Annotated in this window: 56 protein-coding genes and 2 tRNA genes (1 of these 58 running past the window's edge); 34 read left to right on the forward strand and 24 right to left on the reverse strand. The window is 34.3% G+C overall.

The window, feature by feature from the left end; genetic code table 11:
* The coding region (locus VB798_RS00005) for a hypothetical protein (protein ID WP_323254636.1) at positions 1-190 on the reverse strand (190 nt) is incomplete at its 3' end.
* A 200-nt stretch (positions 191-390) separates the two neighbouring features.
* Here VB798_RS00005 and VB798_RS00010 point away from each other — a divergent pair.
* From VB798_RS00010 to VB798_RS00030, 5 genes are all read left to right on the forward strand, one after another.
* On the forward strand, positions 391-612 hold the full coding sequence (locus tag VB798_RS00010; protein ID WP_323254638.1) for a hypothetical protein: 222 nt from the start codon (positions 391-393) through the stop codon (positions 610-612).
* Positions 612-1,061, forward strand: coding sequence for a regulatory protein RecX (locus tag VB798_RS00015; RefSeq protein ID WP_323254640.1), 450 nt, complete (start codon positions 612-614; stop codon positions 1,059-1,061). The genes VB798_RS00010 and VB798_RS00015 overlap by 1 nt, the downstream gene beginning before the upstream one ends.
* A gap of 328 nt (positions 1,062-1,389) precedes the next feature.
* Positions 1,390-2,400, forward strand: a complete 1,011-nt coding sequence (locus VB798_RS00020; protein ID WP_323254642.1) for a glycosyltransferase family 2 protein — start codon at positions 1,390-1,392, stop codon at positions 2,398-2,400.
* 266 nt (positions 2,401-2,666) lie between these two features.
* Positions 2,667-3,839 carry a pyridoxal phosphate-dependent aminotransferase gene (locus VB798_RS00025; RefSeq protein ID WP_323254645.1) on the forward strand — a complete coding sequence of 391 codons (1,173 nt, stop codon included), beginning with the start codon at positions 2,667-2,669 and terminating at the stop codon, positions 3,837-3,839.
* Positions 3,840-4,075: 236 nt separating this feature from the next.
* Positions 4,076-4,924, forward strand: a complete 849-nt coding sequence (locus VB798_RS00030; RefSeq protein ID WP_323254647.1) for a prephenate dehydrogenase — start codon at positions 4,076-4,078, stop codon at positions 4,922-4,924.
* A gap of 56 nt (positions 4,925-4,980) precedes the next feature.
* Here the strand turns inward: VB798_RS00030 and VB798_RS00035 are convergent, their stop codons facing one another.
* Entirely contained in the window at positions 4,981-5,145 is a 165-nt protein-coding gene (locus VB798_RS00035; protein ID WP_323254649.1) for a hypothetical protein, read from the reverse strand.
* Between the two features lie 181 nt (positions 5,146-5,326).
* Here VB798_RS00035 and VB798_RS00040 point away from each other — a divergent pair, with 181 nt between their 5' ends.
* Entirely contained in the window at positions 5,327-6,115 is a 789-nt protein-coding gene (locus VB798_RS00040) for a hypothetical protein (protein ID WP_323254651.1), read from the forward strand.
* Positions 6,116-6,304: 189 nt separating this feature from the next.
* A complete protein-coding gene (locus tag VB798_RS00045; protein ID WP_323254653.1) occupies positions 6,305-6,742 on the forward strand; it encodes a GNAT family N-acetyltransferase in 438 nt (145 codons plus the stop codon).
* Positions 6,743-7,041: 299 nt separating this feature from the next.
* Here VB798_RS00045 and VB798_RS00050 read toward each other — a convergent pair whose 3' ends face one another.
* Positions 7,042-7,725, reverse strand: coding sequence for a PAS domain-containing protein (locus tag VB798_RS00050; RefSeq protein ID WP_323254655.1), 684 nt, complete (start codon positions 7,723-7,725; stop codon positions 7,042-7,044).
* Between the two features lie 866 nt (positions 7,726-8,591).
* On the opposite strand from VB798_RS00050, the gene VB798_RS00055 reads away from it, so the two are divergent.
* Positions 8,592-8,816, forward strand: a complete 225-nt coding sequence (locus VB798_RS00055; protein WP_323254657.1) for a helix-turn-helix transcriptional regulator — start codon at positions 8,592-8,594, stop codon at positions 8,814-8,816.
* 275 nt (positions 8,817-9,091) lie between these two features.
* Positions 9,092-9,457, forward strand: coding sequence for a hypothetical protein (locus VB798_RS00060; protein ID WP_323254659.1), 366 nt, complete (start codon positions 9,092-9,094; stop codon positions 9,455-9,457).
* A gap of 123 nt (positions 9,458-9,580) precedes the next feature.
* On the opposite strand, the gene VB798_RS00065 is transcribed toward VB798_RS00060, so the two are convergent.
* The gene (locus VB798_RS00065) at positions 9,581-10,531 is read right to left on the reverse strand and encodes a glycosyltransferase (protein WP_323254661.1); all 951 of its coding nucleotides are present in this window, start codon (positions 10,529-10,531) and stop codon (positions 9,581-9,583) included.
* Positions 10,532-10,573: 42 nt separating this feature from the next.
* On the reverse strand, positions 10,574-11,293 hold the full coding sequence (locus tag VB798_RS00070; RefSeq protein WP_323254663.1) for a tRNA1(Val) (adenine(37)-N6)-methyltransferase: 720 nt from the start codon (positions 11,291-11,293) through the stop codon (positions 10,574-10,576).
* Between the two features lie 112 nt (positions 11,294-11,405).
* Between VB798_RS00070 and VB798_RS00075 the strand changes: the two genes are divergently transcribed.
* Positions 11,406-12,365 carry an alpha/beta hydrolase gene (locus tag VB798_RS00075; protein WP_323254665.1) on the forward strand — a complete coding sequence of 320 codons (960 nt, stop codon included), beginning with the start codon at positions 11,406-11,408 and terminating at the stop codon, positions 12,363-12,365.
* A gap of 171 nt (positions 12,366-12,536) precedes the next feature.
* A complete protein-coding gene (locus VB798_RS00080; RefSeq protein ID WP_323254667.1) occupies positions 12,537-13,646 on the forward strand; it encodes an acyltransferase family protein in 1,110 nt (369 codons plus the stop codon).
* 135 nt (positions 13,647-13,781) lie between these two features.
* Here VB798_RS00080 and VB798_RS00085 read toward each other — a convergent pair whose 3' ends face one another.
* From VB798_RS00085 to VB798_RS00135, 11 genes are all read right to left on the reverse strand, one after another.
* Positions 13,782-14,084: an isoamylase early set domain-containing protein gene (locus VB798_RS00085; RefSeq protein WP_323254669.1), complete on the reverse strand. Its 303-nt coding sequence runs from the start codon at positions 14,082-14,084 to the stop codon at positions 13,782-13,784.
* A 228-nt stretch (positions 14,085-14,312) separates the two neighbouring features.
* Positions 14,313-15,149: an energy transducer TonB gene (locus VB798_RS00090; RefSeq protein WP_323254671.1), complete on the reverse strand. Its 837-nt coding sequence runs from the start codon at positions 15,147-15,149 to the stop codon at positions 14,313-14,315.
* Positions 15,150-15,235: 86 nt separating this feature from the next.
* The gene (locus VB798_RS00095) at positions 15,236-16,756 is read right to left on the reverse strand and encodes a TonB family protein (protein WP_323254673.1); all 1,521 of its coding nucleotides are present in this window, start codon (positions 16,754-16,756) and stop codon (positions 15,236-15,238) included.
* Positions 16,757-16,811: 55 nt separating this feature from the next.
* Positions 16,812-17,315: an ExbD/TolR family protein gene (locus VB798_RS00100; protein ID WP_323254675.1), complete on the reverse strand. Its 504-nt coding sequence runs from the start codon at positions 17,313-17,315 to the stop codon at positions 16,812-16,814.
* 211 nt (positions 17,316-17,526) lie between these two features.
* A complete protein-coding gene (locus tag VB798_RS00105) occupies positions 17,527-17,910 on the reverse strand; it encodes a BlaI/MecI/CopY family transcriptional regulator (RefSeq protein WP_323254678.1) in 384 nt (127 codons plus the stop codon).
* 143 nt (positions 17,911-18,053) lie between these two features.
* Positions 18,054-19,265 (reverse strand): MBL fold metallo-hydrolase, encoded by a 1,212-nt coding sequence (locus VB798_RS00110; RefSeq protein WP_323254681.1) that lies wholly within the window; start codon positions 19,263-19,265, stop codon positions 18,054-18,056.
* Between the two features lie 19 nt (positions 19,266-19,284).
* Positions 19,285-21,003 (reverse strand): DNA polymerase III subunit gamma/tau, encoded by a 1,719-nt coding sequence (locus VB798_RS00115; protein WP_323254683.1) that lies wholly within the window; start codon positions 21,001-21,003, stop codon positions 19,285-19,287.
* Between the two features lie 129 nt (positions 21,004-21,132).
* Positions 21,133-21,720 carry a porin family protein gene (locus VB798_RS00120; protein WP_323254685.1) on the reverse strand — a complete coding sequence of 196 codons (588 nt, stop codon included), beginning with the start codon at positions 21,718-21,720 and terminating at the stop codon, positions 21,133-21,135.
* 107 nt (positions 21,721-21,827) lie between these two features.
* On the reverse strand, positions 21,828-22,427 hold the full coding sequence (locus VB798_RS00125) for a porin family protein (RefSeq protein WP_323254687.1): 600 nt from the start codon (positions 22,425-22,427) through the stop codon (positions 21,828-21,830).
* Positions 22,428-22,568: 141 nt separating this feature from the next.
* Complete coding sequence (locus VB798_RS00130) at positions 22,569-23,348, reverse strand: RMD1 family protein (protein WP_323254689.1); 780 nt, start codon at positions 23,346-23,348, stop codon at positions 22,569-22,571.
* A 65-nt stretch (positions 23,349-23,413) separates the two neighbouring features.
* The gene (locus VB798_RS00135; protein ID WP_323254691.1) at positions 23,414-24,685 is read right to left on the reverse strand and encodes a glutamate-5-semialdehyde dehydrogenase; all 1,272 of its coding nucleotides are present in this window, start codon (positions 24,683-24,685) and stop codon (positions 23,414-23,416) included.
* A 100-nt stretch (positions 24,686-24,785) separates the two neighbouring features.
* Here VB798_RS00135 and VB798_RS00140 point away from each other — a divergent pair, with 100 nt between their 5' ends.
* The 4 genes from VB798_RS00140 (at position 24,786) to VB798_RS00155 (ending at position 27,413) form a co-directional block, all read left to right on the forward strand.
* A complete protein-coding gene (locus VB798_RS00140) occupies positions 24,786-25,208 on the forward strand; it encodes a (4Fe-4S)-binding protein (RefSeq protein ID WP_323254693.1) in 423 nt (140 codons plus the stop codon).
* Between the two features lie 96 nt (positions 25,209-25,304).
* Positions 25,305-25,997 carry a pirin family protein gene (locus VB798_RS00145; protein WP_323254695.1) on the forward strand — a complete coding sequence of 231 codons (693 nt, stop codon included), beginning with the start codon at positions 25,305-25,307 and terminating at the stop codon, positions 25,995-25,997.
* 83 nt (positions 25,998-26,080) lie between these two features.
* Positions 26,081-26,821, forward strand: coding sequence for a dioxygenase family protein (locus VB798_RS00150; RefSeq protein WP_323254697.1), 741 nt, complete (start codon positions 26,081-26,083; stop codon positions 26,819-26,821).
* A 70-nt stretch (positions 26,822-26,891) separates the two neighbouring features.
* Positions 26,892-27,413 (forward strand): hypothetical protein, encoded by a 522-nt coding sequence (locus VB798_RS00155; protein WP_323254700.1) that lies wholly within the window; start codon positions 26,892-26,894, stop codon positions 27,411-27,413.
* Here VB798_RS00155 and VB798_RS00160 read toward each other — a convergent pair.
* The 4 genes from VB798_RS00160 to cmk form a co-directional block, all read right to left on the reverse strand.
* On the reverse strand, positions 27,403-29,052 hold the full coding sequence (locus VB798_RS00160; RefSeq protein ID WP_323254702.1) for a CotH kinase family protein: 1,650 nt from the start codon (positions 29,050-29,052) through the stop codon (positions 27,403-27,405). The genes VB798_RS00155 and VB798_RS00160 overlap by 11 nt on opposite strands.
* Before the next feature lie 17 nt (positions 29,053-29,069).
* Entirely contained in the window at positions 29,070-32,324 is a 3,255-nt protein-coding gene (locus VB798_RS00165; RefSeq protein ID WP_323254704.1) for a hypothetical protein, read from the reverse strand.
* Positions 32,325-32,431: 107 nt separating this feature from the next.
* On the reverse strand, positions 32,432-33,493 hold the full coding sequence (locus tag VB798_RS00170; protein WP_323254705.1) for an NAD(P)/FAD-dependent oxidoreductase: 1,062 nt from the start codon (positions 33,491-33,493) through the stop codon (positions 32,432-32,434).
* A 39-nt stretch (positions 33,494-33,532) separates the two neighbouring features.
* Positions 33,533-34,216 carry a (d)CMP kinase gene (gene cmk, locus VB798_RS00175; RefSeq protein WP_323254707.1) on the reverse strand — a complete coding sequence of 228 codons (684 nt, stop codon included), beginning with the start codon at positions 34,214-34,216 and terminating at the stop codon, positions 33,533-33,535.
* Between the two features lie 209 nt (positions 34,217-34,425).
* Here cmk and ade point away from each other — a divergent pair, with 209 nt between their 5' ends.
* The 9 genes from ade (at position 34,426) to VB798_RS00220 (ending at position 45,625) form a co-directional block, all read left to right on the forward strand.
* Entirely contained in the window at positions 34,426-36,075 is a 1,650-nt protein-coding gene (gene ade, locus VB798_RS00180; RefSeq protein ID WP_323254709.1) for an adenine deaminase, read from the forward strand.
* A gap of 229 nt (positions 36,076-36,304) precedes the next feature.
* Positions 36,305-39,436 carry a SusC/RagA family TonB-linked outer membrane protein gene (locus VB798_RS00185; protein WP_323254711.1) on the forward strand — a complete coding sequence of 1,044 codons (3,132 nt, stop codon included), beginning with the start codon at positions 36,305-36,307 and terminating at the stop codon, positions 39,434-39,436.
* Positions 39,437-39,482: 46 nt separating this feature from the next.
* The gene (locus tag VB798_RS00190) at positions 39,483-40,931 is read left to right on the forward strand and encodes a SusD/RagB family nutrient-binding outer membrane lipoprotein (RefSeq protein ID WP_323254713.1); all 1,449 of its coding nucleotides are present in this window, start codon (positions 39,483-39,485) and stop codon (positions 40,929-40,931) included.
* Between the two features lie 164 nt (positions 40,932-41,095).
* Positions 41,096-42,016, forward strand: coding sequence for a sugar phosphate isomerase/epimerase family protein (locus VB798_RS00195; protein ID WP_323254715.1), 921 nt, complete (start codon positions 41,096-41,098; stop codon positions 42,014-42,016).
* 125 nt (positions 42,017-42,141) lie between these two features.
* Positions 42,142-42,585: a tRNA (adenosine(37)-N6)-threonylcarbamoyltransferase complex ATPase subunit type 1 TsaE gene (tsaE, locus tag VB798_RS00200; RefSeq protein WP_323254717.1), complete on the forward strand. Its 444-nt coding sequence runs from the start codon at positions 42,142-42,144 to the stop codon at positions 42,583-42,585.
* Positions 42,586-42,647: 62 nt separating this feature from the next.
* Positions 42,648-43,868, forward strand: a complete 1,221-nt coding sequence (locus VB798_RS00205) for an alanine dehydrogenase (protein ID WP_323254718.1) — start codon at positions 42,648-42,650, stop codon at positions 43,866-43,868.
* Positions 43,869-44,126: 258 nt separating this feature from the next.
* Positions 44,127-44,528 carry a hypothetical protein gene (locus tag VB798_RS00210; RefSeq protein WP_323254720.1) on the forward strand — a complete coding sequence of 134 codons (402 nt, stop codon included), beginning with the start codon at positions 44,127-44,129 and terminating at the stop codon, positions 44,526-44,528.
* 193 nt (positions 44,529-44,721) lie between these two features.
* Positions 44,722-44,925, forward strand: a complete 204-nt coding sequence (locus VB798_RS00215; protein ID WP_184133650.1) for a hypothetical protein — start codon at positions 44,722-44,724, stop codon at positions 44,923-44,925.
* A gap of 103 nt (positions 44,926-45,028) precedes the next feature.
* A complete protein-coding gene (locus VB798_RS00220) occupies positions 45,029-45,625 on the forward strand; it encodes a Crp/Fnr family transcriptional regulator (RefSeq protein WP_323254722.1) in 597 nt (198 codons plus the stop codon).
* On the opposite strand, the gene xerD is transcribed toward VB798_RS00220, so the two are convergent.
* Positions 45,615-46,535 carry a site-specific tyrosine recombinase XerD gene (gene xerD / locus VB798_RS00225; protein WP_323254724.1) on the reverse strand — a complete coding sequence of 307 codons (921 nt, stop codon included), beginning with the start codon at positions 46,533-46,535 and terminating at the stop codon, positions 45,615-45,617. The two genes, VB798_RS00220 and xerD, sit on opposite strands and share 11 nt — an antisense overlap.
* Positions 46,536-46,682: 147 nt before the next feature.
* Here xerD and aroQ point away from each other — a divergent pair, with 147 nt between their 5' ends.
* From aroQ to VB798_RS00245, 4 genes are read left to right on the forward strand one after another with little or no spacing between them, the layout of a single operon-like run.
* Complete coding sequence (gene aroQ, locus VB798_RS00230; RefSeq protein ID WP_323254726.1) at positions 46,683-47,108, forward strand: type II 3-dehydroquinate dehydratase; 426 nt, start codon at positions 46,683-46,685, stop codon at positions 47,106-47,108.
* Positions 47,109-47,125: 17 nt separating this feature from the next.
* Entirely contained in the window at positions 47,126-48,220 is a 1,095-nt protein-coding gene (locus VB798_RS00235) for an aminotransferase class V-fold PLP-dependent enzyme (RefSeq protein ID WP_323254728.1), read from the forward strand.
* Positions 48,221-48,222: 2 nt separating this feature from the next.
* A complete protein-coding gene (locus VB798_RS00240) occupies positions 48,223-48,798 on the forward strand; it encodes a MarC family protein (protein WP_323254730.1) in 576 nt (191 codons plus the stop codon).
* A gap of 35 nt (positions 48,799-48,833) precedes the next feature.
* Entirely contained in the window at positions 48,834-49,472 is a 639-nt protein-coding gene (locus VB798_RS00245) for a ribonuclease H family protein (RefSeq protein WP_323254732.1), read from the forward strand.
* 81 nt (positions 49,473-49,553) lie between these two features.
* On the opposite strand, the gene VB798_RS00250 is transcribed toward VB798_RS00245, so the two are convergent.
* The 3 genes from VB798_RS00250 to VB798_RS00260 all read right to left on the reverse strand — a co-directional run bounded on the left by VB798_RS00250 (position 49,554) and on the right by VB798_RS00260 (position 52,926).
* The gene (locus VB798_RS00250) at positions 49,554-50,483 is read right to left on the reverse strand and encodes a hydroxypyruvate isomerase family protein (protein ID WP_323254734.1); all 930 of its coding nucleotides are present in this window, start codon (positions 50,481-50,483) and stop codon (positions 49,554-49,556) included.
* A 104-nt stretch (positions 50,484-50,587) separates the two neighbouring features.
* Complete coding sequence (locus VB798_RS00255) at positions 50,588-51,673, reverse strand: MBL fold metallo-hydrolase (RefSeq protein WP_323254736.1); 1,086 nt, start codon at positions 51,671-51,673, stop codon at positions 50,588-50,590.
* A 71-nt stretch (positions 51,674-51,744) separates the two neighbouring features.
* The gene (locus VB798_RS00260; RefSeq protein WP_323254738.1) at positions 51,745-52,926 is read right to left on the reverse strand and encodes a cation:proton antiporter; all 1,182 of its coding nucleotides are present in this window, start codon (positions 52,924-52,926) and stop codon (positions 51,745-51,747) included.
* Between the two features lie 76 nt (positions 52,927-53,002).
* Here VB798_RS00260 and VB798_RS00265 point away from each other — a divergent pair, with 76 nt between their 5' ends.
* The 6 genes from VB798_RS00265 to VB798_RS00290 form a co-directional block, all read left to right on the forward strand.
* Positions 53,003-53,422, forward strand: coding sequence for a thiol-disulfide oxidoreductase DCC family protein (locus tag VB798_RS00265; RefSeq protein WP_323254740.1), 420 nt, complete (start codon positions 53,003-53,005; stop codon positions 53,420-53,422).
* A 107-nt stretch (positions 53,423-53,529) separates the two neighbouring features.
* A complete protein-coding gene (gene fabD / locus VB798_RS00270) occupies positions 53,530-54,411 on the forward strand; it encodes an ACP S-malonyltransferase (RefSeq protein WP_323254743.1) in 882 nt (293 codons plus the stop codon).
* A 160-nt stretch (positions 54,412-54,571) separates the two neighbouring features.
* A tRNA-Gln gene (locus VB798_RS00275) sits at positions 54,572-54,642 on the forward strand.
* 69 nt (positions 54,643-54,711) lie between these two features.
* Positions 54,712-54,782: transfer RNA gene (locus VB798_RS00280), tRNA-Gln, on the forward strand.
* Between the two features lie 241 nt (positions 54,783-55,023).
* On the forward strand, positions 55,024-56,415 hold the full coding sequence (gene glmM, locus VB798_RS00285; RefSeq protein WP_323254745.1) for a phosphoglucosamine mutase: 1,392 nt from the start codon (positions 55,024-55,026) through the stop codon (positions 56,413-56,415).
* 150 nt (positions 56,416-56,565) lie between these two features.
* On the forward strand, positions 56,566-57,671 hold the 5' portion of the coding sequence (locus tag VB798_RS00290) for a cysteine desulfurase family protein (RefSeq protein WP_323254747.1). The gene runs 37 nt beyond the window's last position; 1,106 of the gene's 1,143 nt are visible here — the first part of the coding sequence; its start codon is at positions 56,566-56,568; its stop codon lies beyond the right edge, outside the window.

Below are 57,671 nucleotides of genomic sequence, written 5' to 3' on the forward strand. Positions count from 1 at the left end.
TTAAAGCATAACCAGAAACAGGATGAAAATTGAAACGTTCGATAGCTTGAGCAGGCGTTAATCGCTGCTCCTCAAGTTCTCGAACTAACCAACGACGAAAAGCCACTTCATAAGTGAAATCCTCATCCTGTTGCTCGAAAGACGAAGAAACTAAAGTTGTATTAAAAGAAGATTCGCTCGATAAAGACATTGTGCTAAAGGTTAGCTAATACTGTCAAGCTTTTTTAGGATGAGACAATGTTCTATTTCCATTCTCCTAATTGGTTTCCAACTAGTCAGGGAATGAATGGAGATTCAAATATTTTCAACATATACCCGAAATTTATAGTTGATAATAAAAACATTTAAAAGCTATCCACGAAATTTGTAGGAACGCATAAAAATTCTAACATGAAAAATATCGCATATATATTATTGGCTGTGGCTGGTTTGATGCTCTTGGCGGTTTTAGTTTGGGCTTTAACAAGTCTTTTAGATTTTGGATTGAATGAAAAAACTATCATGATGCTACTTTTTGGCGGTATTGCTGGTGTAGGATTAATCAGCAGAGTAATTTATGTGGCGAAGGATTCTTTTGGCAAAGAAAAGAAAGTAAAAAATAGTAGAAGATAATGAACAGAGAAGTACTTGTGAAAGCCGCTAACTTTTGTGCTTATCAAGAACGCACGCAGCAAGAAGTACGAAAACGACTTGCTGAGTTGGAAGTAGAAGGCGATGAGGCGGAGGAGATGATTGTTTGGCTCATTGAGAATAATTACCTCAATGAAGAACGTTTTGCCAGAATTTTTGCAGGCAGTAAATTCCGTCAGAAACGTTGGGGAAGATTGAAAATTCGGCAAGAATTAAAAATGCGTGGCGTATCGGAGTACTGTTTAAAAGCAGGAATGAGTGAAATTGAGGACGAAGATTACCTCCAAACATTAACAGACCTTCTTGAAAAAAAAGCGAAAGAAATCAAAGAAAGCAATCCATTAAAACGTAAACAAAAACTATTAAGTTATGCACTCAGTAAAGGTTTTGAATCGGATTTGGTGTTTGATTTGATGAAAAATCTTTCGTGAAGAAACATCTTTTTTGAAAAAATAATCTTCTTTAGTTCATTAATATTAAAATCAATATTAACTTCAACTCCGTGATTAAACAAAAGAAGTTCTATATTCTTAGTATCTACATGATTAGAAAACTTCCAAAATAAAGTCATATCAAAGTACCTGACATCAGGAAATTACAATAGACATGCGTTTAGCAATGAAGTAATTACCACAATTACTTTCAAGCAAGCTCTGCTCAAAAATTACTTTATTGTCTCTGTTTATACCACTATGAAACGAGAGATAATGAAATCACAATTCATTTTAAATCATACATACACTTAATACAGTTTTTTCGATGAGTAGTAATTTAAAAAAGAAAGTAGATGTAAGCGTATGCTTATATGGTAAACCCTATCACACAATTTTAGCCATTAAAAGTTTACTTAAGTACAGTAGAGAACACATTAATAAAATCTATGTTACGGTAGAAAAAAATCAACCACAAAAGGATTCTAATGGAATGTACCTATTGAAGCAAGTGCTGAAAGATGAGCCAATAGTTTATTTCAAACCTAAATACTTTTATAATTTGGGAGAACTAGATTTTGAGAGAACTCGGAATGACGCTAAGTATCGCTACCAAATTCCTTATCAATATGCCTTCGAGCAGTCTGATCAAGAGTATGTATTAGTAATTCATAACGATTGCCTTTTTCACGACGATGCTGTGGGTAAAATGTTAGATACTTTTGCTAAAGGACCTGAGAAACTGGCGGGAACAGGAGCGATTGGTCAATGTTGGGTATGTCCAGCTGCTTTTGAAAACAAATGTAAGTCTAGCACTTTCGACCAATACAAGCCTACAAAGAGTGAATTAATTGAAATGATGAATCGTCATGATATTCCAAGAAGGGAAGTAACGATGCGATTAATCAATGAAGATAAAATTCATCCACTTCCAGAATGTCGTTTAAATGAACATGCCGCTTTAATTAGTACAGCCATTTATCGTGAAAGCTCATTGCCCAAAGGTAATAATGTTACTTTTGCCGCAGGCTGGGGCGGAAATGATTGGGGAACAGTTTGGTTTCATCAGATGGTAAATCAAGGTTATGTTTTTAAACATCATAGACTTGAAGATTTTGCCACACATTCGCCTTTTAATTCATTAGGAAATGGAATCAGTGCCTATTCAAATGCAGATATTTATTGGAATTCAGAAGAATTAGCCAAAAAACATTTGTTAGAAAACTATAATGTTTCTTTAACACCGAAGCCAAAGACAAAAGTGCTTTCAGCCATTAATACCGTTAAAGTAAGTACTAAAAGAGTATTGGTGAAAACGATTAATCGTTTTAGGAAGTGATGAATATTGAAAAATGAGCGATTAAGTTTTACCATTTTTCCAATTCCCAAAACAAATTCTTGTCAAAATAAAAAAATCACATTACCTTTGAAGTCATGAATAATTCAGCGAACACATACCGTACTTATTATTACTACTACGCACAGTAGCAGTCGGTTGTGTTTTGACTAATCTTTTTGAAAATCAAAAAATACATATACACAAACCGACTTGAAAAAGTCGGTTTTTTTTGTGCCTTCTTCCAAGTACGAAAAGGCTTTTAACCAATGAATGTAAAACCAGCTTCCCGAATGGATTTGGTGCAGGAGTATTACTTCTCGACCAAGCTAAAACAAATCGCAGCGATGCGTGCTTCAGGTATTGATGTGTTGAATCTGGGTATCGGTAGTCCCGATTTACCGCCTTCTGCTGAAACAATTTCAGCTTTGGCAACAGCAGCAGAAAACCCTAAAAACCATGCCTATCAAAGCTATGTGGGTATTCCTGCCTTGCGTGAAGGTTTTGCTAATTTCTATCAAAATGCATACGGAGTAAGCTTAAATCCTGTGGATGAAGTATTGCCTTTGATTGGTTCAAAAGAAGGAGTAATGCACATTTCGATGGCATATTTGGAAGCTGGCGACGAAGTTTTAGTACCAAATCCGGGTTATCCAACGTATCGTGCGGCTTCTTTATTGACGGGGGCTACGGTGGTTGATTATGACCTTTCGGAAGAAAATGGTTGGTTGCCTGATTTGAAAAAATTGGCTGAAAAAGATTTATCTAAAGTAAAATTGATGTGGGTAAATTATCCGCACATGCCAACAGGCGCCAAAGCTAATAAAGCTTTTTTTGAAGAATTAAGAGATTTTGCTTTAGCGAATAATATCTTGATTGTAAACGATAATCCTTACAGTTTTATCTTGAACGATGACCCTGAAAGTGCTTTAGCCGTTGAAGGAATGAAAGAAGTTGCTTTAGAACTTAATTCATTGTCGAAATCGCATAATATGGCTGGCTGGCGTTTGGGTGTTTTGGTTGGAAAGTCTGAGTTTATCAATCCTGTTTTACGTTTTAAATCAAACATGGATTCTGGGATGTTTTTACCATTGCAAATGGCAGCGGTGAAGGCTTTAGAAAATCCTTCGTCTTGGTTTGATGAATTGAATGCTATTTATCGTGAACGTCAGCAGAAGGTTTTTGAAATGATGGATTTGTTAAACTGTCAATACGATAAAAATCAATCTGGAATGTTTGTTTGGGCTAAAATTCCAGCCAATTATCAAACAGGGTTTGAATTATCGGATGAGATTCTTGAAAAATCGGGTGTTTTCATTACTCCTGGCGGAATCTTTGGCTCGGCTGGAGATGGCTACATTCGTACTTCTTTATGTGCTGAAGTATCAGTTTTTGAGCAGGCGATTGGGAGGATAAAGGACTATAAGACTTTAGGACTTTAAGATTGTAGAAGCAAGAGTCAAGATGCAAGATACGAGACTTGGGATTTTAGGACTTTAAGATTGAAGGATATAAGACTTTAGGATTTTGAGATACAAGATGTAAGAAGTAGTAGAGAAATTACTTGAAAGCTTTTAGTATAAAAGATTATAAAAAAGAATTTTAAAAATAAAGGCTCAAAGCCGACAGCTCAAGGCTCATTGCTCAAAGCTTAAAGCTCAAAGCCAAATACAAAATTATGATTATTTCAGTAGTTGGACTTGGGCTAATTGGTGGTTCGATGGCTTTGAGTTTAAAAGAAAATGGTTTTGCTGATACAGTGATTGGTGTCGATAACAAAACCGAACATATTATTAAAGCTTTAGAATTAAAGCTTATCGACCGTGTGGCTCTTTTGCAAGATGCCGTAAAACAATCGGACATTATTATTTTGGCTGTGCCAGTAGATGCTTTGTTGACTTTATTGCCAGAAGTATTGAATCAGATTACTGAAAACCAAGTAGTAATTGAAGTGGGTTCTACCAAAAAGGCAGTGATTGAAGCAGTGAAAAATCATCCGAACAGAGGCAATTTTGTGGCGACTCACCCAATGGCTGGAACAGAATTTTCAGGTCCAGAAGCAGCGATTAGACATCTTTTTGATGGTAAAAACTGTGTACTTTGTGATATTGAAGATTCAAAACCTGAATTGGTAGAGTTAATCAAGAAAATGTATATCGAAGGTTTAAAAATGAGAATTACTTATTTAGATTCTGTCGCTCACGATATTCATACGGCTTATATTTCACATATTTCACATATTTGTTCGTTCGCTTTGGCTTCAACTGTTTTGGCGAAAGAGAAAGATGAAGAAAGTATTTTCAATTTGGCAAGTACAGGTTTTGAATCAACGGTTCGTTTGGCAAAATCTAGTCCAGAAACTTGGATTCCGATTTTCCGACAAAATCAAGAAAACATCATCGACGTGCTTGATTCTTATATTACTACTTTGTTGACTTTCAAAGGATTAATGATTTCAGGGAGTTATGATAAATTTGGAGAGTATCTTACACAAGCCAATGATATTAAGCGAATTTTGAATAAGTAATTGTTCCTCAATCATAAAAAGACTTTCCGAATTTAACTTGGAAAGTCTTTTTTGTTTTAGAAAGAAAATAATCTTGCGTCGCTTCCGATTTCAATCTTTGTTTTATTCTTTTTCTTATTCCACGGAGCAGTCGTACTCATGCCCATTTGTATGGCTAAACCTGCCATCAACAAAGTGAAAATGATAAAAACCCAGCGAAATATTTTTTGATTCTTGTTCATGATTCGTTAAAATTAATTCAAAATAGAACGATGACACAAAGATAATAACATATTGATAAAGGATAAGTTTAGTGGAATGATGGATTCTAAGACAAATCTGATTATTTTGCAAATGTTTTAAATAACTAAGCTTAAATCAAGCTTTTAACTGCCTTTATCGCACATCATAACCCGAAAAACCATGAAAAATAAGTTGAAATATTTTTTGTTTATCATTGCCATTACTATCTTTTTTTGCTGTTCTAGCCCTGCTACCAAATACGAAAATGCTGTTGATGAAAGTAAAACTTGTTCAATGATTTTCATTGATAAATCTGTCAGTGTTGACCCAAACAAACAATTTATCTATGAAAAATACACCAAGATTATCAATCAGTTAATCGACGAAAATATCAAAACCAAAGGAGATAAAGTTGAAGTATTTTTTATCCACGAAAATACGGCAAAAGCCAAAGTAGCAGCCTTGGTTGCTCGTTCTGAAATGGAAATTGCTGAGGGAGCAAGTGCTACGGATGCCGAAGCACAAAAGACTGAATTTGAAATGGACATCAGTAAAGAACGTAGTATTTTCAAAAAAGTAGTGATTAATCACTTAACGTCACTCAATCCTTCTTCAAGTAAAAACAGTACTGATGTTTTAGCCGCTTTGCCTTTGATTGACCATGAAATTGGTAAAGGTTTTACGGTAAAAGCCTATTTCCTTTCAGATATGGTTGAAAGTATGAAAGGGGCTAACCGTCGTGATTTTCATCAAGCCCCTCCTGTAGATGATGCTTCGGCTGTTGGTTGGGCAAGAGAAGATGCCGCACGTTTGCAAGCAACTTTGCCCAATATTAGCATGGCTCAAATCTTTATTGCCAAACCTTTTGAACCAACGGCTTCCAGAAAAATTAATAATCCAGCTATTTCAACGTACTGGCAACGTCTCTTTTCAGAATTAGGCGTGTCTGGAGAAGTAACAGAGTTGTAAGTTATTAGCAATGAGAATTGAGCTACAAGCCTTGAGCTTTAAATTACAAACTCTCTTTCTCATTGTTAAACACACATTTACAGTAAGTGAAAGTTGAATCACTCAAAGCTGATAGTTCAAGACTCAGGTTAATAACTTAAATCATAAAACAAGCTCAAAGCTCATTGCTCTAGGCTTAAAGCTAAAAAAATGCTCATCGCCAAAATACCCAATACAGCCCAAGAATGGGAACAATATTATGATTTACGCTTTACAATCTTGCGTGAACCGTGGCTCCAAAAAAAAGGAAGTGAAGTATTGCCCGACGAAGATCAAGCCCATCATGTAATGGCAGTTGATGTTGAAACGGATGAATTGCTGGGCGTTGCTCGCTTACAAATGAATTCGGCTACACAAGGACAAGTACGCTGTGTGGCAGTAGCCAACAATGCACAAGGGAAAGGAGTAGGGAAATTTTTGATGAAATATTTAGAAGATTTAGGGAAAGAAAAAGGCTTAGAAGAAATCATCCTTGATGCCCGCATCAACGCCCTTGAGTTTTATAAAGCGATAGGCTATGAAATCTATGCAGAATCCTATTTACTTTTCGGCGAAATACCGCATTGGAAAATGAAAAAACAATTGTAAAACGGGATTCCACCCCGTTGTTATTTAAGTCAATATTGTTCGATTAAATGATCATCTTGTTCGATGCAATATGCATCTTGTTTGATTAAACGGTCATCTTGTTTGATGTAATAGTCATCTTGTTCGGTGTAACGGTCATCTTGTTTGATGCAATAGTCATAAAGTAAAATTGAATGATGATAACGGTAGAGTCTGTATGGCTCATGGCTTGTTTACTTTATTATGCTATTATTTATTCTCAAAAAGAAATCATTTTAAAGTAAAATACTACGTTTTGTGATACTTTCGATATTGATTATTTATAATTTAATTGAGTTAAGAGTGATGAACTCTGATTTTATTAAATGTAACTGTTGAGAAATACTATAAATGGATTTATCTATATTTTCAGAACTAGTATAGATTGAATTAGTAAGCCACTGGAGATCTACTATGTCTAAAATTTCTCTATCTTTTGAAAGATTGAGGATACTTAATATCTTACTGTGTTCATGACGAAGTTCGTGTGATAGCGTGAAAGACATCTTTTCTATACTATAAATCTGTTCAAAAAGTTTCTGTTTAGTTTCTACTTGGGCCGTAATATCGTAGGCAATACCTAATGCAATGGTGGGAATGCCAGACTGTCCTCTTTCTAAAATCGTGATACAGTTTTTGAACCATTTGTATGAACCATTTTTACATAAACATCTATTTATAAAAACATGAAAATCCTTGTCTGGGTTATTTATTAATTCTTTGTAGAATTTTTTTAAACTTTTAAAATCTTCAGGTTTAATTATTTTATATAAGCAGTCTTCACTAAGTGTATTAAGTTCATCGGCAGTATAGCCAACTACTTTATAATAATGTTCGTTAGTAAAAATATTTCGCCTTTGGGGTATATCAAACAAGTAGATTACTAGTGGCATGTGGTAAAGTACATGTTTCATTATTTTACTTCTAATATTGGTATCTAGACTAAAGAACTTCGTAGTTTCCATTTTTAAATAGGGTTATTTTTAGAATTACTTATTGAAATAAAGATTTTTTGTATGTTAATTGCCTTATAAATGGCTTAAATACTAGTTTAAGCAGACTCTTAATATACTTTATCAATGAGGTTTTAAAGGTAAATATTTATAAGACACTTCAGGGAAGCTGTTGGCTATACCCTGAAATGTTAACACGTTGGCGGGAAAAAAATAAGAATATTTGAATGAAGTAAAACCCAACATAGTCAAAGCCGTAAATGAACATATAACAGTCCTATTGGTCAGGAGATTATGCTGAATGCTCTTTCTGTTAAGTAACCTTTTTTCTAAAATCACTTTCATGATTATTAGAAGTAATCAAAAAGTTTTTGAAGCAATTAAAACACTTGTAATATCTTACATTGCTGAAGTACGTTGAAAAGAATATTTTAACCAGAAATGGACGATTAATTCTCTCCCCGCTTAGTTTGTTCCCACAGCTTGGAGATTGGTTTGTTTCTGTTTTTCTGATAAAATAGTAAGAGAGCGAACATATTTGAAAAATAGAGATTAGACCTACTCCTAAAGGTAAGCAATGGGTAATAGATAAATTATACATTTTTCGATGTGTTTGTGATAATGAGAACGACTTGTATCACTAAATTAGGTCATAACAAAATAAATAGGAACATACAAAAACATAAATATATTTCCCTTTACAAGCTTTACAATCAATTAGATAGCTGTTGCGATGGAGCTTTAAACCAAAGGTGCCAGTTAGTAAGGGCGTATTTTATGAAAATTGTTTATTATACCTCTAAATTATAAAAAATAAATATAAATACAACGAATACGTTGTATAATTTTCTTGTTTTCTCCCATTCCTTTACTCTTAAATGAAAAAAGAGGACTTTTTAAATAAACTTGGTGTTAGAATAAGGGAGATTAGAAAAGAAAAGTCAATCACCCAGACACAGCTTGCCCATTCAATTGGGAAAGACCAGCAGTCAATCCAGCGACTTGAAGCTGGAAAAATTAATCCAACATTATACTATCTTTTTGAAATATCTGAAGGTTTAGGAATTTCTTTAGAACGAATCATTGTAAATATTGATAAGTAGCATCCTGAAAACAGTATGATATGAAGTACTAAAGTTTCTAAAATCAACTCCAGCTTTGATTGATAATGATTTCAATCACTTTACTTAAAAAGTTTTATAATCCACTACCATTTTGATAAACAGTAGCTTAACGAACGGGACTTTGTCCCGTTTTTTGATTTTAATCAAAATCGTCATGACGTAAAATGGCATAAGGCTAATGTTAGATGGGATTAAAAGCCTTGCAGAGAATAAAGAAGAAATGATATAAGTAATGGATATTAAATTTAAAAATAATGCTGACAGAAAGAGATTTACTATTTAATATAATTCAGAATACTCCCGAAAATTCTGTGTGGAATATTTCAAGTGATTCTTGGGAAAGAATACCAGAAGTGTTCTCTCAATTCATTTCAATTAATGAAACGTATGGTTGGGATATAGTTATCAGAAATGATAATCGGGCACAAATCCTTGAAATTATTGACAAAGAAGAAATTTATGATAAAATAATACATCAAAATATTATGCTTGGAAGTATAACTATTTTTAAAAGTTATGACCACATGATTATTTCATTTTTAGAAAAAAGCTTTCCTTGTTTTGAGAGTATTATACAAAAGTATCAACAAGCAGAATTTGAAGTTTTAGAGTTGCGTTAATATTAAATGGTTTGCTTAAATTTCACTAGGAACGGGTTTAAACCCGTTCCTAGTAAAGAATATAAACACCTTGTTGTGATTTTTGGAAAAAGATTTAACCGTTTTGATGATAATAATATCAAACTACACCTTCTCCCGAATCTGATAATCTGTAGTCTTCTCTGAATTTCTGGTCATTAATTCGCCAATAAAACCTGCTACAAATAATTGTACGCCGATAATAATGGCTACCAAAGCCATAAAGAAAAGCGGATTGTCGGTTACGTTTCTGAATTTTATATGGTTAGCAATGGCGTAAATTTTATCGCCAATTAGGTAAATCGTAATAAAGCTTCCAATCAAGAAAAACAAAATCCCAAAACCGCCAAAAAGGTGCATCGGTCTTTTACCAAACTTCTGTACGAAAGTAATAGAAAGTAAATCTAAGAAACCGTACAAAAAGCGTTCAATGCCAAACTTGGTTGTTCCGTACTTTCTGGCTTGGTGTTGTACTACTTTCTCACCAATTTTATCGTAGCCATTCCATTTTGCCTGCACAGGAATATAGCGGTGCATTTCGCCATAAAGTGTAATAGATTTAATTACTTCGTTTTTATAAGCTTTCAGTCCGCAGTTAAAATCATTCAAATGCACGCCCGACATCGAGCGAGTTGCCGCATTGTATAATTTGGTAGGAATCGTTTTAGTAATAGGGTCGAATCGTTTTTGTTTCCAGCCCGAAACTAAATCGTAATTATCTTCCGTAATCATGCGGTATAATTCTGGAATTTCTTCTGGACTGTCCTGTAAGTCAGCGTCCATCGTAATCACAACTTTACCTCTTGCTTCTTTAAAACCTACGTGCAAAGCGGCAGATTTTCCGTAATTTCTGCTAAAAGAAATACCTTTTACAAAAGTATTTTTGCTGGATAAATCCTTCACCACTTGCCAAGATTTATCACGACTACCATCGTTTACAAAGATTACTTCGTAACTGTAATGATGGGTTTTCATTACTTTTTCTATCCAAGAGCAAAGTTCGGGCAGTGATTCTTCTTCGTTGTAAAGGGGAATGATAACAGAAATATCTAACATGATGTGATGATATATTTACGGGATGGAATCCCGTTGTACGGCTTAAAAAATTAAATAATACTCTTTTAAAAGAGTTGAAAATTGTGCTGTATAGCTTTCATCAAGATTTCGGATGATTAATTCCTCTTGAATCGTTTCTTTTTCAGTAAGTCCAAAGGTCGTAATAATTCTTAATATTTTCGACCCATTTCTATGTCTTATCAGTAATTTTTTGTGTGGATAAAGTCCTTCTTGCAAAGCCAGATTTTCTAATACTTTACTTTCATAAGCAGGAAGTAAAACGACAAAACGACCATCAGCCGACAATAATTTGATTACAGAAGCCAGTAAATCTTCAAAAGAAAGCGTATCTGTGTGTAAAGCCTTATTTCTTTTTTCCTGTTCAGATTTTAAATGATTCTGGAAAAAAGGAGGATTACTGACAATTAACTCAAAATACAAATCTTTATTGTTTTCTGCAAAATCCTGGATACTTTGATGAAAAACCCTGATTTGCTCTTTGAAAATACTATTTTGAACATTCTCTACCGCTTGTTGATAAGCGTTGTTGTCTAATTCAACGGCTGAAAAATTCGCCTTTGAACGTTGAGCTAACATCATCGCAATTAAGCCAGTGCCAGTGCCAATATCCAAAACTTTTGTAGCGTTTTCAAGTGCAGTATAAGCTCCCAAAATACAAGCATCGGTGGTTACTTTCATCGCCGTTTGGTCTTGTCGCACCAAGAATTGCTTAAATTGAAAACCGTTTATACTTTTTGACATTAGATTTTGTGGATAATTTGCATCTTTGAAGAAAATCAAAATTACAACAAATTAGGCTTTGATATAAATGCTTTGGTTTGTTATTGCCATTTCGCTATCAAAAAACAATATTATGAAAACCACCATCTTTATTTTACTTGTATTTTTCTGTTCATCATTTTCTCAGCTCGTAGCACAATCTCAAGAAGAAAATATTGTTTTAAAACAAACAAAAGGCGTTTTGGATGGCACATTATTAATGCCCAACAGTACGAAAAAAGTACCAGTTGTATTAATCGTAGCAGGTTCTGGCCCGACAGACCGTAACGGAAACAGTTCTTTGAGCGTAACGGCAAAATCTTATCAACTTTTGGCAGAAGGTTTGGCAAATAATGGCATTGCTTCTTTGCGTTACGACAAAAGAGGCGTAGGAAAAAGTGCGTCTTCGATGATGAAAGAAAGTGATTTGACTTTTGAAACTTATATTCAAGACGTTCAGCAGTGGATTGATACTTTGAAAAAGAGTAATCGTTTTTCAAAAATTACCGTTTTAGGCCATTCAGAAGGTTCATTGTTAGGTATGGTTGCTGTTCAAAAATTACCTGTGGATGGCTATATTTCTTTGGCTGGGCCAGCTCGTGGCATTGATGAAATTATTATTGAACAAATGGCACAGCAACCTTTGCCTGATTCTGCAAAGAATGAAGTAAAGAAAAACTTTGAAAGATTAAAAAGAGGAGAGACGTTTTCGAAAATTATGCAGAATATGTCGGTATATATGATTTTTCGTCCAAGTATTCAACCTTATATGATTTCGTGGTTGAAGTACGTGCCTACGGAAGAAATCAAAAAAGTAAAGGCAAAAACACTTATTATTCAAGGAACAACGGATATTCAAGTAAGTGAAAACGAAGGGAAACTGTTAGCTAAAGCCCAACCAAAAGCAAAATTAATCTTAATTAATGGAATGAATCATGTGCTGAAAGATGCGCCAATCGACAGAGCAGAGAATATAAAAACTTATACCAATCCAGATTTACCAATTGCAAAAGGCATGGTAGAGGCTGTTGTAGAATTTGTTGATAGCTTGTAAATTGGAGCTGTGAGCCTTGAGCTATGAGCAGTGAGATTTTTTCTGAAAAAGTATGAAATCCGACATCTGAAAGCTGATAGATTAAAACTACGAGTTTTTCTCTAAAACAAATCTAAAATCCGACATCTGAAAGCTCATAGCTCGCAGCTCACAGCTAAAATCTAATATAAAATGAAACAACGCTTACTTTCTTTAGATGTATTTCGTGGGATGACCGTCGCCATGATGATTCTGGTCAATAATCCGGGCGATTGGGGACATATTTACGCCCCGCTCGAACACGCCGAATGGAATGGCTGTACTCCAACCGACTTAGTTTTTCCATTTTTCCTTTTTATTGTAGGCGTTTCTATTTCATTTGCCTTTCAAGGAAAAGTAGCAGACCGCAAAACGATTTTAAAGATTATAGAAAGAAGTATGAAGCTTTTTGCTTTGGGTATTTTCCTTTCGCTTTTTCCCAAATTTGATTTTTCAGTTGTCAGAATTCCCGGTGTTTTACAAAGAATTGCTATCGTTTTCTTAGTATGTTCTATCGTTTTTCTGACGACGAAACAGCGTACTCAGCAAATCATTTTCGCTTCATTATTAATTGGCTATTGGTTGTTGATGACTTTCGTCCCTGTGCCTTATGCTGGAGCGGCGAATCTTGAACCAGAACATAATTTAGGGGCATTTTTAGATAGATTGTTACTCGGAACAGCGCATTTGTACAAAGCCGTAAAAGTTTGGGACCCAGAAGGGATTCTGAGCACTTTACCTGCGATTGCCAATGGTTTGGCTGGTGTTTTAGTTGGTACTTGGCTACAACGAAATGATAAAAGTATTACAGAAAGACTAATGTATATTTATTTGTACGGAAGTATCGCTTTGGCATTGGCTTGGTTTTGGGATGCCGCAGGCTTTCCAATCAATAAATCTTTGTGGACAAGTTCTTATTCTCTTTGGACGATTGGCTTGGCGATGTTTTTCTTAGCAGGTTTTTATTGGTTGATAGATGTAAAAGGATACAAATTTTGGACAAAACCATTTGTAGTTTATGGCGTAAATGCCATTACGGTTTTCTTTTTATCAGGTTTAATTCCAAGAGTGATGAACATGATAAAAATTGCTTTGCCCGATGGCGAAAAAGTAAGTTCCATTACTTGGTTGTATAAATCGTTTATTGTTCCTTTTTTTACTGAGCCAAAGAATGCTTCTTTGGCAGGAGCAATCACTTTTGTACTGATTTGGTTGGGAATTTTGTGGATAATGTACGAGAAGAAAATGATTGTAAAAGTATGATAGAAGCGACGGATAGGAAATGAATTTGGGCTTTGGATTACATTGATCAACTTCCCTAATTTCAGTACAAAAGTGTTTGATAATATCAGAAAAGGCGATTGAAGAAAGCTTAGCTTTTTTCAATCGCCTTTTAAATTAAAGTACTACAACAGAGTTTTCATCGTATGAAACACCATTTGGAACAAATTTATCTGCTTCTTCATCATTTAACCAAATATCGTTATCAACTAAATAACGGAAAGCGAATTCTTTTCCAACTTCTAATTCAACTGAAGCTTTGAAAGTACCATCTTTTTGTTTTTTCAAAGCTGTAGGATTCCATTCGTTAAAATCACCTAATAAACTTACTTTTTTTGCACCATTTACTGTTTCAGCAGGAAGTGCAAACGTTACTTTACATACTGGTTTACTTTTTGAATACTGTTTCGTTAAAGCCATAATCGTAATTGGGTTTTAAGATTAATATTTTTATTTTATAAATAATTCTAGTTGATGTTTTGATTATTCTCTTAATCAAAGTTAACACAAATATTCAAAAAAATATTTTATAATATCCTAACAACCAAATGATTAAATTAAAATAAAATTGAAATAATTATATTTTAACAATACTTTTTACTAAAACAAATTTTATTTTCTTATGCTATTTAAGTATTTGCACTCAGATTATTGGTCGAGTTGAAAAACGATAGGTAAAGTAAATTTTACAGATACATTTCTGCCAGACTGTTTGCCCGGATTCCAACGTGGCATTAACTTAATTACTCTTTGTGCTTCTTCATCGCAACCAAAGCCCAAACCTTTCAAAATATTAATACTTGAAATATTTCCATCTTTGCCAACTACAAATTGTACATAGACTTTTCCTCCAATTCCAACTTCTGATGCATTTCGTGGATAACGTAAGTTTTTTTGAAGAAATTTAGCCAAAGCCGCATTACCACCAGCAAATTCAGGCATTGTTTCAACGGATAGAAATGTTTTCTCTTCTTCAACTTTTACTTCAACAGGTGCAGAGCCTTCACCTGTTTTAAATCTGTCAGGGTCATCCACTGGAATTTCGCCAATTTCTCCTTCTTGTGTTACAGAGCTAATCTGAGCATCGGTATTATTAAGTACATCTTGGTCGGGTGGTAATTCAGTTGCTTTATCGTCTTCCACAATTTCAGGTTGGTTAAAGGCAATTGTTTTATGTACTATAACTTCCTCTTGCGGTGGCGGAGGTGTTACTTCTGGTTCTACAGGTATATCTTTGGGCGGTTCTGGAATTTTATAATCTTCTAAATTTATCGTTATTCCTATTTTATCTTCATGCTTAATATTCGCTAAAATCATAGGTGCTGCCACCGCCAAGCAAAATATGCCAATACCGATGCCAAGAGCAATTTTGATAGATTTTTGATAATCAGTCCGCAAAATATAAGCGCCATAAGCTTTGTTGCGATTTTGGAAAACAATGTCTTCCAAAGTATCGTCTTCGTGTACTACTGTTTGATTTTCCATGATTGTTTGTGTTTGGATGTTAACTAAATTGTTAGTTGATTTGATTTTTAAAAAACCTCAATCTTAGTTGAGGCTTTTTAAGAGAATTACTTTTTCTTGGAAGTGATAATAATAACGCCGTTTTTAGCTTTTTCTCCGTATTTTTCCAAGGCACTTTTATCTTTCAAAACATCGATTCTTTCAATAGTATCTGGATTGTGTAAATCTAAGCTTTCCTTAGTAATTTCTTTGCCATCTAGGATAAAAAGAGGACTTACTTTTTCATCCAATACAAATTTAATAGGCACTGTAAATCTACTATTTACTTTTTGTCCCTGATGTACACCAGCTTCCCACTTAGGAACACTTTTTAAAACCCTAACAGCTTCTTCATCCATACCATAACCAGCGCCTGCGAGTACTTCAAAATTAGAAGTACTACCATCTTTATTGACGATAAACTGTATATAAACTTTACCTGAAGCAAATACTTTTTGGGCAGCTTCTGGATATTTTAAATTGCTTTGAAGATACTTAGCAAAAGCTTCCATTCCTCCAGGGAATTCAGCTTGTTGGTCAACTGCATTAAATACATTAGTGGAGTCTCTTTTTAAATCTTTGGCTAAAGCTGGACTAATAATGAGTGCTTCGGATAAATCTATAGCATCATTAATTTCTGGTAATATTTCTTTCTTGATTTTTGTTTGATGTGGGAAAATATCAATGTTTTGTGCTACAATTTGTTGACTACTTTCATTAATATTATCTTCTATCTTAGCAATAGATTTACTCGCTAACGTAGCCGAGGAAACCACAATCATCGTCATGAACAAAGGAGCTGTTAGTCCATATTTTAATAATGCGGTTCGGGTTGAACGTTGTTTTTGTAACATATCTATTCTTAATTTTAAGAGTGATTTATTGAAAAAATTATTCGTTAATGGAATAGCCTGTACTCCAAATTGTTCTTGAAAAAGTAACATGGCATAGTCTGCTTTTGATGCTTCGTGTCGGCTTGCTACTTCATCAGCAATAAATTCATGAATTTGTTTGATAGAACTTTTGTAGAGATATACTATCGGATTAAACCAATTGAAAATGGCGATTAATTCAAAAAGCATAATGTCGGCAGAATGTAGTTGACGAATATGCACAAATTCATGTTTCATAATCGTAGAGCGATTTTTTAGCTCTTTACTAACAAAAACCATGTTGAAAAATGAAAAAGCTCTTTGGTTATTTTCTCCCGAAACCTTTTTCTTCATCATTTTACCCAAATAGGCTAAATTTCCACCGAAACGACAAACTCCCAGAATAATACCAACGATATACGCAAACGCAAACATATCGCCTACTGTTAAGCCTCCTTTTGTGGCACTTTTGACTGTCACATAAAAAGTTTCAGGCGAATAAAAAGTATTAAACGTTTGGGATACTTGTTCAGTAACAAACCAACTTCGCACCCATTCCGATTGCATCAATGGCACAAAAAAAGCCAAAGCTGCCGATGCCACCAAGTAGCCTCGATTGAGGTTGAAAAAAGTTTCTGTTCGCAATAACAGTCGATAGAAACCATAAAAAAGTATTAAATACAAATTAACTTGGAGGAGGTAGCTTAGCCAATTCATAGTGTCGTAAATTTGGTTTTCGGATAGCTTAATAAATGAATAAGGGTACTTGTAATTATTTAATACTCAGTAGTTTTTCGTCGTCTGGTGTGATATTAACGATGGCATAACGTCTATTATTAGTGATTTTCATTTCATCTAATAAATCAATCATATTTCGATATTTTGCCTTATCTGTAGATTTGATGACTACCGTAAAATTGTCACCAATTCTTCGTTTATAATCGAATAATACTTTTCTGATGCCGTTGTCAGAGAAATCTGTACTATTCACTTTCGAGTTACATTCCAATCCTTGATAGTAGAAAACTTTATTTTGGTCATCCAATACAACATTTAGTGATTCTGAACAACGCACTGGTGAAGTTTGACCAAGGTCATCTTTATCAGGCATATTTAGTTGCAAAATGACAGGTTTAGCTAGGGTAGTGGTAAGCATGAAAAAAGTAATGAGTAGAAAACCTAAATCTACCATTGGTGTCATGTCTATCTTGGTTGATAATTTATGACTTCTCTTTTTTGAACCATTGTTTTTGTCGGATGCAGATATTTCAGCCATGATGTTTTTGTTTTTGATTGAATTTTGCTTTAAAACTAAATACTAAGAAGTAATCAGTATTTAGCTTTATTGATATTTCAAGAAAATAGGTTAAAGGTGTAGAAAGTTACTTCGTCAACAGTAATAGAACATTGTTAAATGTTAAGGGTTGAATAGGTTATTGGCTATGTAATATTTTTACTAAAATCAGAGCTTACACCCTAAAGCGTTTCTATTTCTCTTCTTCTTTCATTTTATTAATCATATTCAAAATTTCGTCTGCATCTTTTACATCGATTTTTCCTTTTTTAGAGAAGAATGAGAAAAGACTTGAAAATGAATTTTCAAAATAACCTTCTACCAATTTTTCAGTAGCGAAAGAACTATAGCTTTCTTTACTGATTATCGGGAAGTATTCATGCGATTTTCCATAAGAATTGTGGCTAACAAATCCTTTTTCTTGTAAAATTCTGATAATTGTCGAAACCGTATTATAAGCAGGTTTTGGTTCAGGTAATTCATCCAAAACATCCTTGACAAAACCTTTTTCTATTTGCCAAAGTACTTGCATAATTTGTTCTTCAGCTTTGGTTAGTTCTCTTTCTACTGCTTGCATTTTTTCTTTAAATTTTATTTAAGTTTGATACCCTTGTGAATTCTTGGTTAAATATAAAACTAATATTTTAGTTTACAAACTATTTCTTTAGTTTTTAAAATTATTTTTTGAAAAAGCATAAAAAAAGCGATGTTCCCACCGCTTTAGACTAAAAGTTGTTCGCCTACTTTCAATATTTTTAAGGATTGATTGATTTTTCCTTCTTTTTCTAATTGTCTTAAAATTTGTTCAGGTTCAGAAAGCGGTTCATCGGCTTGGTCGAAAGTACCGTAATGAAAAGGAATCATTACTTTAGCTTTGGTTTCATTAAAGGCTTGCACGGCGTGTTCGGGGTCTTGATGATTGGGAGACATAAACCAACGTGGAGAATAAGCACCAGCGCCAATCATGGCTACATCAATATTGGGAAACAAAGCTGCTACTTCTTTAAAATGACTTCCATAGCCCGAATCTCCCCCGAAGTAAATGGTTTTATCTTTACTCTTTAATACAAACGCTCCCCAAAGTCTTTCGTTGGCATCTCCCAAAGAACGATTTGACCAATGTCTTGAAGGCAAAAAGTAAATAGATAAATCATCTTTCGTTTGATATTGTTGATACCAACCAGCTTCTTGGATTTCGTTATTGGGAATCCATTTTCGAAGTAAAGTCTTCATTTTTAAACCCGTCAGGAAAATTGCTTTTGGGTTTTGACTTTGTAATAATTTCAAACTGTCTTTATCGCAATGGTCGTAATGAGCATGAGAAACCAGAATATAATCGAGATTTTGAAGTTTTTCAGGCGAAATAGGTAATTCAGAATGGCGTTTTGTGGCAGGAATTTTCCCTAGAACAGGATCAATCAAAATTTGTTTCCCATTTAAACGAATAAAAAATGTTGCATGACCCAACCAAACAATCATGTCTTTGGTTTCAGTTAAGAAAGCATCGTTTTTTATTACTTCTAATTGCCAAGTATCTTCTTTTTTGAATTGTTTCTGAGGATTTTTGGTCGTCATCCATTTAAAAACAGTGCCAAATTTATGAATAAAAGGAAATTCATGATTCATAAAACGACCGTCTTGGTCAACCGGTGTACCTTCCCAAGTATCCAGAATGGTTTTTAAATCGGGATTATTCGTGCGAGTTTTAATCATTTGCGTTTTTTCAGCTTGGGTAAAAAGAATACCCCCGCTAGATTTTGACACCGTAGCGAGGGTAAGTATTTTATGAATGAAGTTCCTTCTTTTCATCAGATAAAGAATTGTTTCTAAGTCAGTTGCTTTGCCGACGCTAGTGTCTTCACGAGCGATTCTATGGTAGTAACTTGGTTGCGTGTGAAGACACACGCAACGGCACAGGAACTCAAGGCTCATAACTCACAGCTTCTAGCTATCAATAATCATAATCCAAACCCAATACATTTCTCAATTCATTAAGTGCAGGGTTTTTCTCTGCCAAAAATCTAAACTTATCAGCTTGGGTATAAATCAGCGTTTTGTTTTCTACTTCTGCCACCACCACTTCTAAATGAATGGTTGAGTTTTGTAAAACTTGTCTGAGATGATTAAGAATTTCTGTTCTTAAAGTAGTCGTTAATAAATCTACTTGAATATCATTATCTACTTCTAAGTGAATTGTCGTCCCTTTTAAGGTGAAAGGTCTATTCAAAATTACATATTCACTAAAACGCTGTTTTTCTTCTAAATGTTTTATTTGCTCGTTCCAAACCACTTGCAGTTCTTCCAGCGTAAATGCTTTATTTTGTTGAACTGTAGCTTTTTGGGTAACAATGTTACTCTGTAATTCTGTACTTTGAGTTGTTGGTTTTCCAAGTGTTGAAGTACTTCTTAATTTGCCAATTTGTGGATTGCTGATTGGGATTTGGGGAATATTCACTGAAGTATTGTCCGAACTTACATTTGTAGTTTCGTGTACCTTCGTGTCGTTTTCCTTAGTCCCTAAATCCTTTCCCAAGCCATCGCCCTCCGTTGCTGGTAAGTTGGCTAAATTCAATACTTTAGAAATATTAGCTAGTTTCAATAAGCAAATTTCTACGTGTAATTTCTGATTTTTGGCTGCTTTGTAATTCAAATCGCAAGCAGAACCAATACTTAAAGCAGAAGCTAAAAAAGAATATGGTGCATTGGCTGATTGCGTTAAATATTTTGCTTGAACAGATTCAGAAACTTGTAATAATCTGACCGTGACGGGGTCTTTGCAAACCAGAAGATTTCGGAAATGTTCTAATAAGCCAACGATAAATTGATGTCCATCGAAACCTTTTTTCAAGATTTCATCGAATAATAAAAGCGATTCCGAAATATTTACATTGACCAAAGCATCCGTCATTCTGAAATAATAATCATAATCCAGAATGTGTAAATTATCCAATACTTCCGAATATCTAAGAATATTATCTTTAGAAAAAGTAACATTCAAATCAAACATCGAAAGAGCATCTCTTAAACCACCATCGGCTTTTTGGGCAATTAATTCCAGTGCATCGTTATCAGCCTCAATACCTTCTTGCGTAGCAATTCTTGATAAATGCTGAGTCATATCTTGAATTTGAATTCTATTGAAATCAAAAATCTGACAGCGAGAAAGAATCGTTGGTAAAATTTTATGCTTTTCGGTAGTGGCTAAAATGAAAATTGCATAAGAAGGCGGTTCTTCCAAAGTTTTCAAAAAGGCATTGAAAGCACTTGTTGAAAGCATGTGAACCTCATCAATGATATAAATTTTGTATTTTCCTGATTGCGGAGGGTAACGTACTTGGTCAATTAAACTACGAATGTCATCAACAGAGTTGTTTGAAGCAGCATCCAATTCGTGAATATTAAACGAAGCATTATTCTGAAAAGAACGGCAAGATTCGCATTCTCCACAAGCTTCGGCTTCTTCGCTAAGATTCTGACAGTTAATAGTTTTTGCTAAAATTCTGGCACAAGTAGTTTTTCCAACACCACGAGGACCACAAAACAAAAAAGCTTGTGCTAGATGATTGGTACGAATAGCATTTTTGAGCGTTGTAGTGATATGCGACTGACCAACGACGGAATCAAATAATTGCGGGCGATATTTTCGGGCTGAAACGACAAAGTTTTCCATACACAAATGTAGGTACAAGTGTACGATTTGGCAAATCAAGATGAGGCGATGTCGCTTTTATTATTGAAGGTTAGTAATTTGAAAGTCCAGTATAATTTGCTAGGAACCATCACTGAAATTTGTGAAAATTTATCTTTCACCAACAAGTTTTGTCAAAGAAAATCCCCAAACTTTATTGCTGATTTTGATATAACCATTATCTGTTGTGTTAGCAGTGCCATAGGTATAATTGACGCTTACTCTTAATCCTTCTATCACTTCATAGCCAGCGATTAGATTTACACCCATATCAAAACGATTCGCTTTTCCCGCCCCGAAGTCATAATCACTACTTTTCCCTTGGATTACACCTTTGCCATTGATAGCATGAGCCGCATAAATTCCACCACCAAGTGTAAAATCTCTGGTTACTTCATAAAGTAAGTTTACAGGTATCTCAATATAGTTAACAGTGAACTTACTACTTAAAGCTTGGCTTTCATAGCCTTTTTGAGAGAAAAGCAAATTGAGTTGAAGAAGCGTTCTTTCTGTTAATCTGCTTTCTAATAATACACCAGCATGAAAAGAAGTAAGTGCATCTGGCGTAACTGTTACTCCACCTGAAGTGATGGAAACATTAGCTAGATTCACTCCACCTTTAAATCCAAAGCGTGTTTGCGCTTTTGAAGGGAAAGAGAAAAATAATAAAACTAAAGCTAGCAGGGTTTTATTAATCATGCTTATGGTCGATTAAATAGAAATTATGTTTGAATAATTTTTTAAATCAAAAAGCCCAGCAGTTTTTGCTGAGCTTTTTGATTTATGTTGTAATAATAATAGATTATCTATCTTTCTCCGAAAAGCTTCGTGATAGAAATACCAATTACTTTGTTTTTTACAGTTGAATTAGCTTCATTGCTAATATTGGCTAAACCAAAAGAATAATTTGCGCTAATAATGAGTCCGTCAAGTACTTCATAGCCAGCCGTAAGGTTTAAACCGAAATCAGCTCGTTTCAACTCGCCACCATCTCCAAATTCAGCGTCAGTAGAAACACCATTGCTAACTGATTTTCCACTAAGCGCATAACCTAAATATGGTCCACCACCTATTGTGAAATAATCGCTAGCTTCGTACAAAAAGTTTACCGGTAATTCTAAATAATTAAGAGTAGCCTTTGTAGAACCGAATCCGCTAGCTTCTGCTGAATAACCTTTTTGTGAAAATAATAAGTTAGGCTGTACAACAATTCTATCAGATAATCTTGATTCTAGTACACCACCTACGTGGAAAGAGGTGATAGAGCCTGGCGAAATTGAAAATCCACTTGTAGAAATAGTAACATTGGCAAAATTTACACCGCCTTTGAAACCAAGACGAGTTTGAGCTTGAGAGGCGAAAGAGAACGCAATTAAGCTAAGAATTAGTAGAAGTTTTTTGTTCATTTTGTGTATAATTTAAATGTTTATTTATTGAGTGTAAAAATAATATATGAAGAAATACTATCAAATTTTAATATTTGCTATCATTTTGCAATGTGTTGATTTTCAAATAGTTGGAAGAATTATTTTTTATTAAACGGTAATTCACTCAAAAAACTTCTTCACCAAAATATCAAAAACTTCTATCAAAATCAGGATAATGACTACCCATTCCAGACGTGTACTTTCTCGGTTTTGAAGTAAATCTGTAAAGAGCTTGAGGTTTTCTTGAACGATTTTTAATTTATAATCAATGTCTTGATAACGCATTTTTAAATCGAGGTTTCGCTTCAAACCTTTGTCGATGCGTTCTAAATGTTCGTTTTCCCACACAACATCTGGGGCATCAAAAATGTAAAGATTATCAATAATGGAATTTTTGATATTGAGTGTTCGACCGATAAATTTCAGTAAATCTTTCTTAGAATGGCTAAAAGTACCTGTCTGTTCGAGTTCGTCAGTGAATTTTTGGGAATCTTGAAAAATCTCTAAAGTCAGGAATTCATAATAATCTAAAGCGACTGATTGACCAATATTTAACATCACAATTCTAATAGAATCTTCAGTAATTTCTGGAATGGTAATAGAATTATAGCGAAGAATAAGTGCCGTTTGGGCATCTGTTTGAAGGTCAAAATTTTCTTCAAATTTGGTTGTTACAAGGTCTTCAGCAAAAGTTTTTACGAATTTCAGAAAAGCACTTTTTTCTAAATCATTAAATCCGCCAAAAACTACTACGCCATAACTCAGCAAATAGCAGTATTTGTTTTCTTCTTGCTTGTAAAAAAGTTCAGAATTATTGAAAAGTAACGGTTCGTTGGTGTATTCGTTTCTGAACTTTTTTAAGTTGATGACTTCTGATACTTGGTAGGCTTCAATTTTCATAATCATAGCGGGACGAATCGCTCCGTCCCTTTATTTATTTTCTTTGAAATGCCACTGTTGGAATATTATCTAATTTGCCCGTCGCCACTAATTAGCCACTTTTCAGTCACTAATTTTTCTAAAGCAAAAGGTCCACGAGCGTGAAGTTTTTGCGTAGAAATTCCAATTTCAGCCCCTAAACCAAACTGTCCGCCATCCGTAAATCTGGTAGAAGCATTGGTATAAACCGCTGCAGCATCTACTTCAGTAATGAACTTTTCAGCTAGCTCATCATTGGTCGTAATGATGGCTTCTGAGTGACGAGTAGAGTGTTTACGAATATGTTCTAAAGCACCATCCGTATTTTTTACGGTTTTGATAGAGCATTTAAAATCAGTAAATTCTTTGCCAAAATCATCTTCTTGCGCTTTTTGTAAGTATGGATATTGATGTTGAAATAACACTTCAAAAGATACTTCATCTGCAAAAACCTCTACTTCCGCTTTGGCAAAATCTTCGATGATTAAAGGTAAAAATGTTTCAGCAATGGCTTCGTCAACGATAATGGTTTCTAAAGAATTACAAACTGATGGTCTTGAAATTTTAGCATTTGCTACAATCGCTTTTGCTTTCTGTAAATCTGCTGAAGTTTCTACGTAAGTATGACAAACGCCCGCACCTGTTTCAATCGTTGGTACTAAAGAATGAGTACGCACAAACTGAATCAAAGAAGCTGAACCACGAGGAATAATTAAATCGACAAAACGGGTTGCTGTCAATAATTCTTTCACCAATTCTCGGTCGGTTGGCAATAAAGTAATACAAGCAGTACTTACTCCAAACTCCTTTAACACTTGGTGAATTAAACTTACCAAATAAGAGTTCGTGTCAAAAGCATCCGAACCACCACGTAAAACTACAGCGTTTCCAGAACGGATACACAAAGCCGTGACATCAACTGTTACATTTGGACGAGCCTCATAAATAACGCCGATAACACCCATCGGAACGGCTACTTTTTTGATTTTTAAACCGTTGTCTAATGTTTTTTCTAATAAAATTGCTCCAGAGGGGTCGGGGAGTACCGCTATTTCTCTAATACTTTCTGCTAAAGCTTCAATACGATTTTCGTTTAATACTAAACGGTCGTACTTGGGGTCAGATAAATCCATACGGACTAAATCTTTCAAGTTCTCAGCGATGATTTGAGTTTTGTTTTCTAACAAAACCACTGCCAAACGTTCTAGGACGGCTTTTTTCTTTTCGTCCGTCAAACGTCTCATTTCTGCCGATGCTGCGTGCGTTTCCTCTAAAAGTGGAATGATTGTTTTTGGAAGTGTTAAAGTTTCAAGTTCCATTGTTGTTCTGATTAACAAAATACAGTGTAAAGTTCGGAAAGATTTATTAGAATGTATTCAGATTTTTTGTAATATCGTTTGAACAAAGCGCAATAAAATCATGGAAATCAAGAAGAAATATAGCAACGGAGAAGTAACTGTAGTTTGGCAACCTTCAAAATGTATTCATTCAGCCATTTGCTTTAAAAATCTTCCTACTGTTTTTAATCCTAAAAAACGCCCTTGGATAACCTTAGAACAGGAGGAAACGAAAAACATTATCGAACAAATAAAAGCTTGTCCTTCAGGTGCATTGAGCTATTTTATGAATGATGAAAATAACCAAGAAAGTCAAGTATTGGAAAATACAGTGGTAGAAGTATTAGCGAATGGACCATTATTGATTTATGGAAATTTGAAAGTAAAAGACAAAGACGGCAATGAAACGATGAAAAGCCAGACGACAGCTTTTTGTAGATGTGGCGCTTCAAAAAATAAACCATATTGCGATGGTTCACATGTGAAAATCGCTTTTGAAGGATAGCTTTCGCTATCTTTTTTTATCTGTTAGAGAAAGGGTAAAGCAATAATTTTTCAAAATCAATGTATTCTACATAAACAGATAAAAATATCAGGAATCATGCTAGAGCAAAATGAAGCTAGAATCTATCTTGCCGAAAAAAGAGGAGTTACCACTGGTAAAACTTTCAAAAGACTTCATACTTTCAATGATGAACAATATTTTGAAGAAAGTAGAATGCCATTTGGGGTTTTAAAAGTATTGAATGAAGAAGTATTAGCAGCAGGCGAGCATTTAACGTTGACGCTGAAAGAAAGGACAACATTAATATTGTTACCAATTGTAGGCGGATTAGCAGTTAGTTTTGATAATAACGAAGCAGAGTATGTAGTTGCTGGTCAGGTAGTTATTTTTTCAGGAGAAGCTGGAGATACTTATGAAATAGCAAATCCTTATAGTGAAGAAACTATCAGTTTTTTGCAGACACAACTAAAAGAGGAGGGAAGTAAAGCTAGAAACTTTAGCATTAATGAGTTGAATCTTGAAAAAAAGAATCAGCTAATCTCGCTTAATTTAAACGAAAACTACTTTTTTATTGGGCAATATGAAGGCAGAGCAGAAGGTTTTTACAACTTGAAAAATTCTAAAAATGGCTTGTTTGCATTCATCATTGAAGGAGCGTTTGAAGTTCAGAATAGACTTTTAGAAACCAAAGATGCTTTAGCTTTATGGAATTTTACTGATGATTCGAAGATAGAATTTGAAGCACTTTCAAATGGAGCGATTATATTATTGGCTGAGATTAAAATTTAATGTTTCAATATTTTATTCATTGAGGCAATACATGTTTAACTATACGTGTATTCTTGTAGGAACTCCCTAAATTCCTCAATGAAATGAAAAGAATAGATTTCTTAAGAAAAAGCTTTGGTTCACTTGGAGCATTGGCAGTTGCCACGCCCTTGTTGGCTTCATGCAAAGAAGATGAAGTAATAGCAGATGCTACCACAACCACACCAACAACAGGAGGAGTTGATACTTCTGTTACTCCATCAAGTTGTTCGGTAACAAATTCTGAAACGGCTGGACCTTTTCCCACACTACAACCTGCCACTTTAGTCAAAAAAGACATTACTTCTGATAGAAAAGGTACGCCTCTGACTATTAATATTGTTATCAGAAATGTAAATAATAGCTGTAATATTTTAGCCAATGCAATTGTAGATATTTGGCATTGTGATGCCGCTGGAGAGTATTCAGAGTACGGTGGTAGTGGTATGCAAAGTACAAATTATACTTCTGTTCATTTTTTAAGAGGCAGACAGACGACTGATAGCACGGGAGTTGCTGCTTTTACGAGTATTTATCCGGGTTGGTATTCTGGTAGAGCACCGCATATTCACGTTCATATTTATAATGCTTCTGGGACTTCTTTGTTGGTAACACAAATTGCTTTTCCTGAAGCTGTTAGTGGGGTAGTGTATGCACAAGGCGTTTATGCGAGTCATGGACAAGCAGATACTAAAAATGCGAATGATAATGTTTTCAGTGATGGAGTATCGACAGAAATGTCAACTGTAACAGGAAGTACAACGGCTGGTTATGTACTTACACATACTATTTATGTGAAAGGTTAGTCTATAAACTATCAAAAAGAGGTTTGAGAAAATTGTATTCTCAAACCTCTTTTTGAATTATTTCAAGAAAATGCCACAAGGACAAGTAAGATTCGCTTTTAGGATTGTTATCAATCAACATTCTCGCACAGCTTGGGAAAAGTATATTTGGGAAAGTACTTATCAAGAATTCTTGATGCAATCTCAGCTTTTCAATGATAAAACAGCACCATTATTTACTTTCAAAGAAATACTGAGTAAAAATGAAAAAGCAGAGCAATTACATTTTTTGGTAAGTATGGCGGCACATCCCTATATTTTACAATGGAAAGGGAAAATTTACCATTTGGGAGATAATCTTGGCAATAATTTTATGCCATTCAATCAATACAAAATGGATATAATAGATTCCAACATAAAAGATAAAAATGCACACGAAATCGGGATTACTTTTTTCACGCCTTTAATCTCTTTGATTGATATTTGGGAAGGACATTATTTGATTTCTTTGGATGAAAATCTGGATAAACCTTCGGAAGGAATTGAAACATTAATGTTCAAATTACAGCCTAGATTGTCGGTCGCTTTCTATCAACCCAAAGCTATTTTTTGAATAATTTAACTCTTTCAATAGGAATTCCATCTAATTGATAATTCAAAATATAACTTCCTGTACTGAGGTTTCCTAAATTTAATGGAATTTGATAAGTATCAGTATTTTGAAATTCTTCAACCAATGTTTTGATTACTTTTCCATTTATATCATGTAAAATAATGGAGACATTTCCTTTTTTAAATACTTGATATTCAAGAGTAGTTTCGCTTTCTACAGGATTTGGAAATACTTTGATAGGCTTTTCTTTTTCTAAAAAATCTTCATTGCCCAATGTGAGCGCAAATGTTTGAAATTGGCTATCTAGCCATAAAGTACGGGTTCTAATCCATTCTTTCATCCAATTGGTTTCATCTTGATAAGTACTTCCTACGTAATAATTTGGCCACACATATTTTCCCAAAACACTAGGCCATTTGTTGAAATTCCTTTTCATGGCAGGTTCTAAAACCGTAGCGGTTGAATCTATCCATTTGTTGATATTATCAGGATTGAAAGTCGTTTTGCGGAGTACTTCCCAGCGTTTTACCGTTTTGGTTTTAAAGATAGAATCTTGCGCTAATTGTTGCCACCAAAATGGCGCTGGATAAGTATCGCCTTTTGGTAAAGCAATGTCGTTGATTTTATATTGCCAACCACTAGATTTATAACCATCATAATAATCGGCATTGCCAAAAGCTAAGTTATAATCCCAAGCGGGACCCATTTTTAGCTTTCCACCTTTGCTACTTTTTTCTTTATAAAAAAAGGTGCTCAATCTATAGCCGTCAACATTTTTTACAAATTCTGTAATCAGGAAATAATCAATAAAAGTATCCAAATCGCACATTTCACGCCATTTTGCTTTTGGACTTTGAAAATCTGGCGAAAGTAAAGCCGCTTCAAAATCGTTCACATACTTTTGAATGTATTCGAATTGAGGCTGTGTAATATCTGTAATTTTAGGATATTCTACTTGAAAGAAGGTTTTGTAATTACCGAAAGGAGTATTGGTATTGTTTGTCCAGTTTTTTGAAGGAGAGCCAGATGTTTTATCAATTTTAAGAATATAGCCACCCGTTACATCTTCACCAGTATTATCAGTGGTTTTTAAGCTTGAAATATCTACTCGGTTTTTATCTCTTTTGATTTTTTCCATCAGGATGTACAATCCCTGATAGTCATTATTCAAAACCATTTCGCAATAACGAGTGCGAGTAGCATAACGCCCCATTTTATTAACCAAATCATAAGTGAGTACATCACGCATGAAAGTCTTGTCATTATAAGTAGCATTTAGCACCCAATCGGCTTCTGCAGGCATACTTAAAAGACTTACTTTTTGGTCGTTTCCAAGGCTATCTTTCCAAGTTTCAAAACCATAAGGCTTTTTAGGGAATAAATCTTTAGAAGAAGAGCCTCTTAATTCAATGCCAGCAAAGCCTTTGTAAATGTTAGCAGGGTCATTAATGCTATTGAGTAAGCCATTTCCTTTATGAATCAATTCAAGAGTCGATAAAATTTTGGGTTCATCAACAATACTTTTTCCTTGAGTATTGACTTTTAAGATAGGAAGATTTGAAGTTGTTAGGCTTTGGCTATTTACTGAATAAATCCCAAAACCTAACTGTAATATCAAGACATAAATTGTTTTATTCATATAAACTTTAGGATAATTTAAAAATCATATCCTAAAGTTATATAAGAAATTGGACTTTTTATCTCATTATTATCTAACCCCCAACCCAAGTCATACTTTACAAAATATCCTAGTATGGTGGTTCTTGCACCGACTCCATAACCTATTAAGAATGGATTTCTGAAATCGGTTACTGTAGCCTCAAAAGGGTTTGATCCTTTTACTGGAGGTAATGAAACAGTATTAAACCCATTTTTTCTTGAGAATGGGCTTGCACCCGTCCAAGCTGAACCTACATCAGTAAATGCCGTTAATTGAAGATTTTTGAAAAAATTATTATAGATTGGCCCATTATACAAGTATTTTGCAATAGGAAATCTTACTTCTATATTTAACAATAAATGACTTGTTCCTGATAATCTATTCACATTGAAACCACGTAACGAAGTAGCATAATCTAACAAAAACAAATCCTTATTATCTGCTTTGGGTTCTTTGGAATTAGTTGGATTTAAAGGGTTGTTTGTATCGCCACTTCTGTCTTGATATTGAATTCCTAACCAATTATCCATACCACCCATTACTGTTGCTTTTGGAGCATTTCCGAAGGAATGTCCACCAGAGAATCTTCCAGCTACAATGGTACCTCGCCCTAGTTTCAAGTAATGACGGAGGTCGATAAATACACGATTGAAACCATCAATTGAATTTGATAAACCAGAGTAATGCTCTATTCTAGCTCTGAATCTTGTGCCTTCAAGCATGTTGATTCCATGACTGATGGTATTGTCGTAAACGAATTCAACTTTACCACCTAAGTATGTAGAAACGCCATCTGGAGCGGTTAGACTTCTTAAATCCAAAAATCTATTTGCTGTAAATGAAGGCGTTGCAATAATACGAGTATTGGTATTGATTGGATATGATGCCGAAACAGAAAGTCTATTAAAATGATATTTTTTGATAGTAGATTCTGTTTCTTCAGAAATTGTTCTGCGGTCAAATCTTACGCTATAATCAATTCTATTTGCTAAATATGAATACTCGCCCCACAAATCAGAATTTTTTAGGTTCGGCGTAAGAAATATTCCTCCTTGAAGATGATGGTTTTCAAGTAAGTCATTCATATTAATCGTTCCTTTCAAGCCAAATCCTCTTTGTGGAAGTGGGTCAACCATAAAATCAAGGTCGGTATTATTCACAACGAAAGGATTGTTGTAGTCTGTCGGAGCTTTAATTTTAATATTTTCCTTACGACTTTGCTTCGCTAAAATTATCTTTTCTACTTTATTTCTTTTGTCATTTTTAGGTACTTCTGTACCACTCTGACCAGCATTTTTAGAAATCGTTGTAATATCAAAAGAATAATCGTTGGTATCAATTTCTCCTTTTTCAAGTACCAATTTTGGCGTTTTTGTAACAGTCGTTGTAGCTTCTGCGATGGTTTTTGGCGCTTCTGTTTTGGTTTGAATTGGATTATTGTTTGTTTGTGTCATTCCATAAAGCCTTACATTTCTAAGTGTGTATGGAACATTGTTTTTGGTTTCAAAATCTGCTTGAGCTTGATAAGCAATAATTTCTTGATTTTTTTCTAAAAACTTATAAACCAAGCTGTTGTTACTTCCTGTAAAGTCAAAATCTTCAACATCATTTTTGAAACTACTTACTTGTGTAACCACTGAATCGCCAGCAACAAGTCTATAAATATTTTTAATTCCACGCTCATCGCTTAAAAAGTAAACAGTACTTCCATCCGAAACGATAGGTCTTGAAATCGTTCCTAGAGAATCAACCAACCGTTTTACAGTTGCTTCTTTAGCCTTTCCTTCATGTAAAAACAGATTGAAACGATTATTTACATTTTTGTAAGTTCCCTTATCAACTTCTAAAGAATCTTTTAATCTGTTTGATGTAAAGATGATTTTTCCTGCATTTCCTACAAATTGTGGACTTAAATCATCGTATAAATCATTGGTTAATTGTTGTACTCTTCCTCTTGCAATTTCGTACAAAAACAAGTCGTTTTGTCCTTTGCTGATGGCACTTAGAACAACCGTTGTTCCATTATCCGAAATATCAAAATCTTGAATTTGGTCGAAATTGCTCAAGATTTTTCTGGCTGCAAATTTACCCGTCAAATCTTTTTCGGTAATATCTGTAAATACTGAAAGTACAACGTCGCCTTGGTTTTCATAAATTACGGCTAGTGTTCCACCTTTTGTCCAAGAAAGTAAAGGCGTATTATAATCAACAGATTGTTTGAGTGTTTTATAGCCAGAAGTAAGTAATAATGCTTTCTTTTTAGTTTTTACATCTAAAATTTCTATACTCGATTTGCCTAATTCGTTTCTTGAATAAGCAATAAAAGCTCCATCTGGACTGATTTTGAACTTACTGATTTTATCAAAACTATTGAATTTGTTTTCGTCTATTTTAAAATCATACTTTGGTGTTTGATAACTGCTATTGTTGATAGCATCATTCATGACAGAATAATATTCTCGCCAATCTTTTAAAAACCTTGTAAATGGCATCCCGATAGTACTTGAAATTGACGTTTGCTCATTTCTGATAATTCTGGTAAGGTTCAGAATGTTCGCAATATTGTCTTTCCCGTATTTTTCAGCGATATAATTCCAGATAGATTGCCCAACCAATTCTGCTTCTTTTCCATTGGCAAGATTAGGTCTTTTCAAATATTTATTACTAATGGCATCACGCATGTAGGTGTCCATTTCCGTGTTCCAACCGTCAGAAATATAGGCTGTAATACCAGTCATGTACCATTCAGGAACGCTCAAGAGTAAAGAATTTTGTAGCGATTCCTTGATACTTCCACCGTAAAGCATATCATGTACAAATACATGTGAAACTTCTTTCGTAATCTGTTTTTTGAAACTTTCAGCATTGCCAGAATAGGCAATTTCAATGCGTGATTTGGCTAAATTTTCTTCTCTGATTTCTCTTTCGCTAGAAAGATGCAAGCCCACATTACTTTGGTTGAGGTCCTGAGTAGCATTATAAACAAAAATCTTAGTTTTTGTAAATGGAGAATAACCCAATATTTCAGTAATTCTATCGAATTCTGATTCTGCCAATTGTGCAGCCAGTGTAGCTGTTTGTTGTCCGCCTTCGTAGAAGTAAATTTCAAAGTTTTGCGAAGCCAATACTTTCCATTTGAACGGACGGTATTGAATACGGTTTTTACCGAATGGTTCTTGTGTAGGCAAAAAATTCTGAGCTAATGTGCAAAATGTAGTCAGAATAAATATTATTGGTAAAAATTTTCTCATTGTTTTAGGACGAAGTTAAAAGGCATTTCTTCGTAAATTAATCATTACTAATAAAGGAAACGAAAGGCATATTTAATTGAATTTCCCAAAAGCAATGAAATAAGCAATCACGAATTCTCAGCCCCTAAATATAACGAAGCAAAACGATTTATATTGACTTCCGAAGAAAGTTCTTTTCCAGTTACTAAAAATTCAGCAAATTGATTAGCAAAATAAGGTGCTAATGATACTCCTTTTGAACCCAAACCATTAAAAATGCCGATCTGTTGTAAATCAGGGTGCATTCCTATAAACGGGCGACGGTCTTTACTGGCTGGACGTACACCTGCTAAATGAGCCACTACTTTCAAATCGGGTTTCATTAATTTATGATATTTATCTAATAACTCTTTTTCTCCTTGTGGAGTAGTCTTAAAGTCGAGTTCATGCCAAGTATAAGTGGCTCCTAATCTGAAAGTATTTTTCGATAAAGGAACAACAAAAGCACCTTGACTGATGATTTCATCCAAATTAATTCCTTCTATTGTAACATCTAATACTTCACCTTTTACAGGATTGAAGGGTAAATAGTTGAAAAAAGGATTGAATTTTCCCTGAAAACCTTCGCAGAAAATAGTTTTATAAGGCTGAGAAAGGGCTTCTTCTGGATTTAATTTTTCCTCGACGAGTATGCCTTTTTCTTTAAAATACACTCTGAAAGTATCTAAAAGTATTTTTAAATCTACCCAACCCGATTGTTTGGTTGTGGCGCCACCCCATTCGCTATTTACTAAGTTTTTATATTTAATATTTTCGAATTCAAGGCTTGCAAAATCATCAAAATTTTCAGGAAGAACATTGCGTTTAAAATATTCTTGTACTTCTTGATTGGGAAATGGACGGTAAATTAAAACTTGATGAAAAAACTTTGCTTGTAAATCTTTTTCTAAGGCTACGTAAAACTGTTCAAGAAAGGGGAATAATTCATCAGCCATCCAAGTTTTAATCAGTTTTCTACCCGTAACAGGATTGAAAATTCCTGCGGCTACTTTCGATGATGAAGGTATTTCTGGAGCATCATAAATCTGTACTTTTTTCCCCTTTTGGAGAAGTAAGTAAGCCAGTAAAGAACCAGCCAGTCCTTGACCAACAATTACAAAATCTATTTTACTTGATTCTTTACTCATCATTTATTGAGGTGTTTTGCCCTATTTAATCACTTCTGAATGTTATAATCTTTCTAATACACTTTGATGTAGCTCAATCACAAAATTTACTTGTTCTTCTAAAGTCATGAATGAAGTATCCATTAAAACAGCATCTTCCGCTTGAATAAGTGGTCCTTCTGCACGAGTTGAATCCAGAATGTCTCTTTTCTTTAAATTCTCAATAATTTCTTCCAAATCAACTAATTCACCTTTATCGAGTAATTCTTTTTGTCTTCTTTCAGCACGAATTACGGGGTCGGCAGTCATGAATATTTTTACTTCGGCATCTGGAAAAACTTTTGTGCCGATGTCTCTTCCATCCATAATTACACCACCATGTTTTGCCATTTGTTGTTGTTGCGCCACCATTGCTTTTCTGACAGCAGTAATTGCACTTACTTCAGATACCATTTCAGAAACATACATTTTTCTGATTTCACTTTCAACATTCAAACCATTCAAATACACATCACTTGCGCCACGTTGCTCGTTGAATTGAAAACTAATCCGTATTTCGCTAAGGGCTTTTTCTACTTCTTTAGGATTGGTAGGAGTAACATGATTTTGATGAAAGTAAAGACTCACAGCACGATACATCGCTCCAGTATCAATAAAAGCATAACCTAATTTAGCAGCAACACGTTTTGCAGTAGTACTTTTTCCGCAACTCGAATGCCCGTCAAGAGCAATAATGACTTTTCTCATTGAAAGATAATTTTCGAGGATAAAATGATAGAATGATAAGATAAATTGCTTTATTCGTCCGATAAAAATCAAACCAGCAATATTTAAATATAAACAAAGATACTGAAATGGGCAGTACAGAAGCCTGCTGAATGTTTAAATATACAGATTAAATTTTCAGTTTGAACGCATTTTAGTTTAAATAATTGACTTTCAAAAAAATAAAAATTATGCAAGTAATAGGGAATATCATCAACATTTTTGAAAAAACAATCAAGTATGGCTTTCTTGAAATTCAAGATGGAAAAATCTCATCTATAAAAATATTAGCCGAAGAAGCGGCAAGCAATACTCCTTATATTTTACCGGGTTTTGTCGATGCCCACGTGCATGTAGAAAGTTCGATGCTTACTCCCGCACAGTTTGCACGCTTGGCAGTTGTACATGGAACAGTGTCAACAGTTTCTGATCCACATGAAATTGGAAATGTTTTGGGTAAAGCAGGAGTAGAATATATGATTCATAATGCTAGACAAACACCATTTAAATTTTGTTTTGGTGCTCCATCATGTGTCCCCGCTACTACTTTTGAAACCGCAGGAGCAATTATTTCACCCAACGATATTGAAGAATTATTTCAGCAATATGAAGAAATAGGTTACTTGGCAGAAGTAATGAATTTTCCGGGAGTATTGAATGGTGATGAAGACATGTTTGCGAAAATAGCCTTGGCGAAATCATACAATAAACCAGTTGACGGACATGCACCCGGATTAAGAGGAGATGCTGCCAGAAAGTACATAGAAGCAGGTTGCCAGACCGACCACGAATGCTTTACTGAAGAAGAAGCTTTAGATAAATTAAAGTATGGTATGAAAATCTTAATCAGAGAAGGTTCTGCTGCCAAAAACTTTGAAGCGCTGATTGGGCTATTACCTGAGTATTATAATGAACTAATGTTTTGTTCGGATGATAAGCATCCTGATAATTTGGTGGAGGGGCATATTAATTTATTAGTGAAAAGAGCTTTGTCGAAGTATCCTTCACTTTTATTTGAGATTCTTAAAGTTGCTTGTGTAAATCCAGTGTTACATTATCGCCTTCCAGTAGGTTTATTGAGAGAAGGTGATAATGCTGATTTCATTTTGATAGAAAATCTCCAAAACTTTGAAGTACTTCAGACCTATATTTCAGGGAAAATTGTTGCAGAAAATGGCATTTCAAAAATCCCGAATTTGCCAAGCGAAGTTGTCAATCATTTTGAATGTAATTTTAAAACAGCAGAACAGTTTCAAGTAAAGGCAGAAGGAGAAAGAATTCAAGTAATAGAAGTGTTGGATGGGCAACTTATTACTTTGAGACTAGAATGCCCAGCTTTAGTAAAAGACGGCTTGGTTATATCTGATGTAAAGAATGATATTTTAAAAATAGCAGTAGTGAATCGTTATCATGATGCTCCACCAGCGATAGGATTTATTAAAAATTTTGGATTAAAACAAGGTGCTATAGGATCTTCTGTAGCGCATGATTCTCATAATATCATTGTAGTTGGGGTAGATGACGAAGCCATTACTGAGGTGGTAAATATGATTATAAAAGCAAGGGGCGGAGTGGCAGCAATTTCTGGAAAAGGAGTAAAAAACCTATTGGAATTACCAATTGCAGGCATTATGTCGGGTGAAGATGGTTATTTGGTAGCCAAAGAATATTCTGCGATTGATAGATTTGCCAAAGATTTAGGATGTATATTGAATTCTCCCTTTATGAGTCTATCGTTTATGGCACTTTTAGTGATTCCCAATCTTAAATTATCAGACTTTGGATTATTCGATGGAGAAAATTTTTCATTCACTAGCTTGTTTATTGAAAAAATTAACTAATTTTAACATTGTGATAACAGAATTTCTGTTATCCATCATCGACCAAAACTAAAAAAACTATTTCTATTGCTCCTTTTCAGGAACAAGGTCTCTTTTATTAAGAGACTTGTTTTGTGCATTTCCCTGTTTTTTTAGATTTCAATTACACAAACCCAATTTGGGTTTACTGAAGTTTGATTACATTCTTTTGTAATATTTCTATTTTTATCAACCAAAACTAATCAACGAAATGAGAAAATTTCTACTCATTACCTCCGTGTTTCTGTTGGCTTTAATCGGGCAAACCTATGCACAAGACAGGATCGTCACTGGTAAAGTGACAGCCACTGAAGATGGCTCACCACTTCCAGGAGTAAGTATTTCTGTAAAAGGAACTTCAAGAGGTACTTCAACAGGATCTGATGGTACATTTAAACTTAGTGTAGGAAATGGAGCATCTCTTACTTTTTCCTTTGTAGGCTTTGAGTCTAAAACAATAGCAGTTGGTAGCCAAACAGTTATAAATGTTTCGTTAACATCTAATGTATCCCAATTAAGTGAAGTTGTAGTAACAGCACTAGGAGCATCTCGTGAAAAGAAATCATTAACTTATTCTGTACAAGAAATAAAGGCAGATAAACTTACTGCTGCTCGTGATGCCAATGTTGGTAATGCTTTAGCAGGTAAAATTGCGGGTGTTCAAGTATTAGGTCAATCAGGTGCAAAATTTGGCTCGCCAAATATTAGAGTGCGTGGTGTGAATTCATTAACTGGAGGGGATCCACTTTATGTTATTGACGGTACTCCAGTTGGTAGTATTGCAGATGTAAATATGGATGATGTAGAAAACTTATCTGTTCTAAAAGGACCATCAGCTACAGCACTTTATGGTAACAGAGCATCTGGGGGTGTAATTTTGATTACAACTAAAAGAGCAAAATCTGGAGATGCTACTTTTAATTTAAATCATAGTACTACTATAGATATGGTAGGTCTTTTACCAGAATTTCAAAATGAATATGGTGGAGGTTATTCTCAAGATTGGGATACATTTACATTTAATCCTGCTATTCACCCAGCAAGTTGGAGTTCTTTTAATGGTCAAAAGATTTTAGATTACTCTGCAGATGAAAGCTGGGGACCTAAAATGGATGGAACACTTCATCGTTCAGCTTTTTCTTGGCAACCTGGTGCTGAATTTGGTCAATTAACACCTTTCTCTCCAAATCCAAACAATGTTAGAGATTTCTTTGAGAAGCCAATTAGTAATAATACAAACTTTTCATTTGCAAAAGGAGGAGAGAATTTTCAATCAAGAATTTCTTATACACATATTCAAACAAACGGTATTATTCCTAATAGCCAGCAAATAAAGGATTATGTAAGCTCGAAGAATACCTTCAATTTTACGTCTAAATTCTCATCGACTTTAGATATTACTTATTCTGCAACTCGTTCTAAAAACGTTCCTGCAGATGGTTATGGAAATGCTACAATCGGTTCATTTAGCCAGTGGTATCAACGTCAATTAAAAATTGAAGATTTAAGGAATTATAAAAATCCAGATGGTACTTACCGTAGTTGGAATATCGGTGGACCTTTAGATACGAAACCTAAATATTGGGATAGTCCATATACTCAAGTATATGATAATATAAACTATAACAATAACGATCGTGTTTATGGTAGCTTAGGCTTGTCTTACAAAATTTTAGATTATTTAACAGCCACAGTAACTAGTCGACGTGATTGGAGATCTTATTATGGCGAAAGTAGAATTGCTTCGGGTACTTTAGGTGCTGGAGGTTTAGGCTATTATGGTAATTATGCGTTAACTAGTGTTGAAAATAACAATGAGGTGTTGTTAGCATTCAACAAGACATTTAATAAAATTTCAGTAGTAGCAAATGCTGGAGGTAACATTAGATACTCAAAAACTAATATTGTAAGTGCTAATACTTCTGGTGGATTGACAACACCAGGGTTTTATAATATTGCTGCTTCAAAAGACAGACCAAATGTTGTTAGTCAATTATTTGAAAGACAAGTTAACAGTGTTTATGGAAACGTAAGCGTTGGATACGATAACTTTGCTTTTATTGAAGGTACAATTCGTAATGACTGGTCATCTACTCTACCTGTAGGGAATAACTCATATATTTATCCTTCAATTGGAGGTAGTTTAGTCCTTTCTGAATTATTACCCAAAACTGACATATTAAGTTACGTTAAATTAAGAGGTAGTTACGCTCAAGTTGGTACCGATGTTGATCCTTATTCTATTGGGTTAACTTATACAACAGGAAATCCATTCGGTTCAAACCCAACTCAATATTTACCAACAAGATTACCTAATTCAGGTTTGAAGCCTGGTCTTTCTTCTGCTTATGAAGGAGGTATTGATTTTAAATTCTTCAAAAATAAGTTAAGCGTTGAATTAACTGCTTATCATAACAACAATAAAAACCAAATTATACCACTTCCTGTAGCTTCAACAAGTGGTTATTCAACTGCATTAATCAATGCTGGTTTAATTCAAACTCAAGGCTTTGAAGTGCATATTGGAGGTACTCCAATTGCTACTCAATCTGGTTTTACATGGGATTCTGATATTAACTTTGACCATAGCACTTCTAAGGTTGTTGAATTATATCCTGGTTTAACTAACTATCAATTAGGTGGACCTACTTGGAGAACACTAACAGTAAATGCTCGTGAAGGTGAAGAATGGGGATTACTAGTAGGTAAAGGATATAAGCTTGATGCTAATGGTAATAAATTGATTGGTGCAGATGGTCATTACTTAGTTGAAGACAATAAAAAATTAGGATCAGTTTTACCAAAATTCAAAGGAGGTCTCTTGAATACATTTACATATAAGAATCTTTCATTGAAAGTGAATATTGACTTTATTGTTGGAGGTAAATTCTTCTCTACAACAAAAATGTTCAATGCTTATTCAGGTTTAGCTGCTGAAACAGCTGGATTAAATGAATTGGGTAAACCAAAACGTGACCCTGTTGCTGATGGAGGTGGTATTTTACTTGATGGTGTTACAGTAGATGGTAAACAAAACACTGTTCGTGTTGAAACACAAGAACTTTATGAAGATAAATTCTTTGGATTTAATGAGAGATGGATTTACGATCAAACTTATGTAAAACTTCGTGAAGTTGCGTTTGGTTATAATGTACCTAAATCAGTATTCGGAGGAAAAGTATTTAAAAGTGCTAAGCTAGCCTTTATTGTACGTAACCCAATTTTAATTTATAGCGCTGCAGGTGGAGGAATTGATATTTCAGAAGCTGAAGTATTCTGGACAGAAGGGGGACAATTACCTCCAGTACGTTCATTTGGTGTTAACTTAAACTTAGGTTTCTAATCAAGAATCAAAGCATTTTTCTTTGATTCAATAAATATTTTTAAAGATGAAAAAATCAAACAAATATAAAATATTCGCTTTAGCAGTAGGACTGGGAATTTCTGCTGTTGCTTGTTCTCCAGATGATTTTGGAGATATGAATATTAATCCAAATAATCCTGCTGCAGCTAATACTGCAGGTATTTTGACTGGAGCTTTACGTAATGTTGGTGCTATGGCAACAGATATGGTTCCTGCATTATATACTCAGCAATTTGGTGATATTACTTATATTGAGGAATCTCGTTATAAAACAATAAACTTTAGCTATAATGGATATTATGCTGGAGGACCTTTGAATTCATATAAGACTATTATTGATTTGAATACAGCTGAAGCAACAAAAACTACAGCGGCAGCAAATGGTTCAAATGCAAATCAGATAGCTGTTTCTCGTATATTAAAAGCATATACGTTTTTATGGTTAACTGACCGTTGGGGAGACATTCCTTATTCTCAGGCTTTACAAGGTAGTTCCAATTTTAGCCCAGGTTTTGATACTCAACAAGCAATTTATACTGACTTATTCAAAGAGTTGAAAGAGGCTCAAGCTCAATTTGATGGGGGTAAAGCTGTTGTTGGTGATATTTTATTAAGTGGGAGTGCAACTCGCTGGAAGAAATTTGCCAATTCTTTGCGTATGATAATGGCTTTACGTTTATCTAAGGTAGATCCTGCTAAAGGAAAAGCTGAATTTGCTGCTGCATTGGCTGATGGTGTTTTAGCTTCAAATGCTGATAATGTTAAATATACTTATTTGACAGAATCTAATAATGAGCATCCACTATATAATAATTACATTGTTACAAATCGTAAAGACTATGCTTTGAGTGATGTTTTTGTTAACAAGTTACTTGCTACCAATGATCCAAGAATTGCAGGAATGGCTGACAAAAATATCAATGGAGTTTATTCTGGTGTTCCTTACGGTGTTTTCCCTGCTGCTGCAAAAGCCCAAGATGTTTCTTTAGCTGCTACTGCTATTCGTCAACAAAATTCATCAGTTAATGTTGTAACTTATGCTCAAATTTTATTTTCTCAAGCTGAAGCAGCAAAATTAGGCTGGATTACTGGAGATGTAAAAACTCTTTATGAAGCAGCTGTTAAAGCTTCAATACAACAATGGCTTGGCACAGCAGCAACTGATGCTGTTGTTACTACTTATCTAGCACAAGACGCTGTGAAGTATGATGATGCTAAGGCTTATGAATTAATTGCTACTCAGAAATGGATTGCATTATTCTATCAAGGAAATGAAGCTTGGGCTGAATGGCGTCGTACAGGGTATCCTGTATTAACTCCAGCTGCTAAGCCATTAAATCCTAGTGGACAAATTCCTCGTCGTATGGCTTATCCTGTTACAGAAACTACCTTGAACAAGGTAAACTATGATAAAGTTGTAGCTTCTCAAGGGCCAGATACACAAGATACTCGTGTATGGTGGGATAAAAAATAAGTTTTATCAAACAATCTATCAAAAAAGGTCGCTGTTCAGCGACCTTTTTTTGTTTCATCATTTTTAAACATAAATCGAAACAGAATACTTCTAACTCTTAAACCGATTGCCTATTTTTACTTAAAATTTACTAAAACCCAATTTAATACATTTCAAAACATACAATGCATCAATTAGGATTTGTCAGTGCTATTTTAGCGGAGCGTACTTTTGAAGAAGTAATAGATTTCGCCTCAGAAAAGAATTTTAAATGCGTAGAAGTAATGTGCTGGCCAGCTGGAAATGCCGACGCTCGTCGCTATGCAGGTGTTACGCATATTGATGTGGAAGCACTCGATGAAACTCAGATTGCTCATATCAAGAATTATACCACAGAAAAAGGAGTATTTATTTCAGGATTAGGCTATTATCCTAATCCACTCGACCCAGATGTGAATAAGGCAAATTTTTATGTTGACCACATCAAGAAAATTATTCAAGCTACCGCTAAATTGGAAATTCCTGTGATGAATACTTTCATCGGTAGAGACCCTTCTAAAAATATTGCTTATAACTTGGATAAATTTAAAGAAACTTGGACAGATATTGTTAAACTCGCCGAAGAAGTAGGTGTGAAGATTGGTATTGAAAACTGCCCAATGTTTTTTACAAACGACGAATGGCCCGGAGGAAAAAATATGGCAACAACGCCAGCCATTTGGGATAAAATGTTTGAAATCATTCCGTCTGCTACTTTGGGTTTGAATTATGACCCTTCTCATTTGGTTTGGCAAATGATGGATTATACTCGTCCATTGTATGATTATCGTGACCGCCTACATCATATTCACTTGAAAGATGCAAAAGTATATTATGATAAACTAAGCAGAGTGGGCATCATGGCAAACCCTTTAGAGTATCATTCACCAAAATTACCAGGCTTGGGAGATATCAATTGGGGAAAATTCTTTTCTGCATTGAATGATGCTCGCTATCGTGGTCCAGTTGTGATTGAAGTAGAAGACAAAGCATACGAAGGTTCAGTCGAAAATGTAGAGAGTGCAATCTTAACAGCAAGAAACTATTTAAGTCAGTTTTTAGGTTAAACTAATACTAATAATGATTATGCGTTCTGAATTATTATTTATACTTGTAATATATTGTAAAACCCTTTGAAGAATTATTAATAAAAGCTCAAAGCTTATTGCTGAAAGCTAACAGCTACGATAAAATGAGTAAAAACCAAATCAATACCAAAACAATAGAATATTCTTCGCTGAAAGACATCAATAAAGCGGCTCAATCCATTTTGGCTTTTGGCAAAAATACTCCTGTTTGGCTTTTCGAAGGACAAATGGGCGCTGGCAAAACTACTTTGATTAAAGCAATTTGTGAATGTATGTTAGTAAATAGCCATGTGCAAAGTCCAACATATTCTATCGTGAATGAATATGCTACCACAAGAGGAGAGAATATTTACCATTTTGATTTTTACAGAATCAAAAATGAAGAAGAGGCTATGGACATTGGTTTCGAGGATTATCTCTATTCTGGTGGTTTTTGTTTTATTGAATGGCCATCGAAAGTGGAAAACCTTTTACCTTCTAAACATCTGAAAGTAAATATCGAAGTAGATGAAAATGGTAAAAGAGTGATAAATTTGTCAAAAGTTTAGTGTTAGCATTGATGTTTGTCTTCAAACATTCAGCTTATCGTAATTGAAATTAAGCAATCAAAATGGCTCAACCCTCAGGATTTAAAGAAGTACTTGCTCAGTCAGGATTAATGACGCAAGAGGCATTAGTTTGGACAAAACAAAATGCCAAAAGCCTTTTCATAGGTCTTCCTCGTGAAGTATCGATGCAAGAGCATAGGATTTCGCTAACACCTGATGCCGTTGCTTTACTAATCAGAAATGGGCATAGAGTATTGATTGAAACAGGAGCTGGGAATGGTGCAAAATTTACAGATAATCAATATTCTGAAGCAGGAGCGCAAATAGTTTATTCAACCGAAGAGCTTTTCAAAGCAGATGTAATTGTAAAAATCCAACCGCTGACAGATGATGAAATTGAGTATTTACAACATGGCGCAACGGTAGTTTCTTCGCTAAATATGTCGAAACTGACGAAAGAGTATTTCGAAAAGTTGAATCGCAAGAAAATAACTGGCTTATGTTATGAATACATTGAAGATAATGCCGGAGGAATACCTATTATTCGTGCCATGTCCGAAATTGCAGGAAGTACAGTAATGCTTATTGCTGCCGAATGTTTAAGCAGTGCCAATAATGGAATGGGCGTAATTTTAGGTGGAATTACTGGAGTACCGCCCACTAAAGTAGTGATTCTAGGTGCAGGAACCGTTTCAGAATATGCAGCAAGAATCGCCATTGGTTTGGGAGCAGATTTGAAAGTATTTGATAAGGATATTTTTAAACTACAACGATTGAAGTATTCGGTTGGTCAAAATATTTATACATGTATCATCGATTCTAATGTGCTAACACAAGCCATTCGTGATGCTGATGTTGTAATTGGTGCCTTGCGTGCTGAAGATGGTTTCACTCCTTGTATCGTTACTGAAGAAATGGTTTCGATGATGAAGCCTGATTCGGTAATTATTGATGTTTGTATTGATAGAGGAGGCTGTTTTGAAACTTCAGAAATTACCACGCACGACCAGCCCATTTTTAGAAAATACGGCGTTATACATTATTGTGTGCCGAATATTCCTTCAAGAGTAGCACATACTGCAAGTCAGGCATTGAGTAACATTTTTACTTCTTTCTTATTGAAAACTGGTAAAACTGGTGGCATTGAAGAAGCAATTTTTGCCAACAAAGCATTTATGAAAGGAGTTTATTCTTTCAAAGGAAGCTTAACCAATGCCAACATCGCCAAGAAGTTTGGTTTGAATTATAAAGATTTAAGTTTGCTGTCTGCGGCAAGATTTTAAAATCAAGATGTAAGACACAAGTAGCAAGAGACAAGACAAGAGACACAAGATTTTAGAATCAAGATGAAAAATTCAAGAAGTGAGGCACATGACTGTATGAGTAGGTAGAGTAATAAAACAAGTTTTGCTTGAGGTTTGTACTTACACATAAATCTTATTCCTACTCTTGTATTACTCTTTTTATCTTATTTTTGTCTTGCCTTTTTATCTTGTTTCTTTTGTCTTGTCTCTTGCTACTTTTATCTAAATAAAAAAACAATGATTGAAGATTACACAGCCATATCCAATGCACCCAATTCTCCAGATTTGAATGGAAAATACTTGGGAGTTATTTCAGCGGATTTTGCATTAGTCGCAGAATTTTTGAAAGAAGCATCATACCAGATTAGAACGAGAGGATTCTCTAAATTTCCAATTTTTGCGGTTTCACAAAATCCAGTTCAAATCGGACAGAAGCTAATTGGTATTCATGAAATGAGTGGAAATACTTGGAATTATCACGCCTCATTTGCTGAAGAATTTGTTCAAAGAGAAATTATTGCAGAAGAAAATTTAGAGGTTTTTCAGTCAAGTTACAAAGACGCAGACGAATACTGCTGTCTTTTTGTACTAGATAGAGATTTTGCAAGTTTCATCTACATTCCATTTCCTGAGGATTGACGATGAAAAAAACTGATTGACGTAAACATGAAATATAAGAATATTTATAAAAAAAATAATTATATGTATATTATGTGAATATTAAATTACGTTTATTAACTTTACAAGCTCAACCACTAAGCTTATTTCTGAAGTCGGCTGGTTTAGTTTGTATAGAGAAATAAGCAAGTTTAATCATAAAAATATAATTATCATGTTAAACCCAATCTTAGGCATAGGCTCACGTATTCGTCATACGGATTATGGAGACGGTGTAGTTGTTAATGTAAAATCGAACGGCTACGTAATTACTTTTACTCAAACGGATTCAAAAGAAATTAAATTTGATTATCCACTAGAAATCATTGAAGAAGTAGAAAGAGATAACGACTTAGTTACTTATCTAATGTGGAATTAAAAATTCAATTGAAACCAGAAATATTTTAACTTTGTTGAATGCTGAGTGTAGTTTTAAACTAAACTCAGCATTTTTTTTGATATTGAATTAAGACAATCAGAATATGGTTTATTTCCCTTTCGATAAAACGAATCTTGTCAAAGAATCGATTTTTAAGCTTGCGAATTTCTCTACGGAAGAATGGGAATTTTATAAACAATTGCTTGAAGAAGTTTCGTTTCCTAAAAAAGCATTTTTGACCGTTCGTGGTGAGGTAGAAAAATATGCTTATTTCATCATTGAAGGTGCTGTTAAATACGAAGCATTTACGCAAGATGGTAAGGGGATTTGTGTTGATTTGGGCTTTAAAGGTAATTTTGTTAGCTCTTTTGCGTCTTGTTTATCTCAACAAGTTTCTCATATTTCAATTCAGGCAGTAACAGCGGTGAATGCTTTTCGGTTATATTACCCGAAAGTGTTGGAATTGATGGAAAAATCTAAAAATGCCGAACGTTTTCATCGATTGATTGCTGAACAATTGTACGTTCGTGAAAGCAAACGTACTTATTCGTTGATTTCCAAAAATGCAGAACAACGATATTTATATTTACTAGAAAACCAGCCAGATGCCTTGAGATTAATCCCCATCAAAGATTTGGCTTCTTATTTAGGCATTCATCCTGATAGTTTGAGTCGTATTCGAAATCATATCAAACTTTAAGATGTTTTTTACTTCTTGGATGAAAATCTACAATTGTTTGTTGTAAATACTCTCGGTCTAAATGAGTATAAATTTCGGTAGTTGTAATTGATTCATGTCCCAACATTTCCTGAACGGCACGCAAATCTGCTCCGCCTTCTATTAAATGTGTGGCAAATGAATGTCTAAAAGTATGCGGGCTCACATTTTTATGAATGCCAGCTTGTGCTACTAAGTCTTTGATAATCAGGAAAATCATTACTCTGGTAAGTTTGTTTCCTCTTCTGTTTAAAAAAACATAATTACCTGCTTCCTCTTTTATTACCTGATATTTTCGAATATTTTCTAAGTAAATTTCAAGATAATGAATGGCATCTCTACCAATTGGCACAAGCCTTACTTTATTTCCTTTTCCGATAATTCTGATAAAACCGATGTCTAAAAAACATTCGGTTAACTGCATCTCAACCAATTCAGAAACTCGTAAACCAGAACTGTAAAGTACTTCTAAAATAGCACGATTTCTTGCTCCTTCGGGCGTAGAAAGGTCAATGACAGATAATATTTTTTCTATTTCAGGAAAAGAAAGAGTAGGAGGTAATTTTCTGCCAATTTTTGGGGAAGCCATCAAATCCATTGGGTCTGTTTTGATGACATCTTCCAATAAAAGATATTTAAAAAAAGCTTTTAAACCTGATAAAATACGAGCCTGTGAAGTAGTTTCCAAGCCCAATTCGCCCATGTAAGTAAAGAAATTAAAAATATGCTTATCGTTGATGGTTTCAGGATTGATGTCGTTTTCGCCAGCAATTTCGAGGTATTGCCATAATTTATGAACATCACGAAGGTAAGCTTCTATCGAATTTTCAGAAAGAGAACGTTCTAAAGTAAGATAGCTTTTGAAATTTTTTAGATAGCTTTGCCATAGCATAGATATTATTGCTGGGGATTTATTGAAAATTTGAATTAAAACAGGAAACAATGATTTTAATTTCGCAGAATTAATTCAAAGATAGTCAAAAACCATTTGTGAAGCATTGCTTTACAGATTTGGAATAACCTTTCATTTAGAAAAACAATGTCAAAGAAAAAAATCATCATCATCAATGGTCCAAATTTGAATTTATTGGGCAAACGTGAACCAGAAATTTATGGTCACCAAACTTTCGAGCAATATTTTGAAGTATTAAAAGATAAGTATTCTGATAAAGTAGATTTAGTATATTTTCAGTCGAATCATGAAGGCTTTTTGATTGATAAAATTCATGAAATTGGTTTTTCTTACGACGGTATTGTATTAAATGCTGGTGCTTTTACCCATACTTCAATTGCATTGGCTGATGCCATTGCTGGCGTGAAAACACCTGTTGTTGAAGTACATATTTCAAATGTTCATAAGCGTGAAGAATTCCGTCATCATAGTTATATCAGTAAAAATTCTATCGGAATTATTATTGGATTTGGCTTGCGAGGCTACGATTTTGCGATTCAGACGTATTTATAGTCTTTTAGCTTTAAGAAATGAGTGAAATAATAGAAGTTTCGTTCATCGAAAAATACCAACTAATGATAACCTTTTATCCTGGCCCTTCAAAAGTATATCCGCAGGTTGCAAAATACATGCAAAATGCTTTTGAAGAAGGCATTTTGAGTATCAATCATCGGAGTGCAGAATGTATGGAAATCACGAAAAGTGCGATTCAACTTTTGCATGAAAAACTGAATATCCCCAAAGACTATTCTATTTACTTTGTTTCTTCGGCAACAGAGGCTTGGGAAATTATTGCTCAGTCGCTTACTTCTCAAAAAACAACACATTTTTATAATGGAGCTTTTGGTGAAAAATGGGCAGATTATAGTAGTAAAATTGTAAAGCAGACGGATAGAATTCCATTTTCATTAACAGAAAACCCATCCGTAAATTTAGCCTTGAACGCCGAAGTAGAAGTACTTTGCCTTACACAAAATGAAACTTCTAACGGTACGCAAATCAAAGATTTTAGTCCGTTCAGAAAAACTTTTTCAGAAAGTATTATTGCTATTGATGTTACTTCATCTTTGGGTGGAATTGAATTAGATTGGGAAAATGGAGATGTTTGGTTTGCTTCTGTTCAGAAGTGTTTGGGCTTGCCTGCAGGTATGGGCATCATGATTTGTTCGCCAAAAGCTTTGGCAAAAGCCGAACAAATTAATGATAGAAAATACTATAATAGCCTTTTGTTCATGCAAGAAAATTTTGCCAAATTTCAAACACACTATACCCCAAATGTATTAAGTATCTACTTGTTACAAAAAGTTTTAAGTGATATTTCTAATATTTCTGTGATTTCAGAAAAAATTAAAAGACAAGCGAAAGATTGGTATGATTTCTTTAATAGTTCTGATAAGTTTGGCTTAAATTGTTTAGTGCAAAATATTGAAATACAGTCAGATACTGTAATTGCTGTACAAGGTAGTGAACTACAAGTTAAAGCTATAAAAGAGCGAACTAAAATAGCAGGCATTACGTTGGGAAATGGCTACGGTACTTGGAAAAATACAACTTTTAGGATTGCTAATTTTCCAGCCATTGAACCGTTCGAAATAAGTAAACTCAAAGAAATTTTACAATCATAGCAATGGAATTAAATTTTAAAGAAATCATTTCGGTTTCACTCATTCTTTTTTCAGTCATTGATATTTTAGGCTCAATTCCTGTCATTATTGATATTCGAAGAAAAACAGGAGATATTCACGCTGAACAAGCAACGCTAGTTTCAGGTGGAATCATGATTGGTTTTTTATATGTCGGAAAATCAATTTTAAATCTTTTTGGGGTTGATATTAATTCTTTTGCCATTGCTGGGGCTTTAATCATCTTCTTGATTGGGCTAGAAATGACACTTGGCAGAAGTATTTTTAAATCAGAAGAATCAACAGGCGGAGCAAAAGCGGCTTCTATCGTACCATTGGCTTTTCCAGTAATTGCTGGTGCAGGAACGATGACTACGATTCTTTCCTTGAAATCTCAGTTTGATGAAATCAATATTCTGGTTGGAATTTTATTGAATTTAGTATTTATCTACACTGTTTTGAGAGCTTCGCAATGGATAGAAAACCGTTTGGGGCAAGTAGGAGCAAATGTTTTAAGAAAAGTTTTTGGAGTAATTTTATTAGCGATTTCTATTAAAATTATTAAATCAAGAATTGGATAATTGTTTTTAGCAAGAATTTAAAGAATTTATTGACATTGGCAAAGAAACCAAAATTTTATGTAGTCTGGAAAGGACGAAAAACAGGCGTTTTTGAAACTTGGGCAGAAGCTGAGGAACAAGTAAAAGGTTTTGAAACAGCTCAATATAAATCTTTTGAAAGCAGAAAAGAAGCTGACGATGCTTTCAAAGGCAACTATTGGCAGTCGGTTCAGAAAACACAAAACGGTGCTACTGGTAAATCAAGTAAATCTGCGGCTTTAGTTGGAAAACCTTTACAAGAAAGTATTTCTGTAGATGCGGCTTGCGCTGGAAATCCGGGGAAATTAGAATATCAAGGTGTTGAAACAAGTACTAAAAGAGTACTTTTTGCGATGGGACCATTTCCTGAAGGAACGGTGAATATTGGTGAGTTTTTGGCGATAGTGCACGGTTTAGCTTTTTTGCAGAAGCATAATTCTACCTTGCCAATTTATTCAGATTCAAAAACGGCAATTAGCTGGGTGAAAAATAAAGCTGTTAAAACGAAGCTTGAACGAAATACTAAAAATGAAGAACTTTTTCAGTTAGTAGATAGAGGAATTCTTTGGTTGCAGAATAATAAATATAGTAATAAAATCCTGAAATGGGAAACTGAATTTTGGGGCGAAAACCCTGCTGATTATGGTAGAAAGTAGGGTTGTTAATCCTAAGTTTTAATCTTCAACATTATTATTAGCGAGCGACTTAAGTCGCCCGCTAATAATAATGAGACATATTTAAGCCAAATCAGATGCACGATAAGCTTCAATTAACTTCATCTCACCTTCTTTACCACCGATAGAATTTCCATGTTCCATTCCTAAAATAAATTCACCTCTATTGGTCGCTTTTGCTTTTTCGTGAATGTGTTTGAATAAGAATTTATAATTTACTTCCCCCGTTGTTGGTTCTTTTCTACCCGGTTCATCGCCAATTTGAAAGTACGCAATTTCATCCCAAACCCAATCCATGTGTTGCGTCATACGCCCTTCGTTGCGTTGCATGTGCCACATATCGAATAATATTTTACATGACGGGCTATTCACTGCTTTACAAATCAAATAAGATTGGTCTGAATGGCGTAAAAACAAGTCAGCATTATCCGAAAGCGGTTCCATTACCATCACTAAGCCGTGGGGTTCAAAAATTTCAGCACCTCTTCTAAAAGCATCAATCACGTTAGCAGTTTGTACACCAATCGGAAGGTTTCTTTCGAAATAACCGGGTACAATCGTCATATATTTAGCATTACAACGTTTGGCTACTTCTACCGCTTTTTTACAAGTATTCACAAAAACATCTTTGAACTCTTGCTTGCCAGTTGCCAAAGAAGTTTTCCAGTTATCTCCACCATCAATTACAAAAACGCCCATAGACATATCCAATTTAGCCATCGTATCGCCTATTTTCTTTTGTAATTCAGGGCTTCTGCCCATCATGCCATTATCTTCTAAAGCACGAAAACCCATTTCGTGCATAAACTTCAATTGGTCGATTTCATCTTTTCCAGCAGAATTTTGGAACATGCCAAAATGTGGAGCATATTTTAATTTAAATACAGGTTGAGGAGTTGCTAAGTTTACTTTATCTGACGATTTTGCGAATGAAGGCAAAGTTGCCAAACCAGTACCAGCAATAATGTTTTTAGTGAAATCTCTTCTTTTCATAGTTTTGAGTAATATTTAGATTTTAAAGGTCGTTTCGTTTGACCACTCACAAATATAAAAGAAGCAAATGAAAAGTATGTGTGGCTTTGTAATACATCAAAATTTTAAAAATTCCACCAGACTTTTTGTGGATAAATACTATCTAAAACCACTGGCTCACCAATTACTGGAGTTGTTAGTTTGATGTTTGAATGTGCTAAACTTTTTGTTAAGCGATTGATTGGTTCGTTCCAAGCATGATACCCTAAAGCAAATTTTGCCCAATGCACAGGCATTAATACTTTGGTTTTTAGTTCTTCGGCTACTTTAGCGGTTTCTTCCGGCGATGTATGAATTAATGGCCAATCTTTTCCATATTGTCCATTCTCTAATAAAGCAATATCAAATGGTCCAAATTTTTCGCCAATGGTTTTAAAATGATAATCATAACCGGAATCTCCTCCGATAAAAATGTTGTAACCATCAATATTTAAAACAAAAGAAGACCAAAGTGTTTTTCCACGAGTAAAACCTCGTCCTGAAAAATGCCTTGCTGGCGTTGAAGTAATTGTGATATTATCGGCTACTTTCTGACTTTCCCACCAATCAAATTCAACAATATTTTCAGGTTTTACTCCCCAATGTTCAAGATGTGCGCCAACGCCTAGTGCTGTATAGAATTTCTTTACTTTTGGAATTAATTTACTGATAGTCACGTAATCAAGGTGGTCGTAATGGTCATGCGAAAGTACAAGCATATCGATATTCGGAAAATCTTCTACTTCATAAGCATCAGCACCTGTGAATGCTTTTCCAAAAAATGAAACAGGCGAAGCCGAACCGCTAAAAACGGGGTCAACCAAAATGCTTGTGTTTTTCGATTTAATCAAATAAGAAGAATGTCCAAACCAAACAATTGTTGGTTTTTCAGCTTGTAAATTTTTTAAATCTGTTTTAATAGAAGGAATGGCTTGTTCTGGTTCTACAGTTTTAGGTTTATTTAAAAAATCTTTAAACATTCCCCAATAAGACGCATCTTTGGGCATTACTTCTGTAAGAGAAAGGTTTTGAAAAGAACCGTCTTTATAATTGGGTGATTTTTCGATACGTTCTAAACGACTACCAGAAGGATCTTTCCCAAAAACATTTTGCTGCATAAAAATATAGATGCCAATAGCAATAAAGGCAACAAAAATAAGAACAGTTAGCATAATTTTGCGTAAGGATTTAATATTCAATTTCTTATGAATTAACTTAATTTAAACAATTAATCTGCTAACATTTATTCTTGTTGGTTTTGTTCATTTTGGTTAACATTCATCAGTCCAAACATCATGACCAATGCTGTTAATACAATTACTTGGATGATTAATGATTTATTCATGAGTGGAATATGCTGTTCAGGTTCAATGGCTAAAAAAAGTAAAATGGTTATCAATCCTCTTGGAGCCACAAAAAGTAAAGGTTTAAGTTGAAGTTTTGATAATTTCAATTGAATGGCTCGAATAAAATAAATCATTAACACAATGCCTACAGCCCAACTCAAAGTATCTGTATTTAAAATTTCACGAGATTCAATCAAATAACCAAATAACAAAAAAAATAAGGCTCGAATTAAAAAAGTAGCTTCAGCAACTAACTCATGAAATTTATTGACTTCAGTTTCTAGTTGTTCAGGTTTTAATCGCTGAATCCAAGAGAATTGCTTGAGCTTGTCGAGATTCCCCAAGAAAAGTCCTAAAAGTAAAATGAAAATTAAACTTGGTAAATGAAACACTTTTGCAATAGCGTAAATCAATATTACTAGTAAAATAATAGGCCCAAATTTGATAGAATGGTCTATTTTACTCAGTAAATAGGATAAAGTAGCTGTAGAAATAAATGAAACGATAATAATAACGAGTAATTCTAAGCCAAATTCAATAAAAGAATTAAAGCTAATAGAAGCATTTAAAGCCACAAAATTGAAAAAAAGTACTCCGATAATATCTGATAAACTACTTTCGTAAATAATGAATTCTTTGTCGTGTGCTTTCAAATTCTTCACACTTGGAATGGCAATTGCGCTACTCACAACACAAAGTGGAATAACATTTATGAGGTTATTTTTAAAAGTAGTATTCCCAAAATATTGGAATACCCCAGCTAAGAAAAATGCTAGAATTAATATTGGAAAAAAGCCTACTATAAATGATTTTTTGATGACTGGAATTTTTGATTTATCCAATTCTAATTCTAAAGCACCTTCTAATACAATTAATATTAAACCAATAGTGCCTAAAACAGGTAAGATTGGGCTAAGATTTGGCACTTGTACTTGTGCTAAAGTAGTAACTTGTTTTACTAACCACCCTAAAAGAAGTAATAATATTACCGAAGGAATTTTTGTTCGAGAAGACGTCAAGTCAAATGCGTAAGCAATTAATAATAGCGAACAGATGGCAATAATGATGGTTGTAGTCATATTCTGAATGATTAAAGTTTAATTTGCGTTATTTATTGGACTTCCGATTAAACTTGCTTTACTAAGATAATATTTTATGGGAAATATACACACGCCTTTAGTAGGGCAACAAGTAATTCTATTTGATGGCGTATGCAATTTTTGTAATGCTTCCATCAATTTTGTGATTGACCATGACCCTCAAAAGTATTTTAAATTTGCCTCTTTGCAATCAGATTTTGGATATGAAGTACTGAAAAAGTATGATAGAAATACTTCAGATTTTGATTCGGTTATTTTGTTGAAAAACAATCGTTTATACATTAAATCAGAAGCAGCTTTAGAAATTGCCAAAGATTTATCAGGTTTTTTGAAGTATTTATCGGTATTCAGTATTTTGCCTACTTTTATCCTTGATTTTTTTTATGATTTGATTGCTAAAAATCGTTATGAACTCTTCGGAAAATCGGAGGTTTGTAGAATGCCAAGTCCTGATTTAAAAGAAAGATTTCTATGAACGAATAGTAAATAGTTGATTTGAATAGTTAATTTTGCGGACTTTTAGAGTCATAGAAACGCTATACTCTTTTTACTTATTTTACTCACATTCATTTAATTATTCAAATGAAAGCATACGTTTTCCCGGGTCAAGGCTCTCAATTTAAGGGCATGGGTAAAGACCTTTATGATAATTCAGCATCAGCTAAGGCATTATTCGAGCAAGCAAACGAAATTTTAGGTTTTCGTATCACAGATATTATGTTTGAAGGAACAGATGAAGAACTCAAACAAACTAAAGTAACTCAACCAGCTATTTTCTTGCATTCTGTTATTTTAGCGAAAGAAACGGCTGATTTTAAACCAGAAATGGTTGCGGGACATTCATTAGGTGAATTCTCTGCTTTAGTTTCTGTTGGTGCTTTGAGTTTTGAAGATGGATTGAAATTAGTTTCTGCACGTGCTTTAGCCATGCAAAAAGCTTGTGAAAACAATCCTTCTACGATGGCAGCGGTTTTAAACCTGTCAGATGAAGTAATTGAAGAAATTTGCGCTTCTATTACAGATGAAGTAGTTGTAGCAGCGAACTATAATTGTCCGGGTCAAGTAGTGATTTCAGGTTCAAACGAAGGCGTGGCAAAAGCTGGCGAAAAATTGAAAGAAGCAGGAGCGAAGAGAGTATTATTATTACCAGTTGGCGGTGCTTTTCACTCACCATTGATGGAATCTGCTCGTGAAGAATTAGCAGCAGCCATCGAAGCTACTCATTTTGAACAACCAGCTTGTCCGATTTACCAAAATGTAAATGCACAGCCTTCAACAGATGTTGAAACGATTAAAGCAAATCTTATTTCACAATTGACAGGTGCTGTTCGTTGGACGCAATCTGTAAAAAATATGGTTGAAGACGGAGCAACTGTTTTTGTAGAATGTGGTCCGGGTAAAGTATTACAAGGTTTGGTAAAAAAGATTGCTCCAACGGTAGAAACAAGCGGAGTTTCATTATAAAAGAATATTTGCAGATAAATTTGAACCTTTTTTTGAAATGTTAATGAACAAATATTCAATTACTTAGGAAGTTGAATGAATGTAAATAATTAATTTTTGAAAAAAGAGCTTGACAAAACCAAATTATACTACTAATTTTGCACCACAATTCAATTGCGATTGACCGATGGTGTAATGGTAACACTACAGTTTTTGGTACTGTCATTCATGGTTCGAATCCATGTCGGTTAACAAAAGATTTCTTGAAACAATGTTTCGAGAAATCTTTTATTAACAAGTCAAAACACAAAAGAATTAAATTGACCGATGGTGTAATGGTAACACTACAGTTTTTGGTACTGTCATTCATGGTTCGAATCCATGTCGGTTAACAGAAGCCTTCAGACTTTACAGTTTGAAGGCTTTTATGTTAATATCGTTTTTTCTAAAATGAATTTTGCTTTTGAGCATATTGGGGTTAGAAAAAACATTAAGAAAAATAAAAAATTACCGTTAGATAAATTTATGTACAATTAAATAGATACAATTAGGGTTTATTTTAAGAAACAGGCATTTTTATATTAACTTTAGTTTTTGATAATTTAACTATCTCCTTTAAATTTTATTAAGCAATTGACACTAATCAAATCAATATCGGGCATCAGAGGAACTATAGGTGGAAAAGCGGGAGAAGCCTTAACACCTTTAGACGTTGTTAAATTTACAGCTGCTTTTGGCACTTGGTTAAAGCGAAAAAACCCCGAAACACTTAAAATTGTAGTGGGGCGTGATGCTCGTCTTTCAGGCGACATGGTTTCCAAGTTAGTAACAGGTACGCTACAAAGTTTAGGTTTAAGTGTAATTGATTTAGGACTTTCTACAACACCAACCGTTGAAATGGCTGTACCTGCTGAAAAAGCGGCAGGTGGAATTATTTTAACGGCAAGTCATAATCCTATTCAGTGGAACGCATTGAAGTTATTGAATGCTACAGGCGAATTTATTTCAGGAAATGATGGAGAAGAAATGCTTCAAATTGCTGAAAATGAGGATTTTGATTTTGTGGATGTCAAGAAATTGGGTACTTATGCCCAAGACAATACTTGGCTTCAAAAGCACATTGATTTGATTTTAGCTTTACCATTGGTTGATGTTGAAGCGATTAAAAATAAAGATTTTAAAGTAATCATTGATTCAGTAAACTCTTCTGGAGGAATAGCTGTACCGATGTTATTAGAAGCTCTTGGTGTTACACAAATTACAAAATTACATTGCGAACCAACAGGACATTTTGCTCATAATCCTGAGCCATTGCCTGAAAATTTAACAGATATAACCAACGCAATGGAAAAAGGTAAATTCGACTTAGGAATCGTTGTAGATCCTGATGTTGATAGACTTTGTTTCATGTGTGAAGATGGTTCACCATTTGGGGAAGAATATACTTTAGTGGCTGTTGCCGATTATATTTTACAAAACAAAAAAGGGAACTCTGTTTCAAATCTTTCTTCAACTCGTGCTTTGCGTGATGTTACTGAAAAAGCTGGAGGCAAATATTATGCTTCGGCAGTAGGTGAAGTAAATGTAGTAACTTTGATGAAATCTTCGAAAGCAGTAATTGGTGGCGAAGGAAACGGAGGAATTATTTATCCAGAATTACATTATGGTCGTGATGCTTTGGTTGGAATAGCTTTGTTTTTAACACATTTAGCAAAAGCAGGAAAACGAATTTCTGTACTCAGAAAAGGTTATCCAGAGTATTATATTTCTAAAAATAAGATTGAATTGACCCCCGAAATAGATGTTGATGGAGTATTAGAAGCGATTAAAAAGAAATATTCTAAGAATCCAATTAACGATATTGATGGAGTGAAAATAGAGTTTGATAAAGAATGGGTTCATCTCAGAAAATCAAATACAGAGCCAATTATTAGAATTTACTCAGAATCAGATTCTATTACAAAGGCAGATAATTTAGCAAAGAAATTGATAAGTGATATTAAAGAAGTAGTAGCTTCAAGATAAAACTTAAAAGAATAATTCCATGTTTTGAAAATGTCAGGCTTCGGTCTGACATTTTTAGTTTTTAAAAATACCCATTTGTTATAGAGAAGTGATAGACTTTTAAATTACTGTTTATCATTTAAACACTTCGTTAACCTCCAAGTTAATTCAATGAATAGAATTTATTTAGATAATGCAGCAACAACTCCGATGGATAGAGCTGTTATCGATGCAATGTTACCCATGATGGAATCCAGTTTTGGAAATCCATCATCAATCCATACTCATGGTCGTGAAGTGCGTAATACGATTGAACGTGCTAGAAAATCAATCGCTGGCTTATTAAATACTTCGCCCGCTGAAATTTTCTTTACTTCTGGTGGAACAGAAGCTGATAATACTGCCATCGTTCGCTCTATAGAAGACTTTGGTATTACTCATGCCATTACTTCTCGTTTAGAACACCATGCCGTATTGCATACTTTGGAATACATGGCTAAAAAAGGTAAAATCAAATTGAGTTATGTTGAACTAGACGATAAAGGTCACATTGATTTAACACATTTAGAAGTATTACTCCGTGATAATCCAAAAACATTGGTTTCGTTAATGCACGGAAATAACGAAATTGGTAATTTATTAGATTTGAATGTTGTCGGACAATTGTGTGAAGATTATGGTGCAATTTTTCATTCGGATACTGTGCAAACGATGGCACATTATCGTCATGATTTACAACAATTGAAAATTGATTTCTTAGTAGGTGCGGCACATAAATTTCATGGACCAAAAGGAATTGGTTTTTTGTATATCAATGCAAAAAGTAAAATCACGCCATTTATTCATGGTGGTTCACAAGAAAGAAATATGCGTGGCGGTACTGAAAATGTGTATGGAATCGTAGGTTTAGCTAAAGCATTAGAAATTGCCTATTCAGGAATGGACGAGCATAGAAAACACGTTGAAGCATTGAAAGCCAGAATGATTCATAGACTAAGTACTGAATTAGATGGCATCGAATTCAACGGAGATTCTGCTAATTTAGAAAGAAGTCTTTATACAGTTCTAAACGTAAGTTTTCCTCCTTCGGAAGAAGCAGATATGTTTTTGTTTAATTTAGACATCAATAAAATTTCAGCTTCGGGTGGAAGTGCTTGTACAAGTGGTTCAGATATTGGTTCACATGTGTTAACAGCCTTGAATGTTTCACCTGAAAGACCTTCCGTGAGATTTTCGTTCTCGAAATATAATACGGTAGAAGAGATTGATTATGTAGT

Origin of the sequence: Arcicella lustrica, from assembly GCF_034930985.1 — a bacterium.
Lineage (GTDB): Bacteria > Bacteroidota > Bacteroidia > Cytophagales > Spirosomataceae > Arcicella > Arcicella lustrica.

Bases quoted from the DNA above. Each gene is read 5' to 3' on its own strand.
- VB798_RS00010 (WP_323254638.1), top strand. From the start codon at position 391: ATGAAAAATATCGCATATATATTATTGGCTGTGGCTGGTTTGATGCTC.
- VB798_RS00020 (WP_323254642.1), top strand. From the start codon at position 1,390: ATGAGTAGTAATTTAAAAAAGAAAGTAGATGTAAGCGTATGCTTATAT.
- cmk (WP_323254707.1), bottom strand. From the start codon at position 34,216: ATGAGAAAAGTCATTATTGCTCTTGACGGGCATTCGAGTTGCGGAAAA.
- VB798_RS00140 (WP_323254693.1), top strand. From the start codon at position 24,786: ATGGAAATCAAGAAGAAATATAGCAACGGAGAAGTAACTGTAGTTTGG.
- ade (WP_323254709.1), top strand. From the start codon at position 34,426: ATGCAAGTAATAGGGAATATCATCAACATTTTTGAAAAAACAATCAAG.
- VB798_RS00150 (WP_323254697.1), top strand. From the start codon at position 26,081: ATGAAAAGAATAGATTTCTTAAGAAAAAGCTTTGGTTCACTTGGAGCA.
- VB798_RS00115 (WP_323254683.1), bottom strand. From the start codon at position 21,003: ATGGAAAACTTTGTCGTTTCAGCCCGAAAATATCGCCCGCAATTATTT.
- VB798_RS00060 (WP_323254659.1), top strand. From the start codon at position 9,092: ATGCTGACAGAAAGAGATTTACTATTTAATATAATTCAGAATACTCCC.
- VB798_RS00120 (WP_323254685.1), bottom strand. From the start codon at position 21,720: ATGATTAATAAAACCCTGCTAGCTTTAGTTTTATTATTTTTCTCTTTC.
- VB798_RS00045 (WP_323254653.1), top strand. From the start codon at position 6,305: ATGCTCATCGCCAAAATACCCAATACAGCCCAAGAATGGGAACAATAT.
- VB798_RS00125 (WP_323254687.1), bottom strand. From the start codon at position 22,427: ATGAACAAAAAACTTCTACTAATTCTTAGCTTAATTGCGTTCTCTTTC.
- VB798_RS00080 (WP_323254667.1), top strand. From the start codon at position 12,537: ATGAAACAACGCTTACTTTCTTTAGATGTATTTCGTGGGATGACCGTC.
- VB798_RS00025 (WP_323254645.1), top strand. From the start codon at position 2,667: ATGAATGTAAAACCAGCTTCCCGAATGGATTTGGTGCAGGAGTATTAC.
- fabD (WP_323254743.1), top strand. From the start codon at position 53,530: ATGAAAGCATACGTTTTCCCGGGTCAAGGCTCTCAATTTAAGGGCATG.
- VB798_RS00135 (WP_323254691.1), bottom strand. From the start codon at position 24,685: ATGGAACTTGAAACTTTAACACTTCCAAAAACAATCATTCCACTTTTA.
- VB798_RS00170 (WP_323254705.1), bottom strand. From the start codon at position 33,493: ATGATGAGTAAAGAATCAAGTAAAATAGATTTTGTAATTGTTGGTCAA.
- aroQ (WP_323254726.1), top strand. From the start codon at position 46,683: ATGTCAAAGAAAAAAATCATCATCATCAATGGTCCAAATTTGAATTTA.
- VB798_RS00250 (WP_323254734.1), bottom strand. From the start codon at position 50,483: ATGAAAAGAAGAGATTTCACTAAAAACATTATTGCTGGTACTGGTTTG.
- VB798_RS00255 (WP_323254736.1), bottom strand. From the start codon at position 51,673: ATGCTAACTGTTCTTATTTTTGTTGCCTTTATTGCTATTGGCATCTAT.
- VB798_RS00090 (WP_323254671.1), bottom strand. From the start codon at position 15,149: ATGGAAAATCAAACAGTAGTACACGAAGACGATACTTTGGAAGACATT.
- VB798_RS00210 (WP_323254720.1), top strand. From the start codon at position 44,127: ATGATTGAAGATTACACAGCCATATCCAATGCACCCAATTCTCCAGAT.
- VB798_RS00195 (WP_323254715.1), top strand. From the start codon at position 41,096: ATGCATCAATTAGGATTTGTCAGTGCTATTTTAGCGGAGCGTACTTTT.
- VB798_RS00165 (WP_323254704.1), bottom strand. From the start codon at position 32,324: ATGAGAAAATTTTTACCAATAATATTTATTCTGACTACATTTTGCACA.
- VB798_RS00190 (WP_323254713.1), top strand. From the start codon at position 39,483: ATGAAAAAATCAAACAAATATAAAATATTCGCTTTAGCAGTAGGACTG.
- VB798_RS00070 (WP_323254663.1), bottom strand. From the start codon at position 11,293: ATGTCAAAAAGTATAAACGGTTTTCAATTTAAGCAATTCTTGGTGCGA.
- VB798_RS00215 (WP_184133650.1), top strand. From the start codon at position 44,722: ATGTTAAACCCAATCTTAGGCATAGGCTCACGTATTCGTCATACGGAT.
- VB798_RS00160 (WP_323254702.1), bottom strand. From the start codon at position 29,052: ATGAATAAAACAATTTATGTCTTGATATTACAGTTAGGTTTTGGGATT.
- VB798_RS00110 (WP_323254681.1), bottom strand. From the start codon at position 19,265: ATGAGCCTTGAGTTCCTGTGCCGTTGCGTGTGTCTTCACACGCAACCA.
- VB798_RS00030 (WP_323254647.1), top strand. From the start codon at position 4,076: ATGATTATTTCAGTAGTTGGACTTGGGCTAATTGGTGGTTCGATGGCT.
- VB798_RS00205 (WP_323254718.1), top strand. From the start codon at position 42,648: ATGGCTCAACCCTCAGGATTTAAAGAAGTACTTGCTCAGTCAGGATTA.
- VB798_RS00095 (WP_323254673.1), bottom strand. From the start codon at position 16,756: ATGAATTGGCTAAGCTACCTCCTCCAAGTTAATTTGTATTTAATACTT.
- VB798_RS00040 (WP_323254651.1), top strand. From the start codon at position 5,327: ATGAAAAATAAGTTGAAATATTTTTTGTTTATCATTGCCATTACTATC.
- VB798_RS00130 (WP_323254689.1), bottom strand. From the start codon at position 23,348: ATGAAAATTGAAGCCTACCAAGTATCAGAAGTCATCAACTTAAAAAAG.
- VB798_RS00065 (WP_323254661.1), bottom strand. From the start codon at position 10,531: ATGTTAGATATTTCTGTTATCATTCCCCTTTACAACGAAGAAGAATCA.
- tsaE (WP_323254717.1), top strand. From the start codon at position 42,142: ATGAGTAAAAACCAAATCAATACCAAAACAATAGAATATTCTTCGCTG.
- VB798_RS00075 (WP_323254665.1), top strand. From the start codon at position 11,406: ATGAAAACCACCATCTTTATTTTACTTGTATTTTTCTGTTCATCATTT.
- VB798_RS00145 (WP_323254695.1), top strand. From the start codon at position 25,305: ATGCTAGAGCAAAATGAAGCTAGAATCTATCTTGCCGAAAAAAGAGGA.
- VB798_RS00100 (WP_323254675.1), bottom strand. From the start codon at position 17,315: ATGGCTGAAATATCTGCATCCGACAAAAACAATGGTTCAAAAAAGAGA.
- xerD (WP_323254724.1), bottom strand. From the start codon at position 46,535: ATGCTATGGCAAAGCTATCTAAAAAATTTCAAAAGCTATCTTACTTTA.
- VB798_RS00105 (WP_323254678.1), bottom strand. From the start codon at position 17,910: ATGCAAGCAGTAGAAAGAGAACTAACCAAAGCTGAAGAACAAATTATG.
- VB798_RS00260 (WP_323254738.1), bottom strand. From the start codon at position 52,926: ATGACTACAACCATCATTATTGCCATCTGTTCGCTATTATTAATTGCT.
- VB798_RS00185 (WP_323254711.1), top strand. From the start codon at position 36,305: ATGAGAAAATTTCTACTCATTACCTCCGTGTTTCTGTTGGCTTTAATC.
- VB798_RS00155 (WP_323254700.1), top strand. From the start codon at position 26,892: ATGCCACAAGGACAAGTAAGATTCGCTTTTAGGATTGTTATCAATCAA.
- VB798_RS00085 (WP_323254669.1), bottom strand. From the start codon at position 14,084: ATGGCTTTAACGAAACAGTATTCAAAAAGTAAACCAGTATGTAAAGTA.
- VB798_RS00035 (WP_323254649.1), bottom strand. From the start codon at position 5,145: ATGAACAAGAATCAAAAAATATTTCGCTGGGTTTTTATCATTTTCACT.
- VB798_RS00015 (WP_323254640.1), top strand. From the start codon at position 612: ATGAACAGAGAAGTACTTGTGAAAGCCGCTAACTTTTGTGCTTATCAA.
- VB798_RS00235 (WP_323254728.1), top strand. From the start codon at position 47,126: ATGAGTGAAATAATAGAAGTTTCGTTCATCGAAAAATACCAACTAATG.
- VB798_RS00220 (WP_323254722.1), top strand. From the start codon at position 45,029: ATGGTTTATTTCCCTTTCGATAAAACGAATCTTGTCAAAGAATCGATT.
- VB798_RS00055 (WP_323254657.1), top strand. From the start codon at position 8,592: ATGAAAAAAGAGGACTTTTTAAATAAACTTGGTGTTAGAATAAGGGAG.
- VB798_RS00240 (WP_323254730.1), top strand. From the start codon at position 48,223: ATGGAATTAAATTTTAAAGAAATCATTTCGGTTTCACTCATTCTTTTT.
- VB798_RS00265 (WP_323254740.1), top strand. From the start codon at position 53,003: ATGGGAAATATACACACGCCTTTAGTAGGGCAACAAGTAATTCTATTT.
- VB798_RS00050 (WP_323254655.1), bottom strand. From the start codon at position 7,725: ATGGAAACTACGAAGTTCTTTAGTCTAGATACCAATATTAGAAGTAAA.